Source organism: Bradyrhizobium sp. LMTR 3 (assembly GCF_001693485.1).
Lineage (GTDB): Bacteria > Pseudomonadota > Alphaproteobacteria > Rhizobiales > Xanthobacteraceae > Bradyrhizobium.
The window spans coordinates 169,121-223,965 of sequence record NZ_MAXC01000049.1 but is presented as its reverse complement, the minus strand read 5'-3'; the positions used below and the strand labels follow the sequence as shown (position 1 = coordinate 223,965).

The following is a 54,845-nucleotide window of genomic DNA, read 5'->3' as shown; positions in this document are numbered from 1 at the left end:
CTGCCTTTATGAAGATCGCGCGGCTGGCGGAAGCGTTCAATCTACCGGTGACCAGCCACGGCGCACATGACGTCACCGTGCATTTGCTCGCGGCGTGTCCGAACCGCTCCTATCTCGAAGCGCACGGATTTGGGCTCGATAGTTACATCGAGCACCCGCTTGTCCTCCAGGAAGGCATGGCATTGGCGCCGACGCGGCCCGGCCATGGAATCGCATTCGACTGGAAAGGGTTGGCGCAGCTCGCAAAATAACGGGACAGGCTAGTCCGCGACGCAGTGCTGATCGCACCGGTCTGTCCTGAAATTCCTTGCAAAGTGGGTTCTGCATAAGGATGGCAGGAAAAATTGGCAGTCCGCAAGGGGCGGCCCCGCTTTCGTCCAAAATGGAGTGCAAAGACAACACGTTGTGAATTCGATCCGGCGCGCTTTCTGATAGCGTCCGCTAGGCGCCTGTCTCTCGCCGCGCCGTCCTGTAAACACGATGAATGTTTAAGCAGGAGGATGGCCGCACACGGAAAATTCAAAGCAAATCGTACGTTTCAGCCAGGGATCGCCAAGCAAGGCCGGCTCCGACGCCGGCCATTGCGATCAAACTCGTCAGCAGCGGCGTTGAGCGGTTAGGAAAAATGTTCTCGCTCGCGTCGGAGAAACATCAGCAGCTTATGAAGAGCCGAGGAACGATCATGATCAAGGTGAAGATCAATAGCCAGGAGCATAGCTGGGACGGCGACCCGGACCTTCCATTACTCTGGTTTCTGCGCGATGAGGCCGGCTTGACGGGCACGAAATACGGGTGCGGCCAGGCGCTGTGCGGTGCCTGCACGGTGATCGTCGACAAGCAGGCCGTCCGCGCCTGCATCACCTCGGTTTCCGACGTGGTCGGCCGCGAGGTCACGACAATCGAAGGCCTTCATCCGACCGGCGACCACCCGGTCCAGAAGGCGTGGCGGCAACTGAACGTCCCCCAATGCGGTTTTTGCCAGGTCGGCCAGATCATGCAGGCTGCGGCCCTTTTAAGTGAAAATCCAAAACCGAACCACGACCAGATACGCGAAGCGATGGCGGGTAACATCTGCCGCTGCGGCACCTATCAACGCATCGAAAACGCGGTCCACCTCGCATCGACGGGGGTCTGATCATGAACATTCTCACCAATCCCAAGAAGCTCCGTGGCTTTGCGCGATACGTCAAAGTCGACAACGTTTCGCGCCGCAGCATCCTCAAGGGCCTCGGACTGGCTGGCGGCTTTGTTCTGGCCGCCCCCGTGATGTCCCGCCCCGGCTTTGCCGCCTACCAGACCGGCGCGGACAAGATGCCGCACGGGACCGTGGTGGACCCGCGCGTCTTCGTTTCTATCGCCTCCGACGGAACAGTGACGATCGTCGCGCACCGCGCCGAGATGGGAACGGGTGTCCGCACCAGCCTGCCGATGATCGTTGCCGAAGAGATGGAAGCCGACTGGTCGCGCGTTCGCATCCAGCAGGCGCCTGGCGACGAGGCCAAATTCGGCAACCAGGATACCGACGGATCGCGCAGCACGCGTCACTACCTGATGCCGATGCGTCAGATCGGCGCTTCGGCCCGCACCATGCTCGAAACGGCCGCGGCGAAACGCTGGGGTGTGCCGGCGACCGAAGTGAAGGCGGTCAATCACGAAGTCATTCACAGTGCGAGCGGACGCCGCATCGGCTTCGGCGAACTGGCAGCCGATGCCGCCAAGCAGTCGGTCCCGAGTGTCGAAGGTCTAAAGCTGAAAGACCCAAAGGATTTCCGCTATCTGGGCAAAGGCCAGATCGGCATTGTCGACCTTCGCGACATCACGGTGGGCACCGCGCGTTACGGCGCCGACGTTCGCCTGCCCGGCATGAAGTACGCCGTCATTGCCCGACCGCCGGTGACCGGCGGCAGGGTCGCGTCGTTTGACGGCGCAGAGGCGATGAAGGTTTCCGGCGTCGAGAAGGTCATGGAAGTCAAGGGCTGGCCGTGGCCTTCAAAATTCCAGCCGCTGGGCGGGGTCGCCGTGATCGCGCGCAACACCGGCGCGGCTATCAAGGGCCGCAACGCGTTGAAGATCGTCTGGGACGATGGCGCCAACGGCAAATACGAGTCGGTCGCCTACCGCGCCGAACTGGAGCAAGCCGCACGGAAACCCGGCCTGGTGGTACGCAAGGAGGGAGACGTCGAGGCCGCCTTGAAGGGCGCCGACAAGGTGATCGTCGGTGAGTACTACGTGCCGCATCATGCCCATGTCAGCATGGAACCGCCGGTCGCGGTCGCGGACGTCAAGGGCGACAGGGCGGAGATCTGGGCACCGGTGCAAAGCGCAGGCGGAACGCGCGAAGACGTCGCCAAAACGCTCGGCATTCCCCAGGAGAATGTCACCGTCAACGTCACGCTGCTCGGCGGCGGCTTCGGGCGCAAGTCGAAGTGCGATTTCGCCCTCGAGGCGGCACTGCTTTCAAAGGAGCTCGGGGCCCCCGTAAAGGTGCAATGGACGCGGGAAGACGACGTTCGCAACGGCTTCCTGCACACCGTCTCGGTGGAACGCATTGAGGCTGGCCTCGACAAGAACGGCAAGGTGACGGCTTGGCGGCATCGCAGCGTCGCGCCGAGCATCGCCTCGACATTTGCCGCCGGTGCGGTGCATCAGGCGCCGTTCGAACTCGGCATGGGGCTGGTCGACATGCCCTTTGAGATCGCCAACGTCCAGTGCGAGAATCCGGAAGCGGCCGCGCGTACCCGGATCGGCTGGTTCCGCTCGGTGTCGAATATCCCGCGCGCCTTTGCGGTGCAATCGATGGTGGGCGAACTCGCCCATGCCACGGGCCGCGATCAAAAGACCATGCTGCTGGAGCTGATCGGCTCTCCCCGGATCCTCAAGCTAGATTCCGTGAAGGACCTCTGGAACTATGGTGAGCCCTATGACAGCTATCCAATCGATACCGCGCGCCTTCGCAAGGTCGTCGAGCTGGTCGCGGACAAGGGCGGTTGGGGACGGTCCGTGCCCAAGGGCCACGGGCTCGGCATTGCCGCGCACCGCAGCTTCGTCAGCTACATCGCGACCATTGTCGAGGTAGCTTTCGACGACAAGGGCAAGCTCACCGTACCCCGGGTGGATACCGCGATCGATTGCGGAACCCACGTCAATCCGGAGCGAATCCAGGCGCAGATGGAAGGCGCTGTAATCATGGGCATGAGCTTCGCCAAGTATGGCGAGATCACTTTCAAGGACGGCAAGGTGCAACAGGGCAATTTCGACGATTTCCCGGTAATTCGGATCGACGAATCCCCTGCTGTGACCAACGTCTATATCGCGCCTGCCGGCCCCGACACGCCACCCAGTGGCGTTGGCGAGCCAGGGCTGCCGCCCGTTGCGCCGGCGCTGATCAACGCGATCTTCGCCGCGACCGGCAAGCGCATCCGCGCACTGCCGATCGGCAAGCAATTGGAGGCATAAGGGGAACGCTGGGCCGCACCGGCCAGAACAAGGGCGGCGAACGTTCGTTCGCCGCCCTTTCTCATCTCTGATCGATACCTAGCAAGCCTGATGTCTGCCGATCACTTCTTGACGGCGAACACCCAGACGACGCCGCCCTGCGGCACGTTATTCTCGATGCCGACATTATTCTGGGTCGCCAAAGCATCCTGGATGCGTTGCGCGTCAACGCCCCACCCGGACTGCACCGCGATATACTGCGTGCCGTCCACTTCGTACGCGACCGGCATGCCCGTGATGCCGGAGTTGGTCTTTTGCTCCCAGAGCAGTTCGCCGGTCTTTGCGTGAAAGGCGCGGAACATCCGGTCGTTGGTGCCACCAACCAGGACCAGATCGCCGGCGGTCACCGTCACCGAACCGAACAGATGCGATTTGGGGAAATTATGCGACCAGACCTTCTTTCCCGTCGCGGGGTCCCACGCCTGCAACTCGCCAAAATGCGTGGCACCCGGCCGAACCTTCAGACCGATATCTTCAGGCTTGGTCCCGAGCCAGAGCTGACCCGGCACCAGCGGCAGCTTTTCGCCAGTGAAGCCGCCGCAGAAATTCTCGTTGGCGGGAACGTAGACCAGGCGGGTATTCTGGCTGTAGGCCGCCGACGGCCAATCCTTGCCGCCCCACAATGATGGACAGAATTCGACCCGCTTGCCAATGCCGGGCTTATGAGCAGGATCGACGATCGGCTTGCCGCTCGGCTCGATACCCTTCCAGACGTCGGTATAAACGAATGGCCAGCCAGCCACGTATTTGATGCCCTCCGGCTTACGCTCGAGCACCCAGAAGATCGCGTTGCGCCCCGGATGGATAAGGCTCTTGATGGTGCGGCCGTCTCTCTGCAGATCGACCAGCATCGGCGCATCCACCTCGTCCCAGTCCCAGGAATCGTTTTGATGGTACTGGAAGTATGATTTGATCTTTCCGCTGTCCGGGTCGAGCGCAAGCACCGAGGTCGCGTAAAGATTGTCGCCGGGATGCGTTTCCCCGGGCCAAGGTGCGGCATTGCCGGTGCCCCAGTAGATTGTCCTGGTCTCGACATCGTAGTTGCCAGTCATCCAGGCGGGCGCACCACCCGATTTCCAGTCGTCACCGCTCCATGTTTCGTGGCCCGGCTCGCCCGGCCCCGGTATGGTGAAGGTCCGCCACAGTTCCTTGCCGGTATCGGCGTCGAACGCGACGACATAGCCGCGAATGCCGAACTCACCGCCCGAGCCACCGACGATGACCTTGCCGTCGACCACCAGGGGCATCAGGGTCAGGTATTGACCCTTCTTGTAGTCCTGAACCTTGGTATCCCAGAGCACCTTGCCGGTCTTCGCGTCGAGAGCCACCACATGATCATCCGTCGTGGCCAGATACAGCTTGTCCTGCCACAAGCCTACGCCGCGGTTGGTTGGATGCAGTTGGAATAGATCGTCGGGGAGTTGCCGTTTGTATCGCCAGTACTCGTCACCCGTCTTGGCGTTGAGGGCGATTATCTGACCTTGCGGTGTCGTGACGAACATGACGCCATTGTTGACGACCGGAGGCGACTGGTGCCCTTCCACCACGCCGGTCGAGAAAGTCCACACCGGCACCAGGTCTTTGACATTCGAAGTGTTGATCTGGCTAAGCGGGCTATATCCCTGCCCATCGTAAGTCCGCCGATAGAGCATCCAGTTGCCGGGTTCCGGGTTCTTGAGGCGATCGGCCGTCACCGGACTGTACCTCTCGATCGGGCTCGCACCGGCGGCGATTGAGAACAGGCATGTTGACGCGAACAAGCTCGGCAACAGCCATTGCTTCATGGTCATAGACGCTACCTCCCTGTTTGTTTTCTTTATCTCTTGTCGGTCGTGCGCATCTTATGCAGGCCGCCGTCACCCTCCTTGCTGTGCTCCTGCCTTTCCAACGAATGTTCCAGCCACCGTGAGCGAGCCGTCAGCGACGGCCAAGGGAAGTGCTGCGAGGCGCCGCGGCGCCGGACCGAACACCACTTGCGCGCTTTGTCGGGGATCAAACTCGGAATTATGGCAAACGCATTTAAGGACGTCCTTTTCGCCCTGCGCTGCCTTTCCCCAGGCCGTGATCGGGCACCCCGCGTGGGAACAAATCGCAGAATACGCAACGATGCCATCAGCCGATCGTGGGCGCGTGCTGTCATCAAGTTCGGCTGGATCGAGCTTTACGACCACCACCTCATTCAACCGCGAGCCTTTGCGGACCACTGAGGTTTTGGGATCCTTTGGCCAAGCGCGCACGGCTGGTCCGCCGGCTGCGAGATCCTGCGGCTTGATCACTTCACCCGCATGATCTCCTTCAGCGAAAACCAGGACGTCGGCCTTTTGAGGTCGCAGGTCGCTGCCGGGGGCGTCTTCCTCGGCAGCGGCCGATCGAGGCGCCGATACGTGCACCGCAGTTGCGAGGGCGGTCAGGATGATTGTGCGCCGAGTCTGATCTGAAGGCGATGACATTTTCGTCTCGCTTTCTGCACTGATGCCATGGAGTGATGGCGGATGTGCGATGATTTGACAAACTGAAAGGTTGAACTCGGCCAAAAAGAGGCGGCGGACAAATTTTGTTAGTGCGGCCTTACTGTTTTCAACACCACTTGGTTTGTCTGACCCAATCGCAACAAATCGCATTTAGTCGCGTTCCAGGCGCTGCGCGAGATCGGCAAGCCTTCGCCGCCCGAAGGCGGACAGTCAGTTCGAACGCAACCTCGCGTTCGGTATCGGTCTCTTCAATACGAAGCGCCAGCCTGGCGGCCTCATGGGAGTCGCTGGACTTCAGAGCCCTGCCCTCGCGCCTGCCCCACCACACGTTTGCACTGCCACAAGTGCCCCATGACGAGCATGCGCGCAGGTTGACTTCCCGCCGTATTCTCCAAATACTTGACTGAAAACCGGAAGAACCAGTCCCGGCGATAATAATAATTCAGTGGGAGGAGACGATGCCGACTTCACGCAGAACACTGCTGAAGACTTCTGCAGCGGCCGCCGCCGCATTCAGCTTCGATTGGACCCGCGCGCAGGCACAAGCCGAGACGGTGCGCATCGGCCTGATCTACGACTTGACCGGCCCCTTTGCCGCGGGCGGGTCGGTCGCCTCCTCGATCGGCGCGCAGATTGCCATCGATCTCGTCAACGAGAAGGGCGGCATCGGAGGCAAGTACAAGGTTGTCCCTGTCGCTGCCGATTCCCAGAGCAAGCCGGATGTGGCGATCAATGAGGCCAATCGCCTGATCGACCAGGAGAAGATCGACATCATCAACGGTGTCTATGCGAGTTCGCACGCGGTTCCGCTCTCGGCCAAGGTCGAACAGCAGAAGAAGATTCTCTGGATCACGACTGCGGTTTCGACCGCCGTGTTCAAGGACAAGAACCTGCAATACGTCTTCCGCGCACAGATTCATTCCGACCAGTATGGCCAGGCCTTTGCGAGCTTCATCAGCGAGCACGCCAAAGCCAAGCTCGGCATGGAGCCCAAAGACGTCAAGGTCGCGCTGATTCACGAGGATGGCCCCTACGGGGTCGGCGTTGCCGTGGCCGACGAAGCCTATGCGAAGGAGGCCGGCCTGCAAGTCGTGCTCAAGGAAGGCTATTCTGCGTCCGCCCCCGACCTGTCGGTGCTGGTGACCAAGATCAAACGCGCCAGGGCTGATGTGATTTCTCATGCCGGATACAATCCGGACATCACTCTGTTCCTGCGCCAGGCGCGCGAGAACGGCCTCAAGTTCAAGATGCTGTTCGGCGCCGGCGCAGGCTACAGCCAGCTCGACAAGTTGCGCGCGACCTTCGGCGCGGACATCGACAATTTCTGCAACATCGATCCGGTGCCGGCGCAATTGCTCGATCCCGCGAAACTCGCACCCGGCATCGGCGATCTCACCAAGGTGATGGTCGCCCGCTACAAGGAAAAAACCAGCGCGACCGACGTTCCGCCGCATTGCTCGATGGGTTTCAACCAGACCTGGATCCTGCTCAACAACGTGCTGCCCGTGGCAAAGGAGAAATACGGCGGCTTCGATCCCGAAGCGGTTCGCAAGGCGGCGCTCGACGTGGACATCCCGCCGGGCGGCACCATCCAGGGCTACGGCGTTAAATTCTATCGGCCCGGCACGCCGCTTTCCGGCCAGAACGAGCGCTCGACGCCGGTCGTGATGCAAAATGCCGGCGAGCATATCTCGGTGGTCTGGCCCACCAACATCAGGACGCAGGACCCGGTGTTCCCGCTGCCGAAGTCATCGGTCTACGCGGTGTAAGCCGATCTTTCACCCTCTCCCCTTGTGGGAGAGGGTGGCTTCGATGCTTCGCATCGAAGCCGGGTGAGGGGTCTCTCTCCGCGCGTGAACCTCTCGCAATTGAGTCAGCGGATAGCACCCCTCATCCGGCGCGCTGCGCGCGCCACCTTCTCCCACAAAGGGAGAAGGAAGAGAGGGGTCACGGCTCACAGCGTGACGCGCCGTCCTTCCTCAGCCGCCCAATAGCCGGCGTAGTTGACTTTGATCGTCTCGAAGGCCAGCGCCAGATCGGAGAGCGGTTGCCGGCCGCTGGCGACGCACTCCATGAAGTCCTGGATTTCCTGCGTATAGCCGCGCGTCCATTCCTCCTCGAGGCAGACATATTGCCAGCCGGTCTTGCGGTCGACCTTTTCAGTGATGTAGATGCCGGCGAGCTTCTCCTCGCTGGTCTGGTAGCTCATCATGTGCGTGTTCGGCGTGATGTTGGCGAACAGCGAGCCGCCATTGGTATAGGTCTCGATCAGGTTGCGGACGCCGCCCATGATCATGTCGCCGGAAAACACCGTCGCCTTGGTGCTGTCGGAGAAGGTCACCGTGAGCGTGCCCCAATCCTCGACGTCGACCGGATTGGCCTTGATGTAGGTGCGCTCCTCCGGTTTGAGGATAGCCGTGACATTGCCGACGTCACATGTCACGCTCGCAACGCTGATCGTCTCGCCGCGAGCCTTTGCCTCAACCTGCTTGAGATAAAGCACCGCCGAGAGCGGATGACATCCCATCCTGATCAGCGAGCCGCCGCCGGTCATCGCCCATTGCGCTGCGTGCGCCGCGTGCGAGCCGGAGTGGCTCTCCTCCCCCTTCATGAACAGGATTTTGTCTTTCGTGGCCTTGAGGATCTCGGCGGTCTTGGTCACCGCCGGCGCGTAAATCCAGTCCTCCGCATACATGAAGAGCTTGCCGGTCCTGTTGATCGCCGCACGGGTCTTCGCCATTTCGTCCAGCACGCGCTCATACATTAATGCCTTCGGCACGTGCTTGCCGATCGGCGCCTTGTCGCCATCCCGGCCGAAATAGCCGGCGAACGGCTTTTCGCAGATAACGTGTTTGCCGGCCTGCATCGCATCGACAATCATTGAAGTGTGCAGATTGGGCGGCGTGCAGATGTCGATCACATCGAGATCGCGGTCCGCGATCAGATCGCGAAAGCTGCGGTACACCGTCGGGATCTGATGGCGATTGCCAAACTCGAGGACATGGTCACCCCTCGCCGCAACAGCCCTGACCTCGACATCCACGCCATAAACGCGCCGATAGGCGTGCATGTGCAGCTCGGACACGAAGCCGCAGCCGGCCAGACCGATCCTGATTTTCGCCATTGCGGATACATCCCGGGTTGTCGTCGATCAGGATCGTACAACAGGGAATCAGGGCGAGTCACTCTCGTCGGCAGCGATGCCGCATCACTGGCCGACGGTGGGCTCAGCTATATCGACGCTCCAGCATCCGTACAAAGCGCGCGTCCGTATGACGCCCTTCATATTCGTCGTCGATTTCCTTCAGGAGGCTGTCGCCTTTCTTCGGCTCCACAGCAAGCAATATAGCGTCGATCTTGGCCTCGATCCGGTCGTCGCCCTCCTTGGATTGCGGCGAGCCGACGTGCAGCAGAATGGCCAGGCCCGCGACCTGCCAAAGCAACTGCAAGAACTCAGATTGCCAATTCTCCAGCGTGTCGCGCATCATCTGCACGGTGTAATCGCCGATTTCCGCTGGCTGCTGCAGAGCAAGCTGCTCGTTCGCGTAGGCATACCAACCGAATATCCAGTGACCGGTCAGCGTGATCAGAAACAAGGTCAAAGTGACCCAGGCGAAGCCGTACCGCGTCCAGATCGATTTCCGCGTCATGCACATGCTCCTGTTTCGCGTCTGCGAACCATGAACGGTGCATCTTTCAATGCCGTTTTGTCCTGTAGGTTCCTAGGCGCCGTCCACCGCCAACAGCGCCGTCGGGAACATCTTTGGGAACTTAGACTTGATGTTTGGTGCCCGTTGAGGGCGATTAGCCAGACTGTTGAACGTCCGGATGACCAGTCCTGCCATCGCGAGCGCTACTGCCGTTCTCTTGACCGCGGCGGCGGTGCTTTTGGTTTACGATCTTGGTCATTTCTCGACCCATATGATGCTGCATATCGCGTCGATGAATATCATCGCGCCCTTGGTCGCCGCGCTGATCGTTACTCGTCGGCACACCGGCGGCACCCGACCGTGCTGGCTCTGGACCGCGACTTTCCTTCAGATTGTTCTGCTCTGGACCTGGCATTCCCCCGCGGTCCATCACCTTCTCCTCCGGTCTCCGGCGGCTGGTTTGACGTTCCACGCAGCTCTGTTGCTGGCTGCGCTGTTCTTCTGGTTGTCCCTGCTGACCACTTCCGCCGCTTCGCGGTGGCAGACAATTCCGGCGCTCCTGCTTTCTGGAAAACTGACATGTCTGCTTGCGGCGCTGCTCATCTTCGCGCCGAGAACACTTTATGGGTTCACGGGCCATCTTGCTGACGCTCCCAAACATTTCTCATTGCATCACGCGCTGGAGGATCAACATCTCGCCGGCCTGCTCATGATCACAGCCTGTCCACTCAGCTATCTGGTCGCGGCCGTGATCATCACCGTGCAGTTAATAACACGCACGGAAATATCGGCGGCTCCCATGCCGGACGGCAGGCTCTCCATCGGCCGCTAGCGATGCCCCTCGTTTCACGCCCACGCCTGATACGAACCATCCGTTTCATTCTCTATGGCCTGATCGCAATCGTGCTCGGCGGCTTTCTCTTCGCTTGGTCCGGTCTTTACAGCGTTGCGGCAAGTCGTGGCCACTTCGCGCTGACCAACGCCATTCTTACATTCGGAATGCGTAATTCCGTAAGGACTCATGCGCTTGGCATCGGGGCCCCGCAAACCTACAGCGACGATCTTTCGGCACTCGGCGCCGCTCATTTCCACGATGGATGCGCCTATTGCCACGGCGCACCAGGCGTTCCGACCGATCCGATCGCGCAAAGCATGTTGCCTTCCCCACCTGACCTTTCGACGGCGGTGCGGGATTGGCGCGATCGGGAGCTGTTCTGGATTGTCAAACATGGCATCAAGTACACCGGCATGCCGGCCTGGGTCGCGACGCAGCGCGACGACGAAGTATGGGCGATAGTCGCATTTCTCAGGCGACTGCCCACCCTTGATGCGGCGGCCTATCGCGAATTAGCGCTTGGCGGCTTGTCAATTCGACCGCAGATTGGGAGAGAGATCGCTACCACCGAGGATACGTCGGGGGCGATGAGCGCCTGCGCGCGTTGTCATGGTGCGGACGGCCGCGGACCGAAAAGCCACCTGGTACCGGTGCTGCACGGCCAGCCCGCCGAGTTTCTGATTGCGGCGCTGGAAGACTTCGCCGCGGGGCGCCGTGCGAGCGGCATCATGCAGCCGGTGGCGAGCGGACTCTCCCCCGCCGAACGTGAGCGGGTAGCACGCTATTACGCGGGCCTTGCGCGGCCGGGCGCGCCGAACCGATTGGAGAACGCTGCGGCCGTCGAGCGTGGGCGCGAGCTCGCGACGCGGGGGGATCCGAATGCAAAAATTCCTGCATGTAGGGATTGTCACAGCGCGTCAGCGCTCAACGTCTATCCGCGTCTCTCGGAACAGCATGCCACCTACATCGTCAATAGGCTGCGGAATTGGAGGAAGGGAGTCACATCCTCCTCAGCAACCGATCCGATCATGGCGCCTATCGCGCGGTCTCTAAACGAGCAGCAGATCGACGATGTCGCGGCCTATTTTGCGTCGACAAGCGCGTCAGCTTCGAAAGAGAATAAATGATACGGGCTCGACCATTCCGGTACCTGCTCGGCGTCTCTATGCTTCTCGGCGGCTGTACCAGCGATGTTCAATCGGTGATGAACCCGAGCAGTCTCCAGGCAGTGCAGATTGCGGAAGTAGCCTGGTTTCTGTTCGGGTTCGGGACATTCGTGCTCGTCCTGGTGATCTTGACGTTTCTGCTCGCCATCCGCGGGTCATTGCGAGTACGCCAAGCGGTAGCGCGAGAGAGCACCGTGATCTGGCTCGGCATCGCATTTCCTGCCGTGACGCTGACGGTGCTTCTGGTCTATGGCGTTTGGGTGACGCGATCGCACCTCAACCTGACCGATGGCGGCAGCACCGTCAGCATCGAGGTGGTCGGAGAGCAATGGTGGTGGCGCGTCATGTACTACGCTCCTGCTGGTCCACAGATTGCCAGCGCCAATGAAATTCGTATTCCGGTTGGATCTCCGGTCACATTGAAACTCAAGGCCGCCGACGTCATTCACAGTTTCTGGGTGCCGAGCCTTGGCGGAAAGGTCGACATGATCCCGGGGCGCACAACCCAATTGCAGCTCACTGTCAATCGCCCCGGGGTCTATCGTGGACAATGCGCCGAATATTGCGGCGGGCCTCATGCTCTCATGGCCATGGACGTTATCGCGATGTCTTCATCCGATTATGCGGCCTGGCTCGAGCGCGCAGCGACGGCGCCCGCGACGCCCGAGACCGACATCGGCTTGCACGGAAGATCGATCTTCCTCGCGGCCGGTTGCGGCGCATGTCACACGGTGCGCGGCACCGCTGCCGCAGGCTCGGTCGGTCCGGATCTGACGCACATCGGCGCAAGACGCTCGGTCGGCATCGATACCCTGCCGCTGACCCGCGAAAACCTGATGCGCTTCATTGTCGATGGCCAGCACGTCAAGCCCGGAAATTTGATGCCTGAGTTTCGCATCCTGCAGCCACAGCAATTGGAGGCGCTTGCCTTCTACCTCCTGAGCCTCAAGGCAGCAGACTAGATGGTTGACGCAGCCTCCCACCCAAACACATTACCCCGGCCAAGCGAGGAACTGACTCAGCTCGAAGCAATATGGGCTTCGCCTGGAGGCTGGCGTATTGTCACTGACGTCAACAACACGGTGATCGGCCTTTTTTATACCGCTGCTGCGGTTCTGTTCTTCCTGCTGGCGGGCATTCTCGCATTGCTGATGCGCCTTCAACTCGCGGTGCCCAGCAATACCTTTCTCAGCCAGGAAGCCTACAATCAGATCTTCACGATGCATGGCACCGTGATGATGTTTCTGTTCGCCGTTCCCGTCATCGAGGCAATGGGTATACTTTTGCTTCCCCAGATGCTCGGTGCGCGCGACCTGCCTTTTCCGCGACTCGGCGCTTATGCGTTCTGGGCCTATCTGGTCGGCGGACTGATCTTCTTCAGCACGTTGTTCTTCGACCTCGCGCCATCGGGCGGCTGGTTCATGTATCCGCCACTGACCAGTTCGCAGTTCTCGCCCGGACCGGGGGCGGACTTCTGGCTCCTGGGTATTGGCTTTATCGAGATCTCAGCGATCGCCGGTGCGATAGAAATCATCGTCGGCGTGCTGCGCACCCGGGCACCCGGCATGACCCTCGATCAGATGCCGATGTTTGCGTGGACGATGCTGATCTTCGCCGGCATGATCGTCTTCGCATTCCCGGCCGTGATCCTGGCCACGCTGCTGCTCGAACTGGAACGCGCGTTCGACTGGCCTTTCTTCATCGCCGCGAGGGGCGGCGATGCGTTGCTCTGGCAGCATCTTTTCTGGTTCTTCGGACATCCGGAAGTATACATCATTTTTCTGCCGGCTGCCGGCATGGTGTCGATGATCGTGCCGACCATGTGCCGTACACCACTTGTGGGTTATCGGCTTATCGTCGTGGCGCTGATCGCAACCGGCTTTTTCAGCTTCGGCCTGTGGGTCCACCACATGTTCACTACTGGAATTCCGGCGCTGTCGCTTGGTTTCTTTTCGGCCGCCAGTATGGCGGTGGCGCTACCCAGTGGAATTCAGGTTTTTGCGTGGATCGCGACAATCGCGTCAGGCCGCTTACGGTGGACGACGCCGTCCCTGTTCGTGCTGGGCTTCCTCTTTATTTTCAGTCTCGGCGGCCTCACTGGCGTAATGGTCGCGATGGTCCCGTTCGACTGGCAGGCGCACGACACCTATTTCGTTGTCGCGCATTTCCATTACGTACTGGTCGGCGGAATGGTGTTTCCGCTGTTCGCCGCATTTTACTACTGGGCGCCGGCATTCAGCCGTCTGGCATTGTCCGAACGGCTTGGAAAGTGGATCTTCTGGCTGATGTTCGCGGGCTTCAACGTCGCGTTCTTTCCGATGCACCTCACTGGCCTGATGGGGATGCCGCGGCGCGTCTATACCTATCCGGCAGTCATGCAGTGGGACGTGTTGAACATGATCTCCACGATCGGCGCCTTTCTGCTCGCCGCCGGCATTGCCATGTTTCTGTTCGACATGATTCGAAGCCTGCGTCCTGCCATGTCGAAAACAGCCGGCAATATTTGGGGAGCGGCAACCCTCGAGTGGCTGCCTAATAATGTCTATGGGCTGCGCAGCATTCCGGCCGTAACCAGTGCATACCCGCTGTGGCATCATCCGCAGCTAGCCAGGGAGATCGAAGACGGACGGCATTTCTTGCCCGGCTCGATCACCGGCCTGCGCGAAACCATCGTCACCTCGCCCTTCGATGCGACACCGCAATACCTGCTCCGCCTTCCCGGCCCGGGCTGGACGCCGTTCTTCGCGGCGATACTCACGGCTGCCTTCTTCATGCTGCTCACCGTCAAGGCGGTGATACTTGCGCTGATCTGCGGGCTGCTCGGAATTGCGATGACGGTCGTGTGGATGTGGGGTAGCGACTTGAAGCTGCTGCCACCCGTCGATATCGGAGCGAACCTCAAACTCCCAACCTATGCCACCGGTTCATTGTCGCATGCCTGGTGGGCCATGATCGTCCTGTTGTTGGTCGCCGGTTCGCTTTACCTCTCCTATGTGTTTTCCTACCTCTACTTGTGGACTGTCTCACCGCAGGTTTGGCCGAGGCCTTCAGCGCTTGCGCCGATTGCATACCCTGTCGTATCGGCTTTGCTGCTTGTTTTTGGCAGTGCCATCCTGGAAATCGCCCGACGTGTTTTGCCCGGAAGGTCTCGCGGCAGTGGCGCTTTCGCAGGACTTGCCGGGCTCGCCGCGGCCGCGTTGACCTGCGCGCTGGTGATCGACGTGTTCGCGCAATGGCGGATCGGGCTACGCCCGGAATCCGATGCGCATGGTGCGATGGTCTATATGGCTGCTTTCCTACAGGGGCAGCTAACCCTCGCGGTTCTGGCCATGACGGGATTTGCGATGGCGCGGAGCCTCGCTGGCCGCCTCGATCGGAAACGACGCGTGGTCTTCGACAATCTGGGCCTGCTATATCACTACACGGTCGGCCAAGGCCTGCTGGGGCTTCTCCTCGTGCACGGATTTCCGAGGCTTGCAGGATGAGCGACACCATCAAGCCATCCCTTGGCAATCTTCTGCAGGTGCTTGCTCCGCCCCTTATCTGGTTTCTGCATCTGACTACCGTCTACGCCGCCGAAGCGCTGATCTGCATCGGACCAGCGGCCGCAGCGGCTACCATGATGGCCTGGACGACTACTCTTGCCACTGCCGCTGCTTTAACCGCCCTCCTCCTGACGGCATGGACGCTCCATCGTGGTAATGCGCCGCACACCCAGAGCCTCGGCAGCTCTCGGTTCCTGCATGGCGTATCACACCTCCTGATCCTGCTTTCGCTTCTTGGGATCGCGTGGACGATCCTGCCGACTATCTTCCTGCCCACTTGCGCATAGATTCCCAACGCGTTTCTATCCGCTATTGCTGCTTCGGCCGACGCCCTTACGGCGCATCAATGCGGCGAAGAGATCGGCCAAGCCGAACTGCCATGGCTCGCAATCGCCGCTGTGACGCATCCGGTTGGTCAGCCGGCCAAGTTTCGGCGTGGCGACTGTCACCAGATCGCCTTCGACATGCGTGAACCCCTGCCCCTTCGCGGCACGATCCTGGATCGGCGCGAACATCGTGCCGAGGAACAGCGCGAAGCCATCGGGATATTGATGATTCTCGTTAATCGTCTGCCCGACGATGTCGGCCGGGTCGCGGCTGATCTGGGTCAGCGAGGATGCGCCGTGCAGGACGAAGCCTTCCGGCCCCTTCACCTCCAGCGATATCTCCATACTCCGCACGTCATCGAGCGTGAAGCTCGCGTCGAAGAACCGCACGAACGGCCCGATCGCGCAGGAGGCGTTGTTGTCCTTTGCCTTGGACAGGAGCAGCGCCGAACGCCCCTCGAAGTCGCGCAAATTGACATCGTTGCCGAGCGTGGCGCCAACGATGCGCCCATCGCTCGCCACCACCAGCACGACCTCCGGCTCCGGATTATTCCAGGTCGATTTCGGATGCAGGCCCGCATCCACGCATGTACCGACCGCGGACAGCACGGGCGCCTTGGTAAACACCTCGGCGTCCGGCCCGATGCCGACCTCGAGATACTGGCTCCAGGCGTTCTGGGAAACCAGCACGTCCTTCACATGCTGCGCTTCGGCCGAGCCCGGCTTCAGTTGCGACAGGTCGGTGCCGACGATCCGCGTCACCTCGGCCCGGATCGCTTCGGCCGAATCCGGATTGCCGCGCGCCCGCTCCTCGATCACCCGCTCCAGCATCGACACGGCGAACGTGACGCCGGCAGCCTTGATCACCTGCAAATCGATCGGGGCGAGCAGCCACGGCCTGGTCGGATCGCGGGTGTCGGGCGGCGTGTTGTCTAGGAGATCCTGCAGTGTGCCGACGCGCTCGCCACGCGCGGCGCGCAGCGCTCCGGCCGGATCGGCCGCGGCGGCAAGCTGGCTGGCGGTGGGGAAGTCCTCGGTGATGTCGAACACGCCGTCCTGGCGGATCGCGATCACCGACGGGCCGGCAAGATCGGGACGCCAGACGCGCCCCATCAGCGCGGCACCGGCGAAATCGTCGGGCAGAATGAAGGCGGCGTCTGTGACGATCGGCATCGTGGGAATCCTCGCGAGCATCTATGCGGTCAGCACCGTCCATAGAAGGGAACCGCTCAACGGGTCAACACCTCCCGGGGAATGTCCGCCTCCAGCATCGCCGCCGCCATGACAGGCTACCGCACCGCAGCACGCAAGATCAGACGATCGGTCAAGTGATGCCGATTGCACGGCCTGCAACAACAACCATGGCGGCACGGCGATTGCGCGAAGACTTCGAAGGGCTTGGATGTCTGGGAATTAGGTGCGGGACGCACCGCCGGCCCGATCGCTGAAGACTGGAGGCCGGCAGGCCTGCTCACCCGTCGACCCAACCGGAAAGGCATGGGACCGCCTCGCCGTACTCTCGCAGCGCGGTTGCGCTGACGGCGACCGCCATCAGCGCACCTTTGATATCGCGCAAGCAGGCCGGTGCCCGCTTCAAGCCGCCTTGTTCAAGCGGCCTTGTTCAAGCGGCCTTGTTCAAGCGGCCTTGGCCTTGGACTTGGCCACGTGGCTTGAGATCGCATCCATCAAGGGCGGCGACAGGCAATCATACGGCTCCAGTCCGAGTTCCTTCAGCCGGGCCCTGATGCCATCCATCTCATTCGGCTGAACACCGGACTCCAGCACGGACGACACGAACGCGGCAAACCCAGGAGCTGCCCATCCGCCTTCCTGGAACAGTTCGGGATGGATGAAGTCGAGCCCGTAGAACGGATGCCCCGTGTTCTCGATCCGGCCGTACATATGCGTACCGCAGGCCTTGCAGGCGTAACGCTGAATTGCCGCCGCCTGGTCGACGATCTGCAGCTTGTCGCCGTTCTCGACTACTTTCACATTGTCGCGCGGGACGACGGCGACGACAGAGAAGGTCGCCCCTTCGGGCTTCCAGCATTTGGTACAGCCGCAGGCGTGGTTGTGGGCCACGTCGCCCTTGATGGCGACCTTGACCGGCTTGTCCGCGCATTTGCAGACCAGGGTGCCGCCGGCGAAGTTGCCAGTGCCCTGCTTTACGCCGCTGTCAATCGATGGGTGGATATGAACAGTCATAGGCCTATCCTCCTTGTGCTTGAAGTTCAGAACACGACAACCGAACGGATCGACTTGCCTTCGTGCATGAGGTCGAAACCCTTGTTGATCTCCTCAAGCTTGAGGACATGCGTGATCATCGGATCGATCTCGATCTTCCCGTTCATGTACCAGTCGACGATTTTCGGCACGTCCGTGCGGCCGCGCGCGCCGCCAAAGGCGGTGCCCTTCCAGACACGGCCGGTCACGAGCTGGAACGGCCGGGTGGCGATCTCCTTGCCGGACTCAGCGACCCCGATCACGACCGAGACGCCCCAGCCGCGATGGCACGCTTCGAGTGCCTGCCGCATCACGGTGGTGTTTCCGGTGCAGTCGAAGGTGTAGTCGGCTCCGCCGTCAGTGAGCCCGACCAGATGCTGGACGATATCGCTGACCTTGGTCGGGTTGACGAAATGTGTCATGCCGAAACGGCGGCCCCAATCCTCCTTGGAATCGTTGATGTCGACGCCGACGATCTTGTCGGCGCCCACCATCTTCGCGCCCTGGATGACGTTGAGGCCGATGCCGCCGAGACCGAAAACGACGACGTTGGCGCCCGGTGTCACCTTGGCGGTATTGACCACGGCGCCAACGCCCGTCGTCACCCCGCAACCGATGTAGCAGCTCTTGTCGAAGGGCGCGTCCTCGCGGATCTTTGCCACCGCGATTTCCGGCAGCACGGTAAAGTTCGAAAACGTCGAGCAGCCCATGTAGTGGAAGATCGGCTTGCCCTGATAGCTGAAGCGCGAGGTGCCGTCAGGCATCAACCCCTTACCCTGGGTGGCGCGAATGGCAGTACAAAGATTGGTCTTGCCGCTCAGGCAGCTTTTGCACTGGCGACATTCCGGCGTGTAGAGCGGAATCACGTGATCGCCGGCCTTGACCGACGTTACGCCCGGCCCGACTTCGCGGACGATGCCTGCGCCCTCATGACCGAGTATCGAAGGAAAGATTCCCTCGCTGTCGAATCCGTCGAGCGTGTAGGCGTCGGTATGACAGATTCCAGTCGCCTTGATCTCGACGAGAACCTCGCCAGCTTTTGGGCCCTCAAGATCAACCTCAACGATTTCAAGAGGCTTTTTGGCTTCGAACGCGACAGCGGCGCGGGTCTTCATCTTAAGCTCCACATTTGCTTTTATCTTAAGCTCCACATTTGCTTTTCAAATCGCTGCACGGACGTACCAGGACGTGAACCTCGCATGTGCGGCATGATCACTTGCTTCCCATGCAGGACTTTTCTGTCTCGGTGTACGCGTCGGGCTTGTCTTCCTTCTTGGCCGGACGAACGCGCCCGACGGCGTCATGGGCGCGGGCGCGCAGATACACATAAAGGTCGTCCATGTAGCAGGCGACATTGGGGTTGTCGCCGAGGGCTGGCATGACGGAGTTGCCGTTCTTGCGGCCGCTCGCGACGACTGCGACGAAGTCGCCATAACTCATCGTCTTCAGCGAATCCTGTAACGCCGGCGCATAGGTCGATCCCATCCCGTCAGGGCCATGGCAGACGTGGCATTCGGAATGATAGCGACGGTATCCGGAGTAGGTGTACCAATCGACCGTGCCATCGGCCCCGACTTTGTAGGTCGGGTTTCCTTCCTTGTCGAAATACTTGCCGTCCTCGGTCTTGACCGCGGCAGCATCATCCGCAGCGAAGGCAATCGTTCCCGGCGCCACGAACATGAGAGTGGCCGCAATCAACCAGATTTTACGCAAGAGCTCATCCTTGATATTCGATGCAGACCAACCGGCGCGTGGAACGAGCCACGCGCCGGACGTGGTGGTCCTGCTTTACTGCGGCAGCGCGAACACGGTGAGCGTGCCGCCGAGTGCGGTATAGTTGCTCAACGCGGCATAGCCACCGACGGCACCGAGGCCCGCAGTCGGATCGGTCAGACCTGCGGCAAGGCCGATACCCGCCCAGCCGCCAACGCCGGACAGCACGGCCACATACTGCCTGCCGCCCTGCTCATAGGTGTTGACGTTACCGATGATACCGGACGGGGTCTTGAATTTGTAGAGCTCCTTGCCCGTCTTGGCATCGACCGCCTTGAGGTAACCTTCGAGCGTTCCGTAGAACACCACGCCGCCGGCGGTAGCGAGCGCACCCGACCACACCGAGAACGGCTCCTTGTTCGACCAGACGATCTTGCCCTTGTTGTCCCAGGCGATGAAGTTGCCCATATGGCTTTCGCCTTGGGGCGGATACATCGAGAGCGTCGCGCCGACGTAAGGCTGACCCGCGGTGTAGCTCACCTTGAACGGCTCATAGTCCATGCAGACGTGGTTGGTCGGGACATAGAACAGTTGCGTATCGGGCGAGTAGGCTGCCGGCTGCTGGTCCTTGGTGCCGAGCGCGGCCGGGCAGATACCTTTGGTGTTCTTGTCCTCGCCACCCTTCTCCGTCGAATACTGATCGACCACCTTCGGACGACCATACGTCGGTGAGCTCTTGTTCATGTCGACGCCGGTGGTCCAGTTAACCTTCGGGTCGTACTTCTCGGCCACCAGCAGTTCACCGCTTTCGCGATCCATCGTATAGGCGAGCCCGTTGCGGTCGAAGTGGGTCAGCAGCTTGCGAGGCTGGCCATTGAACGGCTGATCGGTAAGGATCATTTCGTTGACGCCGTCATAGTCCCATTCGTCGTGAGGCGTCATCTGGTAGACCCACTTGGCCATTCCGTCGTCGGGATTGCGCGCGAAGATGGTCATCGACCACTTGTTGTCGCCGGGACGCTGCTTCGGATTCCAGGTCGAGGGATTTCCCGAGCCGTAGTAAACGAGGTTCAGGCCGGGGTCATAGGACAGCCAGCCCCATGTGCAGCCGCCGCCGATCTTCCACTGATCGCCTTGCCAGGTCTTGATGCTCGAATCCTTGCCGACCGGCTTGCCGAGTTCGGTCGTCTTCACAGGGTCGACCATGATCTGATCGTCCGGCCCTTCGGAGAAGGCGCGCCATACCTGCTTGCCGCTCTTGAGATCGTAAGCCGTGACGTGACATTGCACACCGAACTCGCCGCCGGAAATGCCGATCAGCACCTTGTCCTTGACGACGAGTGGCGAGGAGGTTCCGGTAGCGCCTTTGCCCGGGTCTCCATTCTTGACGCTCCACGCGACCTGCCCGGTCTTGGCATCGAGCGCGACCAGGGTGGTGTCGGCCTGATGCAGGAAGATCTTGCCGTCGCCATAGGCTACGCCGCGATTAACCGTGTCGCAGCACATCACCGGAATGACGTTCGGATCCTGCTTCGGCTCGTACTTCCAGACGATCTTGTTGTCCTGCGAAAGGTCAAGAGCATAGACCTTGTTCGGGAACGGCGTATGGACGTACATCATGTTGCCGATGACGAGCGGGCCGCCTTCGTGGCCGCGCAGCACGCCGGTCGAGAAGGTCCAGGCGACCTGGAGTTTGCCGACGTTGGATGCGTTGATCTGATTCAGTTTCGAGTAGCGTGTGTTGGCGTAGTCGCCGGCCGGCTGCACCCAGTCCTTTGGGTTCTGCGACATCTTGATCAGTTCTTCGTTGGCGTATGCGACGCCGACAACGAATGTCGCCATAGCGCCAAGACAGGCTGCGGATAGCACCTTGCGCATAGTGGTTTCCTCCAAGATACGAGTTTTGGGTTTCCGCCGAAACGGCCCATTCTTCCATTATTGGTCCCTATTCCTATCCCGCCCGGAGATGGGAAACTTGCCCAAGAGCGAAGCGCGTTTGCTCAATAGCGAAACCCAACTGAATTTTTTAAATTTAGCGCTGGCGCGCCGTTTCGGCTCTGCCGTGATGTTGCGAAGCATCATGCCGTGGGCGTGTTCCCGCGGCTTTCCCTGCGCGACTCTCGGTCTAGGTTTCCCTTGACGCCGCCGAAACTAAGTTGGAGGATTGTCAAAGGGATATTGGGAAGAATCTGCGCGCTTCCCTGACGACTGCCTAAATTGGGGCCAAATGTCGCGACCATCTGACCGACGCCTCGGCGGAGGTTGTAGCCTGTTCTCAAATCGGTGGCTGGGCAATGCCTGATACGGTTCGTTCACTCAGCACTTCCGGGTTAGCGCCGAAGAAGCAGATCCAAACTTGGTCAGATGCACTGACCGATCTATGCGGCCAGTTTGATGTCGATCCGCTGGAAGGTTCCTCGCTGGAGGGGCGGATAAATTACACGACCGTCTCGCAGCTCAAACTCTGTCAGATCGAGGCGAGCCAGCATCGTATCGCGCATACGATCTCAGGCACAAAGCTGAGCGAACATCCCTACGTCAAGATACTGTTCCAGACTTACGGCATCTCGCATTTCGAACAGAACGGCCGCCGCATCGATATCATGCCTGGCGATTGTCTTGCCTATGACGTCTCATGTCCGCACACGATCGTGAGCCCCTCATTGACCCGGCACGAGGTCGTGATCGTCCCGAAGGAGCTGCTTCACGAGCGCGGCTTCCGCACGGCGAAGATGTTGCCTTGCAAGCTCTCCGCGCGCAACGGCACCGGCCGCATCGCCTACGACTTCGTGCACACCGCGTTTGACGAAGCAAAGAGACTGTCGCCTCACAACGCCATCGGCGTCGCCGATTCGCTCATCGATCTCTTGCTGTTACCGCTGCGCGAGGCCGACACGATGTTCGATCGCGTCGGTCCCGAAGCAATGTACATTCGCGCGCAAGCCTTCATCCGCGAACATTTGCGCGACCCGGATCTATGCATCGACCAGATATCCGCGGCATTGGGCTGCACCAAGCGCTATCTGCACATGCTGTTCAGCGACAAGGGCATGACCGTCAGTGATTACATCTGGCGGGCGAGACTGCTGCACTGCCGGCAGGAGCTCGAGACCCAGCACGGAAAGACGATCACCGACGTCGCATTTTCGTGGGGCTTTTCGAGTTCGTCGCACTTCAGCCGCGTATTCCGGAAGCATTTTGGCTTCGTTCCGTCCGCGATCCACAAAGCGCACTGCGTCGATCCGTCGCCGGATGTTTCCTGACGAGTGTCGCGATGGCAAGCTGAACATTCTGCCGCGCATCATCGCTGGGCCGCCTTTACGCCCCCCGTCTCTAGAAAGTTGCCTTCAGGCCCGCGTAAAAGGCGCGCGGCCGCGCCGGGCTGACCGAGCGCGCGTCCGTGAACTCTAAACCTCCATTGGCGAAGTTGGGGATGTCATCTCTTTCGAAGAACGTCCCGTAAACCGCATAGCGGTGGTCGAGAATGTTGTCGATGCGGCCGTAGAGCTGGAACGTCTTGTTGATCTGATACGAGGCGTGCACGTTGAAAACGGAATACCCTGGCAGCCGCGCCGCCTGATTGGATTCATCGCCCACAAAATACTGACTGCCGACGAACAATGCATCGCCACCGACCTTGAAGGCGTCTGTGACCGAATAATCGATGCCAACCTTGACCCGGTTGCGTGGTATCGCCGGAATTCGGTTGCCTGGCAGAACCTGGATATTCCCATCGGCATCGGCGAACGGGCTGTGGGAGTTGAGCGTCAGAGGGTCGAGGAAGCGCGCATCCACGAGGGCATAGCTGGCATAAAGTTGCAGCGTCTTCGACGTCAGACTGACCTGAGCCTCGATACCCTGGCGGCGCGTCCGGCCTACGTTCTGGAAATAGCCAAATCCCTGCAACTCCGGGCTCGGGATCGCCAGGATGTCGTCGGCATTGGTCGCGCGGAACGCACCGACTTTCCACCCGAGCGTTCCGATATTCAGCTCCGTCGTTCCGCGGAAACCAGCCTCCACGGTGCGGGAGACGACCTGTTTCAACGGCGGGTCCGCGATCAGGAATGCCGCAGCGATACAGGGGCGCGCAGGGTCGGCGCATGCGAGCTCCAGCGGCGTCGGCGCGCGATTGGCTTCGGAATATCCCGCATAGGCCGTCAAGCCCGGCGTGATCTTGTAGGTGCCGCCAATCATCGGATTGAAGCGGCTGAACGTGTGATTGCCGTTGAGGTCGGTGCCGATCTGATCCTGAAGGACGATGTTTGCATAGTTGAACCGGCCGCCGCCCGAGACAGAGAACGCGTCCGTCACGTCGAATGTGTCGAGCGCATAGAGGCCGGTATACCGGTTGGTGGCGCGAAGCGAGACCGGGCCGATGGATACAGGCTCGCCAGACCGCCCGAGAAATATGCCGCTGCCGCTGACGACGTAGTTCGAGCCGATCGTGCCCAGTTCCGCGCTGGCCCCGAAGCGGGTGACGCCGGAGTCGAAACTGGCGCCAACCATGAGCTGGTTGTTATGTCCGAACAACTGGTCGGTGTTGGTTGCCTGCAGGGTCGCGCCAGTCGTCGTCGAACGGGTTGTGGTCCGGTCGATCTGCCCCAACACCGCCGTGTCAGGGAACGGATTTGCGAGTTGGACGCCGTTAAGGCCATTTGCGGCCACATCATCGTCGTTGAAGCAAAGCAGCCCCGGATCGGCGGCACACGGCTCCGTCTCGGTCGGGTTTCCGTCCACCGTCTTCTGCCGGAATGCCCGGACGCGCGCCGAGCCTTCGATCGTCCAGGTCGGCGTCACCTCCACCTTTCCGGTCAAATTGGCGTAGGCCACGCGGTTGTCGGTAGTCTGTGGCGTCGTATAGGTCGCGCCCCAATATCTCTGGAGCAGTTCGACCGGAACAGCCGCCGCCGCGCCGAAATTGTTCTTGGCGACGCCCACGTTGAGGTGAAATTCGCTGCTGTCGGTCCGGTAGCCGACGTCACCGTAAAACCGGCGAATCGCCGATTCCGAAAAATTGCGATAGCCGTTGTCACGTAGGCCTTCGAGTGCGCCATAGACGGAAAAATTGTCGATCTGCTTGCCATACTGCGCCGAACTCTGGATGCGTCCGAACGATCCGCCCATCGTGTTGACTTCGGCACCTTTATAGTTGAAGCCGTCCTTCATCTGCACGTTGACGGCGCCGCCGAGTGCGTTGAGACCGAATGCAGGATTGTTCGTCACCACCGTGACCGACCTAATCGCAGCGGTCGGAATCAAGTCCCAATTAACGGTGTCGCCGAACGCTTCGTTGATGCGGATCCCGTTCTGGTAAACCGCCAATCCCTGAGGAGTACCCGAAACCGGAGATGCAACGAAACCTCGAAATTGTACGTCGGGCATAAACGGATTTCCGGTGGTATCGCTGAGGACGATACCCGGCACCCGTTGCTGTAGTGCATCCGCGATGTTCAGCGAGTCCGTGCGCGCGATCTGCCCGGCGCCAACGGCATTGACCGCTGCCGGCACCTTGTCGACATCTATTCCCACGCCAACCACCGGCGTAGGGGCGGTCGGATAGATAAAAACCCTGCGCACACTTCGGGTGGCTCGAGGTGCGGTACTGCCGCGGGCTGGTCTGGCCGCCGGTCTGGCTGATGTCGGCGGGGCGACTACCTCGATGGCTGGCAAGACCTCACTCTCGCCAGATGCGGTTTGGGCCTCGGCATGGTCGATCCCGGGAACCAGGCATAGCGAGATTGTCCCGATCACCAGTACGCGTGCGCCCATGTCCCCACCCCACTACATTCCGGCGCATTGGCGATGCCGGTTCGATACGGACAATACTATTGAGAAGACATCGACACGCGCTAGCCGCAAAAGGTCGGGCTTCCCAAATGTCCTCCTTCCCGAAGAAACCGGGAAAAATTCCCGCCCATCGCTTCGCCGCCTCAGTGCGATCCGTGGGGGACGACCGCCTCTACCGTGAGGCCCCCGTTGCCGGAGACGACATTCAGCGTACCGCCCAGCGCCAGTATTCTCTCGCGCATGCCGATCAAGCCGAAACCGAGCTTGTGATCCGGCGCCAAACCGCGGCCGTTGTCGCTGACGCGCACCAACGCGCAGGCGCGACTTCCGTGCATTCCGGCAGCCTGTTCCACCGTGACGCTGACGGCGGTCGCGTCGGCGTGGCGGAAGGCATTCGTCAGGGCTTCCTGGACGATGCGGTAAACCGTCAAGTCCGTGACTTCTCCAGTCTCGTCCGGCGCGTTCGCAATGTTCGCGTCGATGGTTACGTCGGGACGGGATTCACGCCACAAACGCAACAGCACGCCGAGCGCCTCGCGCAGTCCAAGCTCTGCAAGCCCAACGGGCCTCAGCTTTTCCAGTATCCTGCGATTGAATTGCTGGAGTGCGTTGATCTGCTCCATGATTGCGGTGCCATGCTTGCGTAACGCATCCGCGCTCGGCGCGCGTCCGTCCTCCGCCAGCCGCATCAGGGCGCCAGCGTGAGCACGCAGCGTAAAGAGATAGGGCCCAAACTCATCATGCAGCTCGCGCGCAATCTCCTTGCGTTCCATATCCTGCAGCGAGACCGTGCGCTCGGCGAGCCGCCGCTTGTCCTCGACAGCTTCGCCAAGGGCGCCCGCGAGGTGGTTCAGCTTGGCACAGATCGCCGCCAGTTCGGGCGTGCCGCCGGGCTCGACGCGTGATCCATAGTGCCCGGCCTCGATGTTTGCCATGGTCTGCGAAAGCGCCTGCAGCGGCGCCAGCGCGCGGCCAACCACGACTATCGTCACCAGAAAGAGCGCGATAGCGAGCGCGGAACTAACCGCTAGCTGGGTAACGATTCCGTCCCAGATTTCGGCCATTTCGTCGTTCGGATGTGAGGTGATCAGGAGCGACTGCGGCTTCCCGTGGATCGCAATCGGTACGCTTACGGTGGTCGTTTCGGGATGCACGAGCGCGATAAACCATGCCGGCGGCGATCGTTCGTCGCCGCCATCGCCCGCGCGCCCGGCCACGGTTGCATCGCCCTGCCGCGTGATACTGACGTGCCGGAGCCTGCTGAGGTCGTGGACGATCTGGTTCAGCCGCGCGTCCGGATCTGCCGCCTCGTTCAGGCTGGGAACGATCGTCTCCACGAATTCGCGCGCCAGCCGGATGACGCTTTGATCTTCGGCCCGGACACGGGGCGCGGCCTCCACCACCAGCCGCGTGATATTGATGCCCAGGCCAAGCGTGAGACCCAGCGCCAGTAGCAAATTGATCCGCCCGCGCAACGATAATTTCTGCCACATGAGGTTTGCCCCAATCGCGTCGCAATCAGTTCCTCGACGAGAGGACCGTTGACAGCCGAAAAACCGACGATCAGATTGAAGCGTACAGCAATCTCGCAGGCGTTGCATGACCGGGCTCGCGCCGATGTCGATGCAGCTTGACGCGATGCAGCAACGCGAGCGAAGCAGCTATCGGGGATCGATGCCATGCGAGTACTGATCGTCGACGATCATCCCATCGTTGCTTCGGGCTGCCGCACCGTGTTTGCCGACGAACCGGAGGTCGTGCTGCTGGAGGCCGCCGACGCGGAGAGCGGCGAACGCGTATTCGTCACTGAGCGCCCCGACATCTGCGTGATCGATATCAACCTTCCGACCGTCTCGGGGTTTGAACTGGCGCGGCGCATTCTTGCGCGCACTGCGTCGGCACGAATCATCATGTTCAGCATGAACGACGATCCGGTCTTCGCCGCGCGCGCCATCGAGATCGGCGCCAAGGGCTATGTCGCGAAGACAGGCGATCCGCAGGATTTGGTCGAGGCCATCCGTGAAGTCGGCAAGGGCGGGGTCTACCTGCCCTCCGCGATCGCGCGAAGCATCGCATTCGCCGGACCGGTTTTCGCTCGCAGCCCGCTTGCAAAACTCACCTCGCGGGAGATGGAGATCCTTCGCCTGCTCAGCGCGGGCAAGAGTCTTTCCGAGATCGCGTGGCTGGTTCATTCCTCGTACAAAACCGTTGCCAATACATCCTCAATCATGCGCCAAAAGCTCGGCGTGCGAACTTCCGCCGAACTGGTGCGGCTGGCAATCGAAAGTGGCATTGGCATAAGCGTGCCGCACGGCGCCGGAGTAGCAAGACCATGAGCATGCAGACGGTTTCACTGAACAAGGCATATGGTGGAACTCAAGGCGTCTACCGGCACGCCAGCCGCGAAACCCGAACCGACATGACGTTCTCGGTGTATGTGCCTCCGCACGCCGCCGGCACCAGGCTGCCAGTCGTCTGGTATCTCTCAGGCCTGACCTGCACCCACGCCAACGTGACGGAAAAGGGCGAATTCCGCAGCGCCTGCGCCGAACTCGGCCTGATCTTCGTTGCGCCCGACACCAGTCCGCGCGGCGAAGGCGTACCGGGCGATCCCGCCAATGCCTACGATTTCGGCCTTGGCGCCGGCTTCTATGTCGATGCGACGCAGGAGCCGTTCGCCCGCAATTACCGCATGTGGAGCTATGTCACGGAGGAATTGCCAAAACTGGTCGCCGAAAACTTTCCTGTCGATGCAACCCGGCAATCCATTCTTGGCCATTCCATGGGCGGCCACGGCGCGCTGACGGTCGCGCTGCGCCATCCCGGCCGCTACCGCGCTGCCAGTGCCTTTGCGCCGATTGTCGCTCCCTCGCAGGTGCCATGGGGCATCAAGGCGCTCGGCGGCTATCTCGGCAGCGACCGGCAAGCATGGCGCAAGCACGATGCGGTAGCCCTGATCGAGGACGGCGCCGGATTACCCGATCTGCTGGTCGACTACGGCGATGCCGACCAGTTTCTGGCCGGACAGCTCCGCCCGGAGCTGCTGCAAGGCGCATGCGAGAAAGCCAAAATCCCCCTCACCTTGCGCCGGCAACCCGGCTATGACCACAGCTACTACTTCATCTCCACATTCATGGCCGACCATCTGCGTTGGCACGCCGCACGCCTGAAGGGTTGACACGTCGCGAAGCCGGCGCGCAACAGAATTGAGTTGCAAGCCAAGACAATTCGGTCATGGTTCAAGCCAAAGGTCTTCCATATCAAGTCGAGAAGACCTGTCAGGGAGACGCCATGATCCGATGCCTGGTCGCTGCGATCGGCTTGAGCATTGCCGCTACCTCCGTGCTCGCGGCCGCCCCTATCGAGATCGGCGTCGGTTATCTTGGCCGCGCCGGCATCAAGGCGAAATTGTCCCTCGTCGAACTGCCGGCGGAGAACGACGGACTTGCCGGCGCACGCCTCGCCATCGAGGACAACAACACCACGGGCAAGTTCCTCAATCAGCGCTTCACGCTCGAAGAGGTCCGGCTCAGGGACGACGAGGACGTCGCGAAGGCGGCGGCGGCGCTTGCCGAGCGCTCCGGCTTCATCATCGCCGACCTTCCGGCAGACGACCTGCTGAAGGCCGCCAACGCGCTTCGCGAACGTGGGACGTTACTATTGAACGCCGGAGCAATCGACGATCGCCTGCGCGAGCAGGATTGCCGCGCCAACGTGATCCATGTCGCGCCGACGCGCTCGATGCTTGCGGATGCGCTCGCACAATATCTGGTGTGGAAGCAATGGAAGCGCTGGTTGCTCGTGGTCGGCTCGCATGATCAGGACAAGCTCTACGCCGACGCACTGCGGCGCGCGGCCACGCGCTTTGGCGCCAAGATCGTTCAGGAGCGAACCTTTGAAGATACCGGCGGCGCGCGCCGCACAGACAGTGGCGTCACCCTGATCCAGCGGCAAATTCCGGTATTCACCCAGCAAGCACCGGCCTATGACGTCCTCGTGGCAGCCGACGAAAGCGAGGTGTTCGCGTCCTACCTGCCCTACCGCACCTGGGATCCGCGCCCGGTTGCCGGCTCGGCGGGCCTCGTTCCGACCAGTTGGCACGCCGCGCAGGATCAGTGGGGCGCGATCCAGATTCAGAACCGATTTGCCAAACTGAACTTGCGACACATGACCGCATTGGACATGCAGGCCTGGACGGCAGCACGCATGGTCGGTGAAGCTGCGTCGCGCACGAAGTCCGGCGACCCAAAGGCGGTGTCGGATTTTCTTAGAGGGAAAGACTTTTCCGTTGCTGCGTTCAAAGGCCGACGGCTGACGCTGCGGGACTGGAATTTGCAGCTTCGCCAGCCAATCCTTTTGGTCGATGGACGCATGGTGGTCTCGGTTTCGCCGCAGGAGGGATTCCTGCATCAGGTGTCGGAGCTCGACACGCTTGGCGCCGATCGACCGGAAACCAAATGCAAGCTGAATTGAAGGAGGATGGATTGCGCATCTGGCGTCATTGCCTGCTTTTCGGGATGGCTGCATGGCTCGCGGCGGCGACGCCCGCATCGGCCTTCATCGCCTATGTGTCCAACGAGAAGAGCAACACCGTATCGGTGATCGATACGAACAGTTGGGCTGTCATCAAGACCATCAAGGTCGGCCAACGGCCACGCGGCATCGAATTCACCAGGGACGGCAAGTTTGTGTTCGTCGCGGTCGGCGACGACGATAGCATTCAGGTTATTGACGTTGCGAAGCAGGAGGTCGTCGATTCCCTGCCCTCCGGCCCGGACCCCGAGCTGTTCGCCCTCGATGCCGACGGCAAGATTCTCTATGTCGCCAATGAGAACGACAATACGGTGACCATCATCGACGTCGAGAAGCGCGCCCGTCTCGGCGAGATCCAGGTCGGCGTCGAGCCGGAGGGCATGGCGATCAGCCCGGACGGAAAAATCCTGATCAATACGTCCGAGACGACCAACATGGCGCATTTCATCGACACCACGACGCGCGAGATCGTCGCCAACGTTCTGGTCGATGCGCGCCCGCGCTACGCCGAGTTCAAACGTGACAATTCCGAGGTGTGGGTATCGTCGGAGATCGGCGGCACTGTTTCAGTGATCGACCCGGCCAAGCGGGAGGTGACGAAGAAGATTTCATTCGAAATTCCCGGCCTGCGAAGCGAAGCCATCCAGCCGGTCGGCATCGGCATGACCAAGGACGGCAAGACCGCTTTCGTCGCGCTCGGCCCGGCCAATCGCATCGCCGTCGTCGACGCCGTCAGCCACAAGGTCACCAAATATCTGCTGGTAGGCCAGCGTGTCTGGCACATGGCATTCACGCCCGACGAGAAATATCTGCTGACCACCAATGGCGTATCGAACGACGTCTCGGTGATCGACGTCGCCGCGCAAAAGGTCATCAAGACGATCCAGGTCGGCGAACTGCCCTGGGGTATGACGATTGCACAACCATGACGGCCACTGACGCCTTTTCCGCCGGTCAGAGCACGCAAGGTTTCCATCCCCGGCCCGATGCCGTGGAGATGCCTGCGCTGTCGATCGAAGGCGTCAGCCATGCCTATGGCAGCCGGCGCGCGCTGATCGACATCGCCTTTTCCGTCGCCCCGGCAAGTTTCACCGCGTTGCTCGGCCTGAACGGCGCCGGCAAGAGCACCCTGTTCTCGCTGATCACGCGGCTGTTCGGAATCCAGCACGGACGCATCGGGATTTTCGGCCATGACGTCGCGCAGGCACCCGGCGAAGCCTTGCGGCTGCTCGGCGTGGTGTTTCAGCCCCGCACGCTTGATCTCGACCTCTCGGTGACGCAGAATCTGCTTTATCACGCCGCCCTGCACGGCATCGGCAGGCGCGATGCCCGCGCGCGCAGCGGTGAGGTGCTGGCGCGCATCGACCTTGCCGACCGCGCCGGCAGCAAGGTGCGCGATCTCTCCGGCGGCCAGATGCGACGATTGGAAATTGCGCGGGCGCTGTTACATCGCCCGCGCCTGCTCCTGCTTGACGAGGCAACCGTCGGCCTCGACGTCAAGGCGCGCGCCGACATCCTCAACCACGTTCGGCAGCTCGTTGCCGAACAGGGAATAAGCGTTCTTTGGGCGACGCATCTGTTCGACGAGATCGGTTCGAACGACGATCTCGTCGTGCTGCATCAGGGCCGCGTATTGGCCCAGGGCAAGGTGGCGCGGGTGATCGCGGACGCCGGCGGCAGCGACATCAACACGGCGTTCATGCGGTTGACCGGCTCCACTGCTCAGAGCGGGAGTTCAACGTCATGACATCGGCAGCCATGACGCCAATCCAGCGTGGCTTCTCGCTGGCCGAATATCTCACCTGCCTGAACGGCATCGTGTGGCGCGAGGCGCTTCGCTTCCTGCATCAGCGCGAACGCTTCATCTCGGCGCTGGTGCGGCCCCTGGTGTGGCTGTTCATCTTTGCTACCGGCTTCCGTCAGGTGCTCGGTCTCTCCATCATCCCCCCATATGAGACCTACATTCTTTACGAGGTCTATATCGCGCCCGGCCTGATGGCGATGATCCAGCTCTTCAACGGCATGCAGTCCTCGCTTTCCATGGTCTACGACCGCGAAATGGGCAATATGCGGACCTTGCTGGTGAGCCCGCTGCCGCGATGGTTCCTCTTGTCCTGTAAGCTTCTGGCGGGAACCGCGGTCTCGCTGCTTCAGGTCTATGCCTTCCTGCTGATCGCCTGGTTCTGGGATATCGCCGCGCCCCCGACGGGCTATCTTACGGTGCTGCCGGCGCTGGTCCTCTCAGGCCTGATGCTCGGCGCGTTAGGCATGCTGATCTCGTCCGGCATCAAACAGCTCGAGAACTTTGCGGGCGTGATGAACTTTGTCATCTTTCCGATGTTCTTTGCTTCCTCGGCGCTTTATCCGCTATGGCGCATCCTGGAGAGCAGCCCGATGCTCTACTATGTCTGCCTGTTCAATCCGTTCACGCATGCCGTGGAGCTGATACGTTTTGCGCTGTATGGGCAAATGAATTGGATCGCGCTTGCGGTGGTCGGAGGCTGCACGATAGCCTTCATGATCGGCGCCATCCTCGCCTACGATCCATCGCGTGGCCTGATCCGCCGCGGCCCTGCCGGAGGCGAGACATGAAATACCGGATCGTGATCTCCGTACTCCTTGCCGTCGCGGCCATGAGCGGGTACGGCCACGCCGCCGATCCGCGCTATCCGGACTGGCCGTGCACGCAGGCCAAGGTACCCGAGATATCCATCGCCGCGGTGTGGGCAGGCCCGCCACTCGACGACGTCTCCGGCAAGTGGAAGGACGATGCCGAGGTCAGCGCGCTGGTCGCAAAGCTCGCGGCGAGGCGGACCCCGCTCGAGGAGGCGCAAAAGGCAATCACGGAATATCTGAACAGTGCAGCCGACAAGACCGCAAGCGGGAAACTGCTGTTTGCCGGTCTGTTCGAATCCCTCAATGCCCAACGCTCCCAGGTTATGAACGGCTTGGAGCGCGTCACCCGCAAACAGCGCGAAGCGGCGGATAAAATCCGCGCCGACACGCTGGCCTTGCAGGCGCTGCAGGGCGAAACGCCGCCCGACCAGGCGAAGATCGACGGACTCGGCAATCAGCTCGTCTGGCAAACGCGCATCTTCGAAGACCGGCGGAACGTCATCAAATTCGTCTGCGAGGTGCCGACGGCGATCGACCAGCGGCTGTTTGCGCTCGGGCGGACGATTCAGCAGGAGATCGAATAGTCGCTAACGCGGCGATGCGGTCTCCTCGCCGGTCCGCGGCTCCGGATGCGACTCCGCCAGCGCTAGACCGGCCCGTTCCCAGCCGTCGGTCCCGTCAGGATACCACGCCACGTTGGAATAGCCGTAAGTGAGGATGCGCTTGGCCGCGTTCCAGGACATCCAGCAATCGGCAAGACAGTAGACCACCACCAGTGCAGCATTGTTGCCTGCCGTCGCGCGGACAAGTCCGAGCCGCAGATAGGATTCCGTTACGGCCGCGAGCTTTCCGTAGCCGGTGTCCGGCAGCCACACGCTGCCGGGAATGTTAAGCCGCGGCTTGTCGCGCCAGATGGTGCCTTCGGGAAGATTTTGCGGCTTCGGCACGCGAGGCATCACGTCGATGAAGGCGCCGGCCTTGGCGCGCCAGATCGCCTCGGCCTCTGCGGCGGTCAGCACGCGTACACCGGCAAGGGTCGCGGGAACCGGTGCACGGTAGTCTTCCATGCGGTACCCGTCGGGCTCGGGAGGCCTCTCCTGCGCGAAGGTCGAGACGATGAATGGGAATGCCGCAAGGATCAGGCCTGCGAGCGCTTCTCTCATGGGGCTTTGGTTGCCGTCTCCGCGCCGATCGGCCGGTCATTCTCGTCGAGCAAGGGAACGCCGAAGTCCAGCAGTATCCTGTTGACGGCCGGCTGGTTTTCCTGGATCAGGCGATTGAGCTGCCGCTTCCAGTTCTGGTCGGCGGCACGCACTCCCATGCCGATACGGTACGCCAGTCGAGGGCCTGTCTTTTCCTTCACGAGGGGCGTGACATGGAGCGGCGGGTCCGCCTTCTTCGCGTAGAAGCCCGCCATCGGACCCCAGAGAATCCCGGCGTCGATCTTACCGGACATCAGGTCGGCGATCATTGCCTCCCCTGACGAATCCAAGCGGGTATCGACCATCAACTGATACGGTTTGGCATTCGCCATCAGGCCGTTGACCGCCATATTCGTGGCAGGCGGTGTTCCGGCCACGATGCCGATATGCTTGCCCTTGAGACGCTCGTCTTCCAGCGTGGTCACTTCGTCGAGGCCGCTGCCCTTCTTGGCGATCAGCGCGTAAGCGGTGCGGTAATAGGGATTGGTGCCCTGAACGAGGTCATCTCCCTGTGGGAAGCCCATGATGACATCGCAACGATGGGCGCCAAGCGTCATCCGGACGAAGCCCGTCGCCTGCGGGAAGTACATGTAGTCCAGTTTCTTGTGCAGCTTCTCGGCGAACAGTTCGGCGAGCTTGTTCTCGAATCCCTCGCCCTTGTCGTTTGAAAACGGCAAATTGTGCGGGTCGGCGCAGACGCGCAGCACCTTGGGATCGACGAGCTCAATCGACAGATCGCCGCCTTCCTTGATCTGCGCGCGCGCAACATCGCGCCCGAAAAACACCGCGAGCATCACCAAGGTTGAAATCGCCAGCCAGCGCTTCTGCCTGGCACATGTCATCGAAAGCTGCAGCACTTCCGGCTCGCTATTGTTGCCAACTCGCAAAAGATATCTGCAACCTCGACGAACGAAGTTCCGTTGAAGCCGCAGACACGCAAAATGCTATGCTTGTCAATTGGGGCGCGCAACAGGAATAATCCCGACGAACTCGCCGCCCGTGCTGCGCCGCAAACGCAGCCGCGGTGAAACGTCGAATTGCCGGCTGCGCTTCGTGGAGAGACGAAGGCCGAATTATGGCTCATCCCGCATGGATCCTCGCCGCGCTCGCGATGATCGCGACGATCACAGCTTCGTTCGCGCAGCAACAGGAGCTGCCCGTCAACTCCATTGCGGATGGCGTATTCGTACACAACGGCCAAACCGCGCAGATGACGCGCGAGAACGCAGGCGCGATCGCCAATGTCGGGTTCATCATCGGCGAGGACGCGGTCGCCGTCATCGATACGGGCGGCAGCCTTCGCGAGGGACGGCAGTTGCTGGCGGCCATTCGCGCCCGGACCGACAAGCCGATCCGCTACGTCATCAATACGCACGGCCACCCCGACCACATCTTCGGTAACGGCGCTTTCGTGCAGGATGGCGCGACGTTTGTCGGCCACGCGAACCTGCCGCGCGCGCTGGCGGCGCGCGGTCAATTCTATCTCGACGCATTTCGCCGCACGATGGGTGATCAACTGATCGACGAAATACGCATCGTGCCGCCGACGCTGCTCGTCAGCGGCACGCTCCAGCTCGATCTCGGCGGGCGAAACCTCGTCTTGCGGGCGTGGCCTGCCGCGCACAGCGATTGCGATCTTACGGTGCTGGATGAAAAGACCCGCACCCTGTTCGCGGGCGACCTCGTGTTCTTGGCCCACACGCCCGTGCTGGACGGCAGCATCCGCGGCTGGCTGTCCGTCATCGGTGAGCTCGGCACCTTGCCAGCGGAGCGCGTGGTTCCCGGTCACGGTCCCGTGAGCGGATGGCCGGCCGCCCTCGCCGACCAGCGTCGTTATCTCGAAACGCTGGCCTCAGATGTACGCGGGCTCATCGCCCGCGGCGAACCGATAGGGGCAGCGGCGGGTACTGCAGCAAGCTCCGAGCGATCCCGGTGGGAATTGTTCGACGACTTCAACGCCCGCAACGCAACCGCAGCATTCTCGGAAATTGAATGGGAATAGCATGCGCATTGCCCTATATTGCGTGCGTTGCTTCCATCCGCGCGAAGGTCGTGACCATGTCCGGATATCTGTTCCGCCTCTTCGGCGTCGTTTGTTTGCTACTCTGCGGCGCACCGATGGCGCTCGCGGCAGAGGCAAATGACCTCTGGCCCGGCCTGGTGCAGGACATCTTCAACAATCGTCCGATGAACGATGGCAGCGACGTGATCGGCGTCGAAATGCCGTCGCGTGCCGAGGATGCCGCAATCGTCCCGGTCACCTTGCGAACGAAACTTGCGACCGGCGATAACCGACAGGTGCTGAGCATTACGCTGGTTATCGACCAGAATCCCGCACCGATGGCGGCGAAGTTCCAGCTTGGGCCGAACGCCAATGTCTCGGAAATCTCCACCCGCGTCCGCGTCAACAATTACACCGATGTCCATGCGGTGGCCGAACTCAGCGACGGCAAACTTTACATGACCAAAACCTATGTGAAGGCCTCCGGCGGCTGTTCGGCGCCTGCCGCCAAGAACGCCGACGAGGCCAAGGCCAGGCTCGGCCAGATGCGCTACCGGCAGTTCGCGAAGACCGGCGAAGGCCCGGCCAGTGGCGCGCGCGAAGCCCAGATCATGATCGGCCATCCCAACAATTCCGGCCTGCAGATGGACCAGGTCACGCACCTGTATGTCCCGGCCTTCTTCATCAATGAACTGCGGCTCTGGCAGGACGACAGCCTGGTGTTGACGATGGAAGGCGGCATTTCCATTTCAGAGGACCCCAATATCAGATTCACCTACGTCTCCAATGGAGCGAAACGTTTCCGCGCCGAGGCAAAAGATACCGAGGGGCATGTCTTCCAGCGCGAATGGAAGGTGGATGATTCGGGGACTTGATCGACGGCCAATGTAGCAGCTCCGTGTCCCGGCTCTGCAGCGCATCACTCGCGTGCTGCGCTGCGTCCGGGCACGAGAAAGAGCGGCTGGGCCTGATAGCCGATGCTTTCGAAGCGGCGGCCGCTTCGCCTCAGAAGCAGCGGACCTCGGCTTCGGCCTGGGCTCGCCTAAGCTCGTTGAGTGCGCTTGCCGCCTGCTCCGACGTGCGGAACGGACCGCCCAGATCGCTCCGGACCTGCGACATACTGAGCACGGTTTCGGCCGTGACATAACGCTCGTAGGGCAAGAGTGAAGCCACGACGTCGACCGAACAGGAACATTGCACGATCGCCTGCCGCGTCTCGCCATTTGCCTTGAGGCACCCGAAAACATATTCGACGCGCGCCGACGTCGGATAATCATTGATGTCCTGGGCGTGCGCGACCGCCGCAATCGTCATCAGCGCTGTCAACGTGGCGACAATACGTCGTACCCATCCGACAAGCGTCATACTCTTCCTCCCGCTGTTAGCCCTGGAAGCTATGCTATGACTGGCGAGCTGAAAAGCAGACGTTCAAGGATACGGCTCACGGCACCATGACGCATTTTGTTCGCACGCTGCTCGCTACGATTGTCTTGGCCTCGCTCGGCACGTGCTGCAGCGCCGAGGCCTTACGCGTTGCGGTGCAGAAGACCGGAACATTCGCCTGGGAACTTGCTGTGATCCGCGCGCACGGCCTCGACAAGCAGGCCAACCTTTCGGTCCAGGTTCTCGAACTGGCGAGCCCCGAGGCGGGCAAGATCGCGCTTCGCGCCGGGAATGCCGACATTGTGGTCACCGACTGGCTTTGGGTGTCGCGCGAACGCGGGCTTGGCGCCAAACTGGCATTCTATCCCTATTCGAGCGCGCTCGGCGCCGTGATGGTCCCTGCCTCATCACCGATCCAGACCTTGGCCGATCTCAAGGGCCGCAAGCTCGCCGTCGCGGGCGGGCCGATCGACAAGAACTGGCTGCTGCTTGTGGCATGGTTGAAACAGGGCGGCATCGACCTGAAGTCGGACGCGACAATCGCTTACGGCGCACCGCCGCTGCTGGCAGCCAAGACGCTCAGCGGCGAAATGGATGCGACCGTGAACTACTGGAATTTCTGTGCGGCACTGGAAGCAAAGGGCTTCCGCCGCATCGCCGGCATCGAAGACCTGCTGCCGAAACTGGGCGCCAAAGGCCGCTCTGCGATGCTCGGCTACGTCTTCGACGAAAAATGGGCGAACACAAACCAGGACAAGATTGCCCGCTTCATCGCCATGACCCGCGCGGCGAAGGAGATTCTGTCGACCTCGGATGCCGAGTGGGAGAAAATTGCACCGCTGACCGGCGCTCCAGACGCCGCAACGTTGCGCGCCTATCGTGATCGCTATCGAGAGGGAATTCCGCGTCGTCCGATCGCCGACGAAGAAGCCGACGCACGCATTCTCTACCGCGTGCTGGCTGAAATCGGCGGTCATGAACTTGTCGGGCCAGCGCCCGAACTGGATGCCGGAACATTCTACCACGCGATCCCGGGAGATTGAGGTGGCACGCCTGCTGTCGTTCGCCATGTTCGTCGCGATCTGGTGGATCGCTTCGCTGTTTGCCGGTGACGCGAAGCTGCCACCTCCACCCACCGTGCTCACGGCCATGATCGCGGAAGCCAGGTCGGGCGACCTGTTCTTCCATCTCGGCGCGACATTGGCGCGCGTTACGCTCGCCTTCACCCTGGCGATGGCGCTGGGCTCGGCTATCGGATACCTGATGGGCCGGGTGCGGCTTGCCGATCGGCTTGGCGACCCCTGGCTGATCCTGCTGCTCAATCTGCCGGCGCTCGTGGTCATCGTGCTCGCCTACATCTGGGCCGGATTGACTGAAGTCGCTGCAATTGCGGCAATCGCCATCAACAAACTCCCGACCGCCGTCGTGACGCTACGTGAGGGCGCGCGTGCCCTCGACGCGGCGCTGGACGAAATGGCGACGGTGTTCGCGTTGCCGCGCTGGAGCAGGTTTCGACACGTCATTTTGCCGCAACTGTCGCCCTACATTGCAGCCGCGGCACGATCAGGACTTTCCCTGGTCTGGAAAATCGTACTTGTTGCGGAATTGCTTGGACGTCCGAACGGCGTTGGTTTCGAGATTGGCGTGGCGTTCCAGCTATTCGACATTCCTTTATTGCTTGCCTACTCGCTGAGCTTCGCCGCGGTCGTGCTTCTCATTGAAACCTTGCTGGTGCAGCCGTTCGAGGCCCGGGCATCCCGGTGGCGTCCCCGTGCGGCTTGAGGTCGAAATCGCCAGCAAGACGTTCAAGAGCGCGGCGGGCGAACAGCACGACGTGATCGCCGGCGTCGCCTTTGCGCTTAATGCAGGAGAGGTTGGTGTATTGGTCGGCCCATCCGGCTGCGGCAAGAGCACGATGCTTCGGATCCTCGCCGGCCTCGATCCCGATTTTCAAGGGCGCGTCTCGCGACCCGCCGGCGCGCGGATCGGCTTCGTATTCCAGGAGCCGCGGCTGTTGCCGTGGCGGTCGGTCGAGGAGAATGTGCGACTTGCCGCGCCTCTTGCCGATGAACCGAAGCTTTCAGCACTCTTCGAAATTCTGGAGCTGAAGGCACATCGCAACCATTTTCCCGGCGAATTATCGCTCGGCCTCGCGCGGCGCGTGGCGCTTGCCCGCGCCTTCGCCGTTGAGCCGGAATTTCTTATTCTCGACGAACCGCTCGCCTCGCTAGACGCCGCCCTTGCGAGCCGCCTGCGTGATGAGATCGCCATGTTGATAGACGGTCGCTCCGTGATGACGCTGCTGGTCACCCATGACGTAGATGACGCGGTTCGTCTTGGCGATCGCGTGATCCTGCTGTCGCCGCGCCCGGCCCGGGTTCTCGCGGACCTGCCTATCCGCACGCCGCGAAGCGCACGCGGAGAGGTTGAGATCGCCGCAATCAAATCGGAAATCATGCGGCGGATCGATGGCTGTCCCACCAAGCAGGATGGGTCATAGGCAGTGCCCTGGGCCGGTGCTAGGATGCGTGATCGGTTGGGGTTGACGATGAAACGCTCGATCGGAACTGCAGCGCTCGGTCTTGCTCTTGTGGCGATGACGGCAACGGCCCAGGACATGATGCGTCATATTGACCTGTCGTCGCCCGATATGGTCTCGGCCGAATTGTCCCGTGGAGAGGTCGAGGCCGCGCTCGCCGCGGCGACCATCGCCGCGCCCGCCGATTTCACCGGGAAAAGATTATCCGGCCTGGACCTATCGGGACTCAACCTGTCCGGCGCAACTTTCCGCGCAGCCCGACTCAACAAGACAAAGCTCGCCGGCGCCAGACTCGACCGCGCAATCCTCGACCAGGCATGGCTAATCGAAGCCGACCTGACCGGCGCAAGCCTCAGGAACGCAAACCTGTTCGCTTCGCAGATGGCTCGCGCCCGCCTGGACGGCGCCGATCTTTCGGGAGCACGCGTCGCTGCCGATCTCACCGGTGCGAGCCTCGTCGGCGCTTCGATCGAAGGCGCAAATCTCGGTGCCGACATGCGCAACCAATCGATGGGCCTGATGCGCGCGGTGCTGAAATCGGCCAATCTGGAACGCCTGAACGCGCGCGGCGCGGATCTGTCTCGTGTCGATCTCGAATTTGCGGTGCTGAAGGGCGGCGACCTCACCGGGGCTTCTCTCAAGAGTGCCCAACTGGGCGGAGCCGACCTGACCGGCATCACCGTCATCGATACCGATTTCGACGGTGCCGATCTCGATACGGCCCGGTTGATCGCCCCGATCGGTCTCGATCGGGCAAGAAACTTCGATAAAATCAAAAATCGAGACCGTCTGATCAGGCAATGACGGCTCCAGGCGCCCCGCGACGAAAGGATGACCGATGCGATGGATACTGGCTTTGTTGGCACTGCTGTCAACGAGCGCCAACGAGGTGGCCGCGCAGGGAAAAGGCATCCGGTTGTGGAATCTTACGACGGCGACCATTTCCGAGTTTCAGCTTTCCCCGCCCGGCAAGAACGATTGGGGTCCCAACCTCACCCTGAACGACAAGGACAAGGAAGTCGACCACGACGAACGCCTGCGCATCACGGGCGTGGAGCCGGGACGTTATGACGCCAAGGTCGGCTATCGCGGCTCAAAGCACTGCTTCGTTCGCGAGATCGAAATCAAGGCTGACGCCGTTTTTTCGATCGCGGACAAGGATTTAAAGGACTGTAACAAATAGCCGCCGCTGGACGACCATTCAGCCTGCCGACCACACGGCGTCGCGGGATGCCTTTCGATTGGTACCTGGATATTCGCAACGCCACTTGACCGCGGTCCATTTCGGATGTTCGCCCACCCATTGCGCGATGTAGGGCTGCGCAGCCATGGCACATTGCTTCAACGAAGCATTTGAAGAAAAGACCAAATGGGTTTCCTCGCAAGTGGTGGGCGAGAGCACCGCACAAACGGTCACGACCAAATCTATCGGAGTCATATCTGATATCCCTTGCATTGTTCCCGAACAGATTAACGCAAAGAGCTACGGCAATGGGCGGCCTGACGTTTCACTACCCCGTGAAAAAGCCGGAACTCGGGGCCGCGCGCGCAGCCGCCAGCCCTAAAAGTTGACGCCAAATACCAGCCGCGCCTGGTGACGTTCGAAATTGACGAGATCAAGGCCGGCAGTCGACCCCACCGGACGCCCCCACGCTTGCAAGCTCCAACTCGCGGTCAGCCACGAGCTTTTCGACAACTGGAAATATGCGGTCGGACCGACAAACAACGCCTGCCCTGCAAGTTTGTCCAGACAGATCCCATCATATTTTCGCAGGTAACGCGCCTCTCCGCCTAGCAAGAAACCGGGACGCAACTGCGCCATGACCCCAAGCGCCGTGCCGGCGGTAGACTCCCGCTCCATCGCGCCACTACCGATCAATCGTGTCCACTCTGGTTCGTAGATCAGGTTGAACCCGGCGACGACGCGATTCGGTACGAGCTCGCGATCGAACGCCAGCCTGAATTCAGTCCCGAAACTCCGGACCGCTTCAGCGGTCGTCTCCTCGACACGATGCGCGTGGGCTTCCGTCGCGAACGTAACTCCGAATGGTGCCGTTTCCCGATCGAGAAAGCGGTAGCGCAAGTCGATCGATCCACCCTGCCATGACAGCCGGCGCTGGTCATCAAGGCCCGGCACGCCACTGATCAGATGCGACGCAAAGGTGCTTCCCACCTCGATTCTAAAATTCCGGACCGGCACAAACTCCAGTTCAAACTCCTGGCCGACCGCCCGGTAAGTACCTCCGTTCCTGCCGAAGCGCCCGGTCGTCTCGCTCTGAAGCTCCCGTTCGCCGACATTGCCGACATCGGTGCCGATCATAAAGCCGAACAGATGCTCGGTGTCGATGCCCTCGGCATAGCCACAAGCCGGCAGCAGCGCAGCAAAGGACACGACCGCCGCCTGGAAGGTCCTTGCACGCATAGACATTCGCATTCAGCGGGTCATGGAGTTGAACGGGTGATTCCCGGCGGTGCCGGCCAGCACACCCTAGCATGATGCGGCGACCGTCCGCGAGCCACGGGAAGACACGGAATGCAGGTGGAGCAGCGCAGAAACTGGGCTGGATCGGCACCGTCGGCCGCCTACGGGAGATCCCGCTGGCTTTGGCAGGAACCGCGGGCCCACTCTTGGTGCAAGCAATGGAGGACTTCTTGGCAATTGAACAGCCCGCCCGGCCCGCAGCAACATGCTGTTGCCGGAGCCGGGCAGACCGCTTCGACGCGTCTACTTACGCGCCGCGCAGGCGTACATGTTGATTTCCATGCCCACCGACACTTCGACGATCTTCGGAGTCTTCCAACTCATCAGGGGTCCTCCCAAGCAGTGCTGGCACGACATTCGTGCCGGGACGAAAACTAGGGTCACCGTGGACAGAGCGCAAGTACGGAAGGTCGAAGGTCGCACTCTGCGCACCATCTCCGAAGGAAGAAGTTCGCTCTTGGACAAGCCTACTTCTCTCTTGGACAAACCCTGCGGATGAGGGCACCGAATCGACGCATGTACCGCGAGGGTTCGTCCAATCAAAGTTCGAACGACCTTCTATTGCGCATCCGCGCTTGTCTGCCGAAGCAGTAAGACGACCAGGGTCGATACGTATCTTCAGCAGTCCTTGTCTGCCTCTGTGGTCTTGTCGGCCTTGGCACCTTCAGCCTGCTGTGCCGCTGTCGGTTCGCCTTGCATCTGCCGCTGCGTATCTTGTGAAGATGCAGCAGTTTCTCCAGCCGCTCGATTCATCGTATCGGTCGGCGGATGTTGATCGGTGCTGCCGGCCATACCCGTTGTCTGGCTGTCGCCCATCTTGGCCGGTCCGGAGCCAGCATCCTTCAGGTTGGCCGCGCGTCCCGTCTCGCAAGGACCCGCCAGTGCTGCGCCGGTGCTCAAGACCAGGATGGAGCAACCGGCAAGAATGAGCCGTTTCATTTTCATCTGCCTCTCTCCTCTTCTCATGAAGCGCGCACAACGCGATGAGAGGCAACCGACCCGTTGTCCTCAGGTTCCGGGTGGCTACGTGAATATCGACATGTTTAATCTGACGGGTGGATTTCTGGTGAGGGCAATCCGATGGAACCGATTCACCGAGGTTTGATCAGTTTTCTTTTCGCGCTGTGCTTTGCATCGGGCGTGTTTGCGCAGGAAAGGCAGCCTGGCCAAACCGCACCGAATGCGGAAACCGCCCTGCCGGCTGACGGGTCATCGCTGACCGGAAAAGAGCGCCTTGGAAAAAAATGGATGGACGAGCAACGGATCGACAATTGCAACGTGCCCATCGACAAGCGCGGCAGCAAGCCGCGATCCATGACCTGCCCGCATGTTCCGGCAGGATGATCAGCGACGACGGTCAGCGCCTCACCACATCGTCTGCAGCGCGCGCTCGGGCCATTCCCGATCGTATTTCTCGCCACCGACGGTGTTGTCGCTCATCTCGGCAAGGATCTGGCCGGGCGTCGGCAAGCTTCTCGGGTCGACGCGCTTGTCGGGATTCCAGAGATCGGAACGCACGATGGCGCGCGCGCACTGGAAGTAAACCTCTTCGACCGTCATGACGATGACGGTGCGCGGCGCCTTCTCCTCCATCTTGAACGACGCGAGCAGTTCCGGATCGGCGGAGACGTGCGCGCGGCCGTTGATGCGCAGCGTGCTGCCGGAGCCGGGGATAAGAAACAGGAGCGCCACCCGCGGATCACGCACGATATTGCGCAGCGAATCGCAACGGTTGTTGCCGCGGCGATCCGGCATCATCAGCGTTTTCTCATCGTGGACGCGAACGAACCCCGGCAGATCGCCGCGCGGCGAGCAGTCCAGCCCCTCCGGTCCGCAGGTCGCCAGCGCTGCGAACGGCGATTTGTCCATCAACGCCCGATAGGCCGGTGTGACGCGGTCGGCGACCTTGACCGTCGAGGCATCGTTGGGAAAGCCGTAGATGGCCTCGAGCTGCTCGATGGTGGCGACAACAGTCATGTTAGCTCTCCCGTCGATCGTCCCATTTCTCGCCCTTGATGACGCGGACGAGCTGGCGGGCATGATATTCGGCGCTGCCGGTATTGACGATGGTGACGTCGGGCGCGGCCGCCGCATCCTTCACCGTGCGCCCCAAGCGGGCTTCGAGCTTGCCGTCGCTGCTCCGCTGCCGCATCGCAAGCCGTTCGGCCAGAACGTTTGGCGGGGCAGTGATCGAAACCACCACCACGTCGGCATAGGCGCGGCGCAGCGCGCCAATCACGGTGCGCGATACGTTGGCAACGATGGTTCGCCCTGCACGGATTTCGTCGTCGATTGCGCGCGACAGTGCGTAGCAGTGCCCGTGGGCTTCCCAATGCATGGCGTATTCGCCACGCGCCAGCGCCTCCCGGAACGTTCCGGCGCTGACCTGTTCGTTTTCTTCCGACGCCGACGCCTCGCGGGTAATCACGCGGCGTGGAAACACAATTTTGCTGTCATCGGCGCAGGTGGCCTTGGCGAGGCCGAGCAGCGTGTCCTTGCCGGCGCCGCTTGGGCCAACTACCAGAATCAAACGGCCGGGCCCGATCACGGTCGTCTGGTCTGGCGCTGTGGTCGTCAAGATTTCCGTCATGCCACGCGCCGCCCTTCCCGCCAGACGCTGCGCACCACCGGAATGTTGCGGGCGACATGCACCCGGATCACATCGGCCCGCTTGCCGGCTGCGATCTCGCCACGGTCCGCAAGGCCCACCGCCTCGGCCGGCGTCTTGGTGACGGTGCGAACGGCGGAGGCCAGATCGATCGCCGGCACATGCTGCGGCAATTGCAATGCTGCCATCAAAAGGCTCGAAGGAATGTAGTCGGACGACAGGATGTCCAACAGTCCCTCGCGGGCGAGATCGATGGCGGCGATGTTGCCAGAATGCGAACCGCCGCGCACCACGTTCGGTGCCCCCATCAGGATGCCAATGCCGGCCTGATGCAGGCCGCGCGCGGCTTCCATCGTGGTCGGAAACTCAGCGACCGAAACGTGATCCTGGATCGCATCAGCGACGTTTTCCTCGGTCGTGTCATCGTGGCTGGCGAGCGGGATTTCGTATCGATGCGCGAGCGCCACGATCTCGCGCATGTTGGTCGCGGCATAGGCCTTCTGATAGGCAAAGCGCTTCTCGAACAATGCATCGAGCTCGGCGTCGGTCATGCCGCCGCCCTTGCCGCGGTAATAGTCGCGGAGCTTGACCTCGTCGCGGAACTGGCGCTGGCCCGGGGTGTGGTCCATCAGCGACATCAGCCGCACGTCCGGCCGGTCAATCAGCTCCTTGGCTTCCTCGACGACGCTCGGCATCGGAATTTCGCAGCGCAGGTGCAGGAAATGCTCTGCGCGCAGCAGGTTTGCCTCACGCGCCGCCGTGATCGCACCCGCGAGCACGCCAGCTCTTCCGTCGACGTCCTCGGCGCCGTCCTCGCGCCAGACCCGGAGCGAATCCAGAACCGTGGTGATGCCCGAGGTGGCCAACTGTCCGTCGTAGGAAACCACCGCCGCGATCGGATCCCAAAACACCTTTGGGCGCGGCACATAGTGCATTTCGAGATGGTCGGTGTGGAGCTCGATCAGGCCGGGCATGATCAGGTCGCCGCCGGCGTCCTCGCTGCCTGAGGGAGCAGTGCCCTCACCATATCCGGCGATGCGGCCATCTGCGAAAGCGACCCAGCCGTGCTCGATCACGCGGTCGGCCAGTACGAGGCGGGCATTGCCGAGGATGGTTTCGTGCTTCGAAGTCATCTCACATCTTCCTTCATGCCGCGGCGGCAAACGATGTCACGTCGACGATGCGGTCGGCGATCAGATGGCGAATTTCATCGTCATGGACGATCGCCACCATCGCGACGCGCTGTCGTTTCTTCTGTTCAATCAACTCAACGACAACAGCGCGATTGGCCGCGTCGAGCGAGGCGGTCGGTTCGTCCAGCAGCAGAATTGGCAGATCGGAAATGAAACCACGCGCGATGTTGACGCGCTGCTGCTCGCCGCCGGAGAACGTCGATGGCGGCAGCGCCCATAGGCGCTCCGGAATGTTGAGGCGGCGCAGCAGCGCGCCCGCCTTCTCGCGAGCTTCCGCGCGTGCAATTCCGTTCGCGATCAGCGGCTCCGCCACCACGTCGATGGTGGCGACCCGCGGCACCGCGCGCAAGAACTGGCTGACATAGCCGATGGTCGTGCGGCGCACGCTGAGCACCTGCCGCGGTTCGGCCGTAGCAAGATCGATCACCGTGCCCCGATGCCGGATGCCGATCCGGCCGCCATCGCAGCGGTAATTGCCAAAGATCATTTTCAGGATCGAGGATTTGCCGGCGCCGGAAGGGCCCGACAGCACCACGCATTCGCCCGGCTCGACCTGAAACGAGACGCCGCGCATCACGGGTAGTTCCACGCCGCCCTGCAGATGCATGGTAAAGGTCTTTTCGGCGCTGGTGATGTCGATCATCGCAGTCATTGGCGCACTCATGCCGGCAAAATCGAGGAAACGAGCAGTTGGGTATAGGGCTCGCGGGGGTCGTCGAGTACCTGGTCGGTCAGGCCGGTTTCGATGACGCGCCCACCCTTCATCACCATTACGCGGTGCGACAGCAGCCGGGCAACAGCGAGGTCATGGGTGACGACGATGGCGGCAAGGCCGAGCTCGCCGACGAGATTGCGCATCAGATCGAGTAGGCGCGCCTGCACCGACACGTCGAGCCCGCCGGTCGGCTCGTCCATGAATACCAGCCGCGGCTCGGTGACCAGATTGCGCGCGATCTGCAGCCGCTGCCGCATACCGCCGGAATAGGTGCGCGGCGCGTCGTCGATACGCGCGGTATCGATTTCGACGCGCTCCAGCCACGACGCGGCGGTATCGCGGATGCGACCATAGTGATTCCAGCCCACCGCCATCAGCCGTTCGCCGACATTGGCGCCGGCCGAGACCGCCATCCGCAGGCCCTGCGCGGCGTCCTGGTGCACATAGCCCCAATCCGTACGGAACAAGAAGCGGCGCTCGGCCTCACCGAGGCTGGCGAGATCGCGCAAAACGCCATCCCGCATCCGGTATGACACCCGCCCGGCGCTCGGCGCGAGCTGCGCGGACAACAGTTGCAGCAGCGTGGACTTGCCCGAGCCGGACTCGCCGACGATAGCCAGCACCTCGCCGGGATAGAGCGCAAACGATACGTCGCGGCAGGCGGTCAGCCGGCCATAGTTCTTGCCAACGTCTTCGGCGACCAGAAGCGGCTGGTCGTCTTGCATGGGGTCTTGCGGCTCAGCCATGCGCCCTCTCCTTGTGCGGCGCCGCGCTCTCGCTGCCGCGATGACCGGCCAACTGGCGAGACTCGCAATAATCGGTATCGGAGCAGACGAACATCCGGCCGCCCTTGTCGTCGGTGACGATTTCGTCCAGATAGGAATCGCCGGCGCCGCACAGCGCGCAAGGCGCGTCGAACCGATAGCGCGTGAACGGGTGGTCCTCGAAATCGAGCGATACCACGTCCGTGTGCGGCGGGATCGCGTAGATGCGCTTTTCGCGCCCTGCGCCGAACAATTGCAGCGCCGGGCAATTGTCCATCTTCGGATTGTCGAATTTCGGCGTCGGCGACGGGTCCATCACATAGCGTGCATTGACCTTCACCGGATAGGCGTAGGAGGTCGCGATATGGCCGAAGCGCGCAATGTCTTCATACAGCTTGACGTGCATCAGGCCATATTCGGCCAGCGCATGCATGCGCCGCGTCTCGGTCTCGCGCGGCTCCAGGAACCGCAGCGGCTCGGGGATCGGCACCTGATAGACCAGCACCTGCCCGGCATGCAGCGGCGCTTCGGGAATCCGATGCCGGGTCTGGATCACGGTGGCGTCCGACGTAGCGGTCGTCGTTGCGACGCCCGCGGTCTTGCCGAAGAATTTCCGGATCGAGATCGCGTTGGTGGTGTCGTCCGAACCCTGATCGATCACCTTCAGCACATCCTGGGGCCCCAGGATCGCGGCCGTCACCTGCACGCCGCCGGTGCCCCAGCCATAGGGCATCGGCATCTCGCGGCTGGCGAACGGCACCTGATAGCCGGGAATCGCGATCGCCTTCAGTATCGCGCGGCGGATCATCCGCTTTGTTTGTTCGTCGAGATAGGCGAAATTGTAAGCCGGTGCGTTCATTCCGCGGCCTCCTGCATGTCCGGCGCCTTGGCCTCGGCGAACTCCTTGCGCAGCTTGCGCAACAGACCGAGCTCGGACTGAAAGTCGACGTAATGCGGCAGCTTGAGATGCTCGACGAAGCCGGTCGCCTGAACATTGTCCGAGTGCGACATCACGAATTCCTCGTCCTGGGCCGGAGCGATCACTTCCTCGCCCAGCTCGCGAGCGCGCAGGCTGCGATCGACCAACGCCATCGACATCGTCTTGCGCTCGCTTTGTCCGAAGGCCAGGCCATAGCCGCGGGTAAAGCACGGCGCTTCGGTCGCCGATCCCTTGAACTGGTTGACCATCTGGCATTCCGTCAGCTCGATCGAGCCGAGCGCGACGGCAAAGCCGGCGTCCTCGGCGAAGAATTCCACCTCCACCTCACCGAAGCGGATTTCGCCGGCAAATGGGTGATTGCGTCCATAGCCGCGCTGTGAGGAGTATCCGAGCGCAAGCAGGAACCCCTCGTCGGCACGCGCAAGATTTTGCAGCCGCAGATCGCGGTCGGCCGGAAAACTCAGCGGTTCGCGCGTGAGATCGCCGACCGGCGCATCGGCATCCGCTGCCGGCGAAGGCTCGATCAAGCCGTCGCGACCGAGAATGTCGGTGACGCGCGGCGTTGCCGCCTGCCTTGCCTCCGACGTCTCCGGCTGTTCCGGCACAAAGCCGTCCGCTAGCTGCGGGTCCAGCAGGCGATGGGTATAATCGAACGTCGGCCCCAGGATCTGGCCACCCGGGATATCCTTAAACGTCGACGAGATGCGCCGGCGGACCTGCATCTCGCCGGTGTTGACCGGCTCGGTCGCACCAAAACGAGGCAGCGTGGCGCGGAAGGCGCGGACCAAGAAGATCGCCTCGATCAGGTCGCCACGCGCCTGCTTGATCGCGAGTGCCGCCAGCTCACGGTCGTAGAGCGAGCCTTCGGTCATGACGCGGTCGACACCGAGCGAGAGCTGCTCGGCAATTTGCGCCAGCGAGAGTTCGGGCACATCACGGTCGCCACGCCGCTCATGCGCCAGCAGGCGGTGGGCGTTCTCAATGGCGCGTTCGCCTCCTTTGACGGCTACATACATGGGCTACGCTCCGCTTGCGACCAGCCGCGTGGTTCGGGGGATCGCGACAATCAAATCGTCATGAACCAGCACGACATCGATGCCGCGCGGGAACAGAGCTTCGTTGATGGTGAGACGCTGGAAGAGGTCGCGCGGCTGGAGCGTCGCCTGCAGCAGCGCTGTACCGTCGATGCCCGGCCCCTTCACCTCGAATGTAGGCCCCTGCGTCAGGCTCTCGACCTGCAGGATCAGTGTCGTCGACCTGTCAGGATATTCGTTGCTGCCGAACGCGAAGCGATCGAGCGCCGGCAGGTTCTTGGCGTCGCCGATCAGGGCGAAGCTGGCGATCGAGGAATCCGCGACCACTGGCGCACTGGCATGGAACTTGAGCCACTTCGCAACATCAGGCGTGGCCGACATCGCGGCATCGAGCCAGATCGGCGTGTCGTGATCGAACAGCGTCAGCGCGATCGCGGCCGCGCCGCGCATCATCCCGTCCGGCGCGCCGACAGAAGCCGTGACCCGTTGCACACTGCCGGGACGCGCCATCGCATCCATCACGGAGCGGAAGGTCGACTGCGCCGACAACACCTTGTCGGCAAAGCCTGCGGGCAACTCTGCAACCGTCGTCATCGCATCACCCCTCGCCGCGCACCATGGTGTAGAAATCGACCCGCGTCGCCGCCGTCTCGGCCGCCTTGCGGTTGCGATCGGCGATCATGGCAGCGCGTAAAGGCCCGATCACCTTGGTCTCGACCTCACCCGAAAGCTCCGTCGTCTGCACCATGGCATCGCACAGCGCGATCATCTGCGCCTTCTGCCTGTCGCGGCCGAGCACGTAGCCGAAGCCGACCTCACCGGTCGCAAGACGCACCGCCGCGCGCGACACCGTGGCCTCGCCGAGATTGAACGGCGCACCGTCGCCGCCGACGCGGCCACGCACCATCACGAGGCCATTCTCGGGCTCGCGCAGGTTCTCGTGTGCGGGTACCGCGATCGCCGCGAGATGGCCCGCAATGTCGCCAGCCTCGGAATGCGCCAGCACCGCCATCGCGGCCTTGCGCTGCGCCTCTCTGCTGTTCCGCCCGGTCAAACCCATGAGCAACCTTGCCTGAATCAAGTTGTCTATGATAATAGACAACTTGATAGCGGAGCGCCATGACTGTTTCGTGACAAACGGATAATTTCTGGTATCACCACGCCATGAGCCTGCAGGAGAGTTCCGGTGTCGCCTTGTGGCGGCAGGTCGCCGACGGTATCGAGCGCGGCATTGCAGACGGCCGCTTTGCTGCGGGCGAAAAGCTGCCGGGCGAGATCGAGATCGCCGATACCTATCGGGTCAACCGCCACACCGTGCGGCGCGCCCTGGCTGCGCTTGCCGAACGCGGCCTGGTGCGCGCCGAACGCGGCAGCGGCACCTATGTCGAGGCGCAGCGCCTCGCCTATCCCTTGCGCTCGCGGACGCGATTTTCCGAGATCGTCGGCGCCGGCGGCCGCGAGCCGCGCGGCCAATTGATCGATGCCTCCGAAGAGCCCGCGACGCGCGAACTGGCCCGTGAGCTCGGACTGAAGACCGGCGCGCCGCTGGTCCGGATCGAATCGGTGCGGCTCGCTGACCGCACGCCGATCTGCGTCAGCACCAATTGGCTTTCCGCCGATCGCTTTCCGGGCGCCGGAGCGGTCTTCGCCAACGCACGCTCAATGACCAAGCTGCTGGCGCATTACGGCGTTCGCGACTACCGCCGCGCCTCGACCCGCGTCACCGCCACCATCGTGGACGCCTCCGACGCCGCAAGGCTCGATCTCGCGCTCGGGCGTCCCGTTCTCGTGGTCGATAGTACCGATGTCGCTACCGACGGCAAACCGCTGGTAACCAAACGCGCGCGCTTCGCCGCGGAGCGTGTCGAGTTTCTGGTGGAGAACAGCTAGATTCCGTAGGGTGGGCAAAGGCGCGTTTGCGCCGTGCCCACCATCTATCCGCATGGCAAGGAATGGTGGGCAAGCTTCGCTTTGCCTACCTACAGACGCATCATGCGACGGCGCGCTGCCCGATGATCGCGAAGCGGAGTTTGCCGGAAATCCAGTCAATTGCGGAAACCGCGATGAGGATAAGCAGAATCAAAAACGATACCTTTTGCCATTCCAGCACCCGGATTTGTTCGGCAAGCTGAAGGCCGATTCCGCCGGCCCCGACGATTCCGATGATCGTCGCCGAGCGCGTATTGGATTCGAAGTAGTAAAGCACTTGGCTCAGCAGAATTGGAAAGACCTGCGGCAACAGCCCGAACCGGACGCCATGGAGATGGTTGCCGCCCGCCGATCGAACTCCCTCTGCAGGGTTCTTGTCGGCAGCTTCGATAGCTTCCGAGAATAGCTTTCCAAACGTCCCGAAATCGCTGCAGATGACCGCAAGGATACCTGCAAACGGACCCAATCCCACGACGCCGACCCAGATGAGCGCCCAGATCAGGATATCGACCCCTCGGATGGTGTCGAGGCTACGGCGTGAGAAGAAGTGGACGATCCGGTTCGCAACCACATTGCGTGCGGCCAGCAGGGCCACTGGCAATGCCAGCAGTGCTCCGCCCAGTGTACCGAGAAATGCGATCGACACCGTCTCGCCGAGCGCATTCAAATACTTCAATGCCTCTGCCCATGAACCAGGGTCGGGCGGCAACATAAGCCGAAGGAATCCGCCTAGCCTGGCCATCCCGTCAGAAAGCCGGTGAAACGGAATGTCTAGCTGGGCAATGCCAAACAGAAAAAGCGCAACCGCCGCGCTGAGGCCTATCGTGATCTTTGCCCTGCTCCACCAACCCGAGCGGAAAACCGCCGGATAGCGTTCAACGATTGCGGCCTGAGCGTCGGAGCTGAACGATTTCATGCGCCGGCGCCCTCTAGCCCAAGAAGGCGATGGCGCACGCGCTCCGTGATAAAATCGATCAGCATGACGGTGACGATGATGAGCAAGAGGATGGCGCTGACATCGCTGTAGTAAAACTTACGCACGGACTCGATCAAATCCTGTCCGATCCCGCCGGCGCCGACAAAGCCCATCACCGCCGCGCCGCGCACGTTGATCTCGAATCTCAGCAGGGCATAGCTGACGAAATTCGAAAGAACCTGCGGCACCGCGCCAAACCGGACAATCTGAATCCAGCTTCCTCCGCTCGCCGCCACCCCCTCGATCGGCTTGTTATCGATGTTCTCGACAACCTCGGCGAACTGCTTGCCAAGCGCGCCAGTGGTATGGATCGCGATGGCAAGAACACCCGGCAGCGGCCCGAGGCCGAATGCCAGTACAAAAATCAAGGCAAAGACGATATCCGGGACGGTGCGGCAAAACTCGAGCAAGCGTCGCGTAACAAAAACGATCGTTCGCGACCTGACGAGATTGGCCGACGCCAGAAAGCAGAGAACGAATCCGCATATAGCTCCCGAAAGGGTTCCCATATACGCAATCAGCAGGGTATCTCCGAGAAGCAGCGTCCAGCGAGGCAAGCCCCAAAGCCATTCCGAGAGATCATTCCAAGCAGACGAGAACGAAAACGTGGGAGCTATGCTGGCGAAGTAGGCCGGGAAGCGCCAGAAATTCTCGGCAAATTTCCAAAGATCGACGTCGCCCATCCAGCCTGCGGCAAGCGCCGCGACGATCAGGACCGCCGAGCCCAGCCAAACGCGCCGGCGCTTGGCGGCAACTGCAGCCGCATAGCGATCGGCCAGCTCTTGCAGCCTGGCTTCCGGGAATTCGGGGACTGCTGTTCGCATGGATTTTTCTAGAGCGGGAATGGGCAGATCTCGCGATCTGCCCATATCGTCCGGACCTATCGTTCCGCTCAGGACTTCTGCTTGCGCAAGCTGTCGACAAATTTGGTCAGATCGATCACGGCCTCATAGGCTTTGTGGTCAACCTCGACGAAAGGCAGTTGCTTGCCTTCGTAAATCTTGTCGAAAGCGGCCTTGTCCTTCACTGCAATTTCCAGCACGGCCTTCTTGATCGCCGCCTTGAGGTCGGCAGGCAGGCTACCGAGATATGCCATCGGCGAATTCACAATCTGTTCGGACTTCAGGATGATCCGGAAATCGGCGGCCTTCGCCATGCCCTTGCGGTCCATCCGCAGCAGGTTCGATTCTTTTTCGTCATTCCACCAGTTGAACGCCGCATCGCACGTACCCTGGGCAAGCCCAATCACCGCGTTTTCATGGCTTCCCGAATAAACCACCTTGGAAAAGAACTTCTCCGGGTCGATGCCCATCTTGTCCATCGCGAAACGCGGCACGTTGTTGCCTGACGTTGAATTGGGGTCGACAAGGCAGAGATTCTTGCCCTTCAGGTCCTTGATGTCCTTGTAGCTCGAGTCGCTTTTGACATAGAGGACCGAGTAATAGCCCTTGGTGCCGTCGCCATTCACTTCGATCGCGAACGGCTCGACCTTGGCGCCAATAATGTAGGCGCGTGCATAAGACGCCGGACCGTACATCGCGATGTGGATGTTGCCGGCCCGCTGGCCTTCGATCACGGCGGCGTAGTCGTTGGCGATCCGCAGCGTCACCTTCGTGCCGAGCTCGCGGGACAGATACTCCGCCAAAGGCGTCCAACGGTTGGTCGTGCCCGAAGCATTCTCATCGGGAACCTTTGCGAACACCAGTTCGGGATATTTTGCTTTCCAGTCCTGGGCTGATGCGGGGGAAGCTGAGAATACCAATCCCGCCGCAGCGGCGAGAGTAACAAGACGGTTGAACATGACGTCTCCTGTTTTTGCAGCAATGTAGCTTGCGGATTTCAGTGCCGCGCAGCTCTTTGATTTTTGGACGCAACACTCAGGCCGCGGCGACCGTACCGAGCGCGGGAACCGCCGAACCGACCGGCGCAAGCGCCGGCGTCGCATCCATCACCTCATTCGCCTCAAGATCGTAGAGCTCACGCGCGATGCGATCTGTCAGCGCCACCGGCGCGCCGTCGAACACAATCCGCCCCGACGCCATGCCGATCAGACGGTCGCAGTAGCTTCGCGCCAGATCGAGCGAGTGCAGATTGCAGACTACGGTGATGCCGAAGTGCTTGTTGATGCGCAGCAAGGCATCCATGACCACACGGGTGTTGCGAGGATCGAGCGAAGCAATTGGCTCGTCGGCAAGTATGATGTCGGGCTCCTGTACCAGCGCACGCGCAATCGCGACGCGCTGCTGCTGACCGCCGGAGAGCTGGTCGGCGCGCTGGGCTGCAATCGACGCCATGTCGAATTGTTCGAGCGCCGACATCGCTATTGCCTTGTCACGTTCGGGCCAAAGCTGAGCGAGTGAACGCCATGACGGTACCGCAGCCAGCCGCCCCATCAGCACATTGGTGAGGACGTCGAGCCGGCCGACCAGATTGAATTGCTGAAAGATCATCGCGGAGCGCGCGCGCCACTGCCGCAAATCCTTGCCGCGCAGCGCAGTCACGTCGACGCCTTCGAACAGGATGCGTCCCTCGGAAGGCTCGGCGAGGCGGTTGATCATGCGAAGCAGCGTCGACTTGCCGGCGCCGGAGCGGCCGATCACGCCGACGAAGCTGCCGGGCTGAATCGAAAATGACGCGTTATCCACCGCGGCCTTGGCACCGAACCGGCACGTCAAACCTTCCACCACCAGCATGCAATGCTCCAGAGTTCCTGTCGTA

General features: G+C 61.6%; 57 protein-coding genes (1 of these 57 cut by a window edge). 26 read left to right on the top strand and 31 right to left on the bottom strand.

Annotated features, from left to right (window positions below; all coding sequences use genetic code 11):
• The 3 genes from LMTR3_RS29395 to LMTR3_RS29385 form a co-directional block, all read left to right on the top strand.
• Positions 1-251, top strand: the end of a protein-coding gene (locus LMTR3_RS29395) for a mandelate racemase/muconate lactonizing enzyme family protein (protein WP_065748442.1). The gene continues 838 nt to the left of window position 1, outside the view; 251 of the gene's 1,089 nt are visible here — the last part of the coding sequence; the start codon falls outside the window, past its left edge; the stop codon is at positions 249-251.
• A 431-nt stretch (positions 252-682) separates the two neighbouring features.
• Positions 683-1,135, top strand: a complete 453-nt coding sequence (locus LMTR3_RS29390; protein ID WP_065748630.1) for a (2Fe-2S)-binding protein — start codon at positions 683-685, stop codon at positions 1,133-1,135.
• Positions 1,136-1,137: 2 nt separating this feature from the next.
• Entirely contained in the window at positions 1,138-3,456 is a 2,319-nt protein-coding gene (locus tag LMTR3_RS29385; protein ID WP_065748441.1) for a xanthine dehydrogenase family protein molybdopterin-binding subunit, read from the top strand.
• A 101-nt stretch (positions 3,457-3,557) separates the two neighbouring features.
• Here the strand turns inward: LMTR3_RS29385 and LMTR3_RS29380 are convergent, their stop codons facing one another.
• Positions 3,558-5,285: a methanol/ethanol family PQQ-dependent dehydrogenase gene (locus LMTR3_RS29380; protein WP_065748440.1), complete on the bottom strand. Its 1,728-nt coding sequence runs from the start codon at positions 5,283-5,285 to the stop codon at positions 3,558-3,560.
• A 66-nt stretch (positions 5,286-5,351) separates the two neighbouring features.
• A complete protein-coding gene (locus LMTR3_RS36890; protein WP_141686879.1) occupies positions 5,352-5,945 on the bottom strand; it encodes a QcrA and Rieske domain-containing protein in 594 nt (197 codons plus the stop codon).
• A 479-nt stretch (positions 5,946-6,424) separates the two neighbouring features.
• On the opposite strand from LMTR3_RS36890, the gene LMTR3_RS29375 reads away from it, so the two are divergent.
• Positions 6,425-7,735 carry an ABC transporter substrate-binding protein gene (locus LMTR3_RS29375; protein WP_065748439.1) on the top strand — a complete coding sequence of 437 codons (1,311 nt, stop codon included), beginning with the start codon at positions 6,425-6,427 and terminating at the stop codon, positions 7,733-7,735.
• A gap of 185 nt (positions 7,736-7,920) precedes the next feature.
• On the opposite strand, the gene LMTR3_RS29370 is transcribed toward LMTR3_RS29375, so the two are convergent.
• Both LMTR3_RS29370 and LMTR3_RS29365 read right to left on the bottom strand, forming a co-directional pair.
• Positions 7,921-9,090 carry a Gfo/Idh/MocA family protein gene (locus LMTR3_RS29370; RefSeq protein WP_065748438.1) on the bottom strand — a complete coding sequence of 390 codons (1,170 nt, stop codon included), beginning with the start codon at positions 9,088-9,090 and terminating at the stop codon, positions 7,921-7,923.
• A gap of 103 nt (positions 9,091-9,193) precedes the next feature.
• Complete coding sequence (locus LMTR3_RS29365; protein WP_065748629.1) at positions 9,194-9,616, bottom strand: DUF6766 family protein; 423 nt, start codon at positions 9,614-9,616, stop codon at positions 9,194-9,196.
• A gap of 178 nt (positions 9,617-9,794) precedes the next feature.
• On the opposite strand from LMTR3_RS29365, the gene LMTR3_RS29360 reads away from it, so the two are divergent.
• The 5 genes from LMTR3_RS29360 to LMTR3_RS29340 are packed head-to-tail and all read left to right on the top strand — an operon-like array spanning position 9,795 to position 15,449.
• Entirely contained in the window at positions 9,795-10,448 is a 654-nt protein-coding gene (locus LMTR3_RS29360) for a cytochrome c oxidase assembly protein (protein WP_084029873.1), read from the top strand.
• A 2-nt stretch (positions 10,449-10,450) separates the two neighbouring features.
• Positions 10,451-11,578, top strand: a complete 1,128-nt coding sequence (locus LMTR3_RS29355) for a c-type cytochrome (RefSeq protein WP_065748437.1) — start codon at positions 10,451-10,453, stop codon at positions 11,576-11,578.
• Positions 11,575-12,579 carry a cytochrome c oxidase subunit II gene (gene coxB, locus LMTR3_RS29350; RefSeq protein WP_065748436.1) on the top strand — a complete coding sequence of 335 codons (1,005 nt, stop codon included), beginning with the start codon at positions 11,575-11,577 and terminating at the stop codon, positions 12,577-12,579. The genes LMTR3_RS29355 and coxB overlap by 4 nt, the downstream gene beginning before the upstream one ends.
• Positions 12,580-15,102, top strand: coding sequence for a cytochrome c oxidase subunit I (gene ctaD / locus LMTR3_RS29345; protein WP_065748435.1), 2,523 nt, complete (start codon positions 12,580-12,582; stop codon positions 15,100-15,102).
• Complete coding sequence (locus LMTR3_RS29340; protein ID WP_065748434.1) at positions 15,099-15,449, top strand: hypothetical protein; 351 nt, start codon at positions 15,099-15,101, stop codon at positions 15,447-15,449. Before ctaD ends, LMTR3_RS29340 begins: the two co-directional genes overlap by 4 nt.
• 15 nt (positions 15,450-15,464) lie before the next feature.
• Here LMTR3_RS29340 and LMTR3_RS29335 read toward each other — a convergent pair whose 3' ends face one another.
• From LMTR3_RS29335 to xoxF5, 5 genes are all read right to left on the bottom strand, one after another.
• Positions 15,465-16,661, bottom strand: coding sequence for a fumarylacetoacetate hydrolase family protein (locus tag LMTR3_RS29335; protein ID WP_065748433.1), 1,197 nt, complete (start codon positions 16,659-16,661; stop codon positions 15,465-15,467).
• A gap of 462 nt (positions 16,662-17,123) precedes the next feature.
• Positions 17,124-17,693: an S-(hydroxymethyl)glutathione synthase gene (gfa, locus tag LMTR3_RS29330; protein WP_065748432.1), complete on the bottom strand. Its 570-nt coding sequence runs from the start codon at positions 17,691-17,693 to the stop codon at positions 17,124-17,126.
• 26 nt (positions 17,694-17,719) lie between these two features.
• Complete coding sequence (locus tag LMTR3_RS29325) at positions 17,720-18,826, bottom strand: S-(hydroxymethyl)glutathione dehydrogenase/class III alcohol dehydrogenase (protein ID WP_065748431.1); 1,107 nt, start codon at positions 18,824-18,826, stop codon at positions 17,720-17,722.
• Between the two features lie 97 nt (positions 18,827-18,923).
• Entirely contained in the window at positions 18,924-19,391 is a 468-nt protein-coding gene (locus LMTR3_RS29320; RefSeq protein WP_065748430.1) for a c-type cytochrome, methanol metabolism-related, read from the bottom strand.
• A 108-nt stretch (positions 19,392-19,499) separates the two neighbouring features.
• A complete protein-coding gene (xoxF5, locus tag LMTR3_RS29315) occupies positions 19,500-21,302 on the bottom strand; it encodes a lanthanide-dependent methanol dehydrogenase XoxF5 (RefSeq protein ID WP_065748429.1) in 1,803 nt (600 codons plus the stop codon).
• A 416-nt stretch (positions 21,303-21,718) separates the two neighbouring features.
• Between xoxF5 and LMTR3_RS29310 the strand changes: the two genes are divergently transcribed.
• Positions 21,719-22,687 carry a helix-turn-helix domain-containing protein gene (locus tag LMTR3_RS29310; protein WP_057847777.1) on the top strand — a complete coding sequence of 323 codons (969 nt, stop codon included), beginning with the start codon at positions 21,719-21,721 and terminating at the stop codon, positions 22,685-22,687.
• Between the two features lie 70 nt (positions 22,688-22,757).
• On the opposite strand, the gene LMTR3_RS29305 is transcribed toward LMTR3_RS29310, so the two are convergent.
• Together LMTR3_RS29305 and LMTR3_RS29300 are read right to left on the bottom strand one after the other, a co-directional pair.
• A complete protein-coding gene (locus tag LMTR3_RS29305) occupies positions 22,758-25,193 on the bottom strand; it encodes a TonB-dependent receptor (RefSeq protein WP_065748428.1) in 2,436 nt (811 codons plus the stop codon).
• A gap of 161 nt (positions 25,194-25,354) precedes the next feature.
• The gene (locus LMTR3_RS29300; protein ID WP_065748427.1) at positions 25,355-26,704 is read right to left on the bottom strand and encodes a histidine kinase; all 1,350 of its coding nucleotides are present in this window, start codon (positions 26,702-26,704) and stop codon (positions 25,355-25,357) included.
• A 186-nt stretch (positions 26,705-26,890) separates the two neighbouring features.
• Here LMTR3_RS29300 and LMTR3_RS29295 point away from each other — a divergent pair, with 186 nt between their 5' ends.
• The 7 genes from LMTR3_RS29295 (at position 26,891) to LMTR3_RS29265 (ending at position 32,944) form a co-directional block, all read left to right on the top strand.
• Positions 26,891-27,547 (top strand): response regulator transcription factor, encoded by a 657-nt coding sequence (locus tag LMTR3_RS29295; RefSeq protein WP_065748426.1) that lies wholly within the window; start codon positions 26,891-26,893, stop codon positions 27,545-27,547.
• On the top strand, positions 27,544-28,389 hold the full coding sequence (gene fghA / locus LMTR3_RS29290) for an S-formylglutathione hydrolase (protein WP_065748425.1): 846 nt from the start codon (positions 27,544-27,546) through the stop codon (positions 28,387-28,389). The genes LMTR3_RS29295 and fghA overlap by 4 nt, the downstream gene beginning before the upstream one ends.
• Positions 28,390-28,502: 113 nt before the next feature.
• Entirely contained in the window at positions 28,503-29,684 is a 1,182-nt protein-coding gene (locus LMTR3_RS29285) for a lanthanide ABC transporter ABC transporter substrate-binding protein PedA1 (protein ID WP_065748627.1), read from the top strand.
• Positions 29,669-30,673 (top strand): YVTN family beta-propeller repeat protein, encoded by a 1,005-nt coding sequence (locus tag LMTR3_RS29280; RefSeq protein ID WP_065748424.1) that lies wholly within the window; start codon positions 29,669-29,671, stop codon positions 30,671-30,673. The genes LMTR3_RS29285 and LMTR3_RS29280 overlap by 16 nt, the downstream gene beginning before the upstream one ends.
• Before the next feature lie 68 nt (positions 30,674-30,741).
• Complete coding sequence (locus LMTR3_RS29275; RefSeq protein ID WP_141686878.1) at positions 30,742-31,491, top strand: lanthanide ABC transporter ATP-binding protein PedB/LutE; 750 nt, start codon at positions 30,742-30,744, stop codon at positions 31,489-31,491.
• On the top strand, positions 31,488-32,336 hold the full coding sequence (locus LMTR3_RS29270; protein WP_065748422.1) for a lanthanide ABC transporter permease protein PedC: 849 nt from the start codon (positions 31,488-31,490) through the stop codon (positions 32,334-32,336). Before LMTR3_RS29275 ends, LMTR3_RS29270 begins: the two co-directional genes overlap by 4 nt.
• Positions 32,333-32,944 (top strand): hypothetical protein, encoded by a 612-nt coding sequence (locus tag LMTR3_RS29265; RefSeq protein WP_065748421.1) that lies wholly within the window; start codon positions 32,333-32,335, stop codon positions 32,942-32,944. Before LMTR3_RS29270 ends, LMTR3_RS29265 begins: the two co-directional genes overlap by 4 nt.
• Before the next feature lie 3 nt (positions 32,945-32,947).
• Here LMTR3_RS29265 and LMTR3_RS29260 read toward each other — a convergent pair whose 3' ends face one another.
• Together LMTR3_RS29260 and LMTR3_RS29255 are read right to left on the bottom strand one after the other, a co-directional pair.
• The gene (locus LMTR3_RS29260; protein WP_065748420.1) at positions 32,948-33,523 is read right to left on the bottom strand and encodes a PQQ-dependent catabolism-associated CXXCW motif protein; all 576 of its coding nucleotides are present in this window, start codon (positions 33,521-33,523) and stop codon (positions 32,948-32,950) included.
• Positions 33,520-34,356, bottom strand: coding sequence for a substrate-binding domain-containing protein (locus LMTR3_RS29255; RefSeq protein ID WP_245320051.1), 837 nt, complete (start codon positions 34,354-34,356; stop codon positions 33,520-33,522). Before LMTR3_RS29255 ends, LMTR3_RS29260 begins: the two co-directional genes overlap by 4 nt.
• Before the next feature lie 281 nt (positions 34,357-34,637).
• Between LMTR3_RS29255 and LMTR3_RS29250 the strand changes: the two genes are divergently transcribed.
• On the top strand, positions 34,638-35,564 hold the full coding sequence (locus LMTR3_RS29250; protein WP_065748419.1) for a quinoprotein relay system zinc metallohydrolase 2: 927 nt from the start codon (positions 34,638-34,640) through the stop codon (positions 35,562-35,564).
• 56 nt (positions 35,565-35,620) lie between these two features.
• The gene (locus LMTR3_RS29245; protein ID WP_065748625.1) at positions 35,621-36,439 is read left to right on the top strand and encodes a quinoprotein dehydrogenase-associated SoxYZ-like carrier; all 819 of its coding nucleotides are present in this window, start codon (positions 35,621-35,623) and stop codon (positions 36,437-36,439) included.
• A gap of 130 nt (positions 36,440-36,569) precedes the next feature.
• On the opposite strand, the gene LMTR3_RS29240 is transcribed toward LMTR3_RS29245, so the two are convergent.
• A complete protein-coding gene (locus LMTR3_RS29240) occupies positions 36,570-36,929 on the bottom strand; it encodes a hypothetical protein (RefSeq protein WP_065748418.1) in 360 nt (119 codons plus the stop codon).
• A gap of 86 nt (positions 36,930-37,015) precedes the next feature.
• Here LMTR3_RS29240 and LMTR3_RS29235 point away from each other — a divergent pair, with 86 nt between their 5' ends.
• From LMTR3_RS29235 to LMTR3_RS29215, 5 genes are read left to right on the top strand one after another with little or no spacing between them, the layout of a single operon-like run.
• The gene (locus LMTR3_RS29235; RefSeq protein WP_065748417.1) at positions 37,016-37,990 is read left to right on the top strand and encodes an ABC transporter substrate-binding protein; all 975 of its coding nucleotides are present in this window, start codon (positions 37,016-37,018) and stop codon (positions 37,988-37,990) included.
• A gap of 1 nt (position 37,991) precedes the next feature.
• Positions 37,992-38,729: an ABC transporter permease gene (locus LMTR3_RS29230; RefSeq protein WP_065748416.1), complete on the top strand. Its 738-nt coding sequence runs from the start codon at positions 37,992-37,994 to the stop codon at positions 38,727-38,729.
• Complete coding sequence (locus tag LMTR3_RS29225) at positions 38,719-39,447, top strand: ABC transporter ATP-binding protein (RefSeq protein ID WP_065748415.1); 729 nt, start codon at positions 38,719-38,721, stop codon at positions 39,445-39,447. Before LMTR3_RS29230 ends, LMTR3_RS29225 begins: the two co-directional genes overlap by 11 nt.
• Before the next feature lie 48 nt (positions 39,448-39,495).
• Positions 39,496-40,290, top strand: a complete 795-nt coding sequence (locus LMTR3_RS29220) for a pentapeptide repeat-containing protein (RefSeq protein ID WP_141686865.1) — start codon at positions 39,496-39,498, stop codon at positions 40,288-40,290.
• Between the two features lie 34 nt (positions 40,291-40,324).
• A complete protein-coding gene (locus tag LMTR3_RS29215) occupies positions 40,325-40,669 on the top strand; it encodes a hypothetical protein (protein ID WP_065748413.1) in 345 nt (114 codons plus the stop codon).
• An 18-nt stretch (positions 40,670-40,687) separates the two neighbouring features.
• On the opposite strand, the gene LMTR3_RS40100 is transcribed toward LMTR3_RS29215, so the two are convergent.
• The 4 genes from LMTR3_RS40100 to LMTR3_RS29195 all read right to left on the bottom strand — a co-directional run bounded on the left by LMTR3_RS40100 (position 40,688) and on the right by LMTR3_RS29195 (position 42,913).
• Positions 40,688-40,924 carry a hypothetical protein gene (locus LMTR3_RS40100; RefSeq protein WP_065748412.1) on the bottom strand — a complete coding sequence of 79 codons (237 nt, stop codon included), beginning with the start codon at positions 40,922-40,924 and terminating at the stop codon, positions 40,688-40,690.
• 123 nt (positions 40,925-41,047) lie between these two features.
• Positions 41,048-41,878, bottom strand: coding sequence for a DUF6662 family protein (locus tag LMTR3_RS29205; protein WP_349643824.1), 831 nt, complete (start codon positions 41,876-41,878; stop codon positions 41,048-41,050).
• Positions 41,879-42,211: 333 nt separating this feature from the next.
• Positions 42,212-42,292, bottom strand: coding sequence for a pyrroloquinoline quinone precursor peptide PqqA (gene pqqA, locus LMTR3_RS36885; RefSeq protein WP_035728097.1), 81 nt, complete (start codon positions 42,290-42,292; stop codon positions 42,212-42,214).
• Between the two features lie 294 nt (positions 42,293-42,586).
• Positions 42,587-42,913 (bottom strand): hypothetical protein, encoded by a 327-nt coding sequence (locus LMTR3_RS29195; protein ID WP_245320033.1) that lies wholly within the window; start codon positions 42,911-42,913, stop codon positions 42,587-42,589.
• Between the two features lie 135 nt (positions 42,914-43,048).
• Here LMTR3_RS29195 and LMTR3_RS29190 point away from each other — a divergent pair, with 135 nt between their 5' ends.
• Complete coding sequence (locus LMTR3_RS29190) at positions 43,049-43,312, top strand: hypothetical protein (protein ID WP_065748409.1); 264 nt, start codon at positions 43,049-43,051, stop codon at positions 43,310-43,312.
• Between the two features lie 21 nt (positions 43,313-43,333).
• Here LMTR3_RS29190 and LMTR3_RS29185 read toward each other — a convergent pair whose 3' ends face one another.
• From LMTR3_RS29185 to phnG, 9 genes are read right to left on the bottom strand one after another with little or no spacing between them, the layout of a single operon-like run.
• Positions 43,334-43,945 carry a pyridoxamine 5'-phosphate oxidase family protein gene (locus tag LMTR3_RS29185; RefSeq protein ID WP_065748408.1) on the bottom strand — a complete coding sequence of 204 codons (612 nt, stop codon included), beginning with the start codon at positions 43,943-43,945 and terminating at the stop codon, positions 43,334-43,336.
• Between the two features lies 1 nt (position 43,946).
• The gene (gene phnN / locus LMTR3_RS29180) at positions 43,947-44,558 is read right to left on the bottom strand and encodes a phosphonate metabolism protein/1,5-bisphosphokinase (PRPP-forming) PhnN (RefSeq protein ID WP_065748407.1); all 612 of its coding nucleotides are present in this window, start codon (positions 44,556-44,558) and stop codon (positions 43,947-43,949) included.
• Positions 44,555-45,709 (bottom strand): alpha-D-ribose 1-methylphosphonate 5-triphosphate diphosphatase, encoded by a 1,155-nt coding sequence (locus LMTR3_RS29175; RefSeq protein WP_065748406.1) that lies wholly within the window; start codon positions 45,707-45,709, stop codon positions 44,555-44,557. The genes phnN and LMTR3_RS29175 overlap by 4 nt, the downstream gene beginning before the upstream one ends.
• A gap of 13 nt (positions 45,710-45,722) precedes the next feature.
• Positions 45,723-46,421, bottom strand: a complete 699-nt coding sequence (gene phnL, locus LMTR3_RS29170; protein WP_065748405.1) for a phosphonate C-P lyase system protein PhnL — start codon at positions 46,419-46,421, stop codon at positions 45,723-45,725.
• 8 nt (positions 46,422-46,429) lie between these two features.
• A complete protein-coding gene (gene phnK / locus LMTR3_RS29165; RefSeq protein ID WP_065748404.1) occupies positions 46,430-47,230 on the bottom strand; it encodes a phosphonate C-P lyase system protein PhnK in 801 nt (266 codons plus the stop codon).
• Positions 47,223-48,107, bottom strand: a complete 885-nt coding sequence (locus LMTR3_RS29160; RefSeq protein WP_065748403.1) for an alpha-D-ribose 1-methylphosphonate 5-phosphate C-P-lyase PhnJ — start codon at positions 48,105-48,107, stop codon at positions 47,223-47,225. Before LMTR3_RS29160 ends, phnK begins: the two co-directional genes overlap by 8 nt.
• Positions 48,104-49,204, bottom strand: coding sequence for a carbon-phosphorus lyase complex subunit (locus LMTR3_RS29155; protein WP_065748402.1), 1,101 nt, complete (start codon positions 49,202-49,204; stop codon positions 48,104-48,106). Before LMTR3_RS29155 ends, LMTR3_RS29160 begins: the two co-directional genes overlap by 4 nt.
• A 3-nt stretch (positions 49,205-49,207) precedes the next feature.
• On the bottom strand, positions 49,208-49,816 hold the full coding sequence (gene phnH / locus LMTR3_RS29150; protein ID WP_065748401.1) for a phosphonate C-P lyase system protein PhnH: 609 nt from the start codon (positions 49,814-49,816) through the stop codon (positions 49,208-49,210).
• A gap of 4 nt (positions 49,817-49,820) precedes the next feature.
• Positions 49,821-50,282 carry a phosphonate C-P lyase system protein PhnG gene (gene phnG, locus LMTR3_RS29145; RefSeq protein WP_065748400.1) on the bottom strand — a complete coding sequence of 154 codons (462 nt, stop codon included), beginning with the start codon at positions 50,280-50,282 and terminating at the stop codon, positions 49,821-49,823.
• 104 nt (positions 50,283-50,386) lie between these two features.
• On the opposite strand from phnG, the gene phnF reads away from it, so the two are divergent.
• Entirely contained in the window at positions 50,387-51,112 is a 726-nt protein-coding gene (phnF, locus tag LMTR3_RS29140; RefSeq protein WP_065748399.1) for a phosphonate metabolism transcriptional regulator PhnF, read from the top strand.
• 100 nt (positions 51,113-51,212) lie between these two features.
• On the opposite strand, the gene phnE (LMTR3_RS29135) is transcribed toward phnF, so the two are convergent.
• From phnE (LMTR3_RS29135) to phnC, 4 genes are all read right to left on the bottom strand, one after another.
• On the bottom strand, positions 51,213-52,067 hold the full coding sequence (phnE, locus tag LMTR3_RS29135; protein WP_065748398.1) for a phosphonate ABC transporter, permease protein PhnE: 855 nt from the start codon (positions 52,065-52,067) through the stop codon (positions 51,213-51,215).
• Entirely contained in the window at positions 52,064-52,951 is an 888-nt protein-coding gene (phnE, locus tag LMTR3_RS29130; RefSeq protein ID WP_065748397.1) for a phosphonate ABC transporter, permease protein PhnE, read from the bottom strand. The genes phnE (LMTR3_RS29135) and phnE (LMTR3_RS29130) overlap by 4 nt, the downstream gene beginning before the upstream one ends.
• A 68-nt stretch (positions 52,952-53,019) precedes the next feature.
• Positions 53,020-53,928, bottom strand: coding sequence for a phosphonate ABC transporter substrate-binding protein (gene phnD / locus LMTR3_RS29125; protein WP_065748396.1), 909 nt, complete (start codon positions 53,926-53,928; stop codon positions 53,020-53,022).
• A 76-nt stretch (positions 53,929-54,004) separates the two neighbouring features.
• A complete protein-coding gene (phnC, locus tag LMTR3_RS29120) occupies positions 54,005-54,820 on the bottom strand; it encodes a phosphonate ABC transporter ATP-binding protein (RefSeq protein ID WP_065748395.1) in 816 nt (271 codons plus the stop codon).
• Between the last annotated feature and the right edge of the window lie 25 nt (positions 54,821-54,845).

What these genes read in the sequence shown, in the direction of transcription:
- LMTR3_RS29390 (WP_065748630.1), top strand. Translation starts at nt 683, where the DNA reads ATGATCAAGGTGAAGATCAATAGCCAGGAGCATAGCTGGGACGGCGAC.
- LMTR3_RS29385 (WP_065748441.1), top strand. Translation starts at nt 1,138, where the DNA reads ATGAACATTCTCACCAATCCCAAGAAGCTCCGTGGCTTTGCGCGATAC.
- LMTR3_RS29380 (WP_065748440.1), bottom strand. Translation starts at nt 5,285, where the DNA reads ATGACCATGAAGCAATGGCTGTTGCCGAGCTTGTTCGCGTCAACATGC.
- LMTR3_RS36890 (WP_141686879.1), bottom strand. Translation starts at nt 5,945, where the DNA reads ATGTCATCGCCTTCAGATCAGACTCGGCGCACAATCATCCTGACCGCC.
- LMTR3_RS29375 (WP_065748439.1), top strand. Translation starts at nt 6,425, where the DNA reads ATGCCGACTTCACGCAGAACACTGCTGAAGACTTCTGCAGCGGCCGCC.
- LMTR3_RS29370 (WP_065748438.1), bottom strand. Translation starts at nt 9,090, where the DNA reads ATGGCGAAAATCAGGATCGGTCTGGCCGGCTGCGGCTTCGTGTCCGAG.
- LMTR3_RS29365 (WP_065748629.1), bottom strand. Translation starts at nt 9,616, where the DNA reads ATGACGCGGAAATCGATCTGGACGCGGTACGGCTTCGCCTGGGTCACT.
- LMTR3_RS29360 (WP_084029873.1), top strand. Translation starts at nt 9,795, where the DNA reads ATGACCAGTCCTGCCATCGCGAGCGCTACTGCCGTTCTCTTGACCGCG.
- LMTR3_RS29355 (WP_065748437.1), top strand. Translation starts at nt 10,451, where the DNA reads ATGCCCCTCGTTTCACGCCCACGCCTGATACGAACCATCCGTTTCATT.
- coxB (WP_065748436.1), top strand. Translation starts at nt 11,575, where the DNA reads ATGATACGGGCTCGACCATTCCGGTACCTGCTCGGCGTCTCTATGCTT.
- ctaD (WP_065748435.1), top strand. Translation starts at nt 12,580, where the DNA reads ATGGTTGACGCAGCCTCCCACCCAAACACATTACCCCGGCCAAGCGAG.
- LMTR3_RS29340 (WP_065748434.1), top strand. Translation starts at nt 15,099, where the DNA reads ATGAGCGACACCATCAAGCCATCCCTTGGCAATCTTCTGCAGGTGCTT.
- LMTR3_RS29335 (WP_065748433.1), bottom strand. Translation starts at nt 16,661, where the DNA reads ATGCCGATCGTCACAGACGCCGCCTTCATTCTGCCCGACGATTTCGCC.
- gfa (WP_065748432.1), bottom strand. Translation starts at nt 17,693, where the DNA reads ATGACTGTTCATATCCACCCATCGATTGACAGCGGCGTAAAGCAGGGC.
- LMTR3_RS29325 (WP_065748431.1), bottom strand. Translation starts at nt 18,826, where the DNA reads ATGAAGACCCGCGCCGCTGTCGCGTTCGAAGCCAAAAAGCCTCTTGAA.
- LMTR3_RS29320 (WP_065748430.1), bottom strand. Translation starts at nt 19,391, where the DNA reads ATGTTCGTGGCGCCGGGAACGATTGCCTTCGCTGCGGATGATGCTGCC.
- xoxF5 (WP_065748429.1), bottom strand. Translation starts at nt 21,302, where the DNA reads ATGCGCAAGGTGCTATCCGCAGCCTGTCTTGGCGCTATGGCGACATTC.
- LMTR3_RS29310 (WP_057847777.1), top strand. Translation starts at nt 21,719, where the DNA reads ATGCCTGATACGGTTCGTTCACTCAGCACTTCCGGGTTAGCGCCGAAG.
- LMTR3_RS29305 (WP_065748428.1), bottom strand. Translation starts at nt 25,193, where the DNA reads ATGGGCGCACGCGTACTGGTGATCGGGACAATCTCGCTATGCCTGGTT.
- LMTR3_RS29300 (WP_065748427.1), bottom strand. Translation starts at nt 26,704, where the DNA reads ATGTGGCAGAAATTATCGTTGCGCGGGCGGATCAATTTGCTACTGGCG.
- LMTR3_RS29295 (WP_065748426.1), top strand. Translation starts at nt 26,891, where the DNA reads ATGCGAGTACTGATCGTCGACGATCATCCCATCGTTGCTTCGGGCTGC.
- fghA (WP_065748425.1), top strand. Translation starts at nt 27,544, where the DNA reads ATGAGCATGCAGACGGTTTCACTGAACAAGGCATATGGTGGAACTCAA.
- LMTR3_RS29285 (WP_065748627.1), top strand. Translation starts at nt 28,503, where the DNA reads ATGATCCGATGCCTGGTCGCTGCGATCGGCTTGAGCATTGCCGCTACC.
- LMTR3_RS29280 (WP_065748424.1), top strand. Translation starts at nt 29,669, where the DNA reads ATGCAAGCTGAATTGAAGGAGGATGGATTGCGCATCTGGCGTCATTGC.
- LMTR3_RS29275 (WP_141686878.1), top strand. Translation starts at nt 30,742, where the DNA reads ATGCCTGCGCTGTCGATCGAAGGCGTCAGCCATGCCTATGGCAGCCGG.
- LMTR3_RS29270 (WP_065748422.1), top strand. Translation starts at nt 31,488, where the DNA reads ATGACATCGGCAGCCATGACGCCAATCCAGCGTGGCTTCTCGCTGGCC.
- LMTR3_RS29265 (WP_065748421.1), top strand. Translation starts at nt 32,333, where the DNA reads ATGAAATACCGGATCGTGATCTCCGTACTCCTTGCCGTCGCGGCCATG.
- LMTR3_RS29260 (WP_065748420.1), bottom strand. Translation starts at nt 33,523, where the DNA reads ATGAGAGAAGCGCTCGCAGGCCTGATCCTTGCGGCATTCCCATTCATC.
- LMTR3_RS29255 (WP_245320051.1), bottom strand. Translation starts at nt 34,356, where the DNA reads ATGCTCGCGGTGTTTTTCGGGCGCGATGTTGCGCGCGCGCAGATCAAG.
- LMTR3_RS29250 (WP_065748419.1), top strand. Translation starts at nt 34,638, where the DNA reads ATGGCTCATCCCGCATGGATCCTCGCCGCGCTCGCGATGATCGCGACG.
- LMTR3_RS29245 (WP_065748625.1), top strand. Translation starts at nt 35,621, where the DNA reads ATGTCCGGATATCTGTTCCGCCTCTTCGGCGTCGTTTGTTTGCTACTC.
- LMTR3_RS29240 (WP_065748418.1), bottom strand. Translation starts at nt 36,929, where the DNA reads ATGACGCTTGTCGGATGGGTACGACGTATTGTCGCCACGTTGACAGCG.
- LMTR3_RS29235 (WP_065748417.1), top strand. Translation starts at nt 37,016, where the DNA reads ATGACGCATTTTGTTCGCACGCTGCTCGCTACGATTGTCTTGGCCTCG.
- LMTR3_RS29220 (WP_141686865.1), top strand. Translation starts at nt 39,496, where the DNA reads ATGAAACGCTCGATCGGAACTGCAGCGCTCGGTCTTGCTCTTGTGGCG.
- LMTR3_RS29215 (WP_065748413.1), top strand. Translation starts at nt 40,325, where the DNA reads ATGCGATGGATACTGGCTTTGTTGGCACTGCTGTCAACGAGCGCCAAC.
- LMTR3_RS40100 (WP_065748412.1), bottom strand. Translation starts at nt 40,924, where the DNA reads ATGACTCCGATAGATTTGGTCGTGACCGTTTGTGCGGTGCTCTCGCCC.
- pqqA (WP_035728097.1), bottom strand. Translation starts at nt 42,292, where the DNA reads ATGAGTTGGAAGACTCCGAAGATCGTCGAAGTGTCGGTGGGCATGGAA.
- LMTR3_RS29195 (WP_245320033.1), bottom strand. Translation starts at nt 42,913, where the DNA reads ATGAAAATGAAACGGCTCATTCTTGCCGGTTGCTCCATCCTGGTCTTG.
- LMTR3_RS29190 (WP_065748409.1), top strand. Translation starts at nt 43,049, where the DNA reads ATGGAACCGATTCACCGAGGTTTGATCAGTTTTCTTTTCGCGCTGTGC.
- LMTR3_RS29185 (WP_065748408.1), bottom strand. Translation starts at nt 43,945, where the DNA reads ATGACTGTTGTCGCCACCATCGAGCAGCTCGAGGCCATCTACGGCTTT.
- phnN (WP_065748407.1), bottom strand. Translation starts at nt 44,558, where the DNA reads ATGACGGAAATCTTGACGACCACAGCGCCAGACCAGACGACCGTGATC.
- LMTR3_RS29175 (WP_065748406.1), bottom strand. Translation starts at nt 45,709, where the DNA reads ATGACTTCGAAGCACGAAACCATCCTCGGCAATGCCCGCCTCGTACTG.
- phnL (WP_065748405.1), bottom strand. Translation starts at nt 46,421, where the DNA reads ATGACTGCGATGATCGACATCACCAGCGCCGAAAAGACCTTTACCATG.
- phnK (WP_065748404.1), bottom strand. Translation starts at nt 47,230, where the DNA reads ATGGCTGAGCCGCAAGACCCCATGCAAGACGACCAGCCGCTTCTGGTC.
- LMTR3_RS29160 (WP_065748403.1), bottom strand. Translation starts at nt 48,107, where the DNA reads ATGAACGCACCGGCTTACAATTTCGCCTATCTCGACGAACAAACAAAG.
- LMTR3_RS29155 (WP_065748402.1), bottom strand. Translation starts at nt 49,204, where the DNA reads ATGTATGTAGCCGTCAAAGGAGGCGAACGCGCCATTGAGAACGCCCAC.
- phnH (WP_065748401.1), bottom strand. Translation starts at nt 49,816, where the DNA reads ATGACGACGGTTGCAGAGTTGCCCGCAGGCTTTGCCGACAAGGTGTTG.
- phnG (WP_065748400.1), bottom strand. Translation starts at nt 50,282, where the DNA reads ATGGGTTTGACCGGGCGGAACAGCAGAGAGGCGCAGCGCAAGGCCGCG.
- phnF (WP_065748399.1), top strand. Translation starts at nt 50,387, where the DNA reads ATGAGCCTGCAGGAGAGTTCCGGTGTCGCCTTGTGGCGGCAGGTCGCC.
- phnE (WP_065748398.1), bottom strand. Translation starts at nt 52,067, where the DNA reads ATGAAATCGTTCAGCTCCGACGCTCAGGCCGCAATCGTTGAACGCTAT.
- phnE (WP_065748397.1), bottom strand. Translation starts at nt 52,951, where the DNA reads ATGCGAACAGCAGTCCCCGAATTCCCGGAAGCCAGGCTGCAAGAGCTG.
- phnD (WP_065748396.1), bottom strand. Translation starts at nt 53,928, where the DNA reads ATGTTCAACCGTCTTGTTACTCTCGCCGCTGCGGCGGGATTGGTATTC.
- phnC (WP_065748395.1), bottom strand. Translation starts at nt 54,820, where the DNA reads ATGCTGGTGGTGGAAGGTTTGACGTGCCGGTTCGGTGCCAAGGCCGCG.